Origin of the sequence: Ginsengibacter hankyongi, assembly GCF_008710285.1 — a bacterium.
GTDB classification, from domain to species: Bacteria; Bacteroidota; Bacteroidia; order Chitinophagales; family Chitinophagaceae; genus Ginsengibacter; species Ginsengibacter hankyongi.
The window spans coordinates 403,700-461,370 of record NZ_VYQF01000003.1 but is presented as its reverse complement, the minus strand read 5'-3'; the positions used below and the strand labels follow the sequence as shown (position 1 = coordinate 461,370).

Genomic DNA, 57,671 nt, shown 5'->3' with positions numbered 1-57,671 from the left:
CGGCTATATGGTATATCGCTTCACGGGTGTGGGGACATATATCAAGGGCCGAGCCTATTGATTTTTATCCCTTGTTCCGTCCTTTTGTAATTGGTTTTGCTGTGCTCGTTTTTCCTTCTGTCATTGGCATGATCAATGGCGTTATGAAACCTACGGTGACAGCGACCGGTGCTATGGTAGATAATTCCGATAAAGCCATCGAATTATTGTTGAAACAAAAAGAAGAGGCGATTAAGCAAACAGACGTATGGCAAATGTATGTAGGAGAGAGCGGGAGCGGAGATCAGGATAAATGGTATAAATATACCCATCCCGGTGAAGACCCAGCGGATGAAGGCTGGCTCGAAGGGATCGGCGATGATATTAAGTTTGCCATGGCCAAAGCCTCCTATAATTTCCACAATTCCATTAAAGAATGGATGAGTGAGGTATTACACATTCTGTACCTGGCGGCAGCGCTGTGCATCAATACCATCCGTACATTTTACATGATCGTGCTGGCAATCCTCGGGCCATTGGTATTCGGACTGGCCGTCTTTGACGGTCTCGGCCATACCCTCATGGTGTGGGTAGCCCGATATATTAATATTTTCCTCTGGCTTCCGGTAGCCAATATTTTTGGAAGCATTATAGGAAAGATCCAGGAAAAAATGATTGCACTGGATATCCAACAGATCAATTCTTCGGGCGACACCTTTTTCTCCGCGACTGATACAGCCTACCTCATTTTCATGATCATTGGGATCATTGGTTATTTCACCGTGCCTTCGGTGGCCAACTACATCGTCAATGCGGGAGGTGGCAATACACTTTTGTATAAGGTGAGCAATGTATTTTCTTCTACAGCTTCCTCAACCGTGAACACCCTTTCGTCGGGGGCCGGAATGGTCGCTGACTCCATGGGCAGTGCTGCCAATAAAATGAGCAACAGCATGAGTAATACCGGGGTGTCCGATGGATATTTTAAAGATAAATTAACTGGTAAATAAAATGAATCATGTTTAGGCAGGCCAAAAATATCGATAGCGCTTTCAGGCAGCTACGGTTGTTTTCTATCCTTGTAATAATTTCCTGCTGCCTGATTTCCTGTTATGTAATTTATAACTGCTACAAGTCCACAGTGGCCGTTCAGTCGCGGATTTACATCCTGGCAAATGGGAAGGCATTGGAAGCGTTTGCGGGTGACCGTAAGGAAAATATCCCGGTTGAAGCAAGAGATCATGTGAAGATGTTTCATACTTATTTTTTTTCCCTTGATCCGGACGATAAGGTAATTCAGTCTAACATCAATAAAGCCCTTTACCTCGCAGACGGATCCGCAAAGAGGGTATATGAAAGCTTAAAAGAAAATAATTATTACACCGGTATTATATCCGGAAATGTGAGCCAGGAAATTACGGTTGACAGTGTCCGGGTAAATACGAAGGTCTATCCCTATTACTTCAGGTGCTTTGCTACTGAAAAGATCACCCGTATAACGACCATCACTACCCGGAGTTTAATCACGGAAGGTTACCTGCGTAATGTATCCCGGTCGGATAATAATCCGCATGGTTTTTTAATTGAAAAATGGAATACGATTCAAAATAAAGATTTAAAAACAGAGAACCGGTGAAACTATTTAAAAGAAAAAAAGATAAAGAGCTGTATCCCTTTATAAGCAGGTTTTTAATACGCCTTAATCAAAAGTTATTGACATGTGCAAACTATCTCCAACAAAGGACTAATAATTTTTCGAGGCGTAAACGGATCCTGCTTCTATTCGTAATTTGCCTTGTCTTCGTTACAGAAAGCGCCGTAGTAGTTGTTAAGAGCCTGCAAAGAGATGATAGCGTTCTTATAACGGTCGCGCCTATACGGTTAATTGCGCCGACTCCCCGTAGTCATACTTTTTTTCCAGGAAATGAATATAAAAGAATTGAACAGTTTAAGCAATTGCTTAATAGTAATAAAAACTTCCGGGACAGCATTCTCGCAGCCCGGCCTTACCTGATGGATACCCTTAATTATTTACAAAAAATCTATAAACAACATGAAAAATAATAATGCACGAAAGCAAAAAGCATTGTTGATTTTACCCTTAGTGGTGATTCCTTTTGTAACACTGGCGTTCTGGGTTATGGGCGGCGGAAAGGACCAGGCAAAGGAGCAAATTGATCCGTCGGGATTGAATATGCAGCTTCCCGGTGCCCATCTTAAAGACGATAAGGGTGAAAATAAGCTGGGCTTTTATGATGAAGCAGAAAAAGACTCCGAAAGGATCAGGCAAGAAATCAAAAGTGATCCGCTATTTCAAACCGCCGTCCCGAAAGACACCGGCTATTCATTTTATGGTCACAAAACATTCGATTTAAAGCCGGGAGATTATAAAGACTCCAATGAAGAAAAAGTGTACGCAAGGCTTGCTGAACTTAATCAACAATTAAATAATAATGCAAATACAACAACCGTGAGTCCGGAGCAACCGAAAGTTATTTCGGTAAAGAAAGAAGATGTTGACCGGCTGGAAGGTTTGATGCAACATGTGAATGATGACTCTGGGAGGGATCCTGAAATCGAACAATTAAACGGGATGATGGATAAGATTTTGGATATACAGCATCCGGAAAGGGTTAAGCCCTTCCCTTCGGCAAGCGCAGGGCAGGCTGAGCTCAAGGTGACAACACAGCTGTTGTCTGTAAGCCGGCAATCCGCACAGGCTTCAATAGGCTTAATTGATACTATAGTAAAAAAAGATACTTCTGCCGGTTTTTATGGATTAGAACCTGAAATCGTTTCAGAAAAGCAAAATGCAATTGAAGCGGTTGTGCATGAAAACCAGGTGCTGGTTTCCGGTTCGGTAATCAAGCTAAGATTGCTGAATGATATAACTATCGATGGTACAACTATTCCTAAAGATAATTTTGTTTTTGGCACTTCCTCTCTAAATGGAGAAAGACTCAAAATTGAAATTCATTCCATCCGGTATGGCCATTCATTATTCCCGGTAAACATGGAAGTCTTTGATATGGACGGGTTGCCTGGTATTTATATTCCTGGCGCTATCACAAGAGACGTAATCAAGCAATCATCTGATAATGGTTTGCAGGCAATGGATATGACTTCCATAGACCCTACGCTGAAAGCACAGGCAGCAGCAGCGGGTATCAATGCGGCTAAGACTTTGCTAAGTAAAAAGGCAAAACTAGTCCGGGTATATGTAAAGGCTGGTTATAAAATTCTTTTAAAAAACAAAAATATTCAACAACAATAATAATATAATCATGAAACAATTTGTGAGCCTTTTATGTGGTCTTGGATTGTTAATTACTTCTTTTGCACAAAGCCCAGCTCTTTCCATTACCACCGACAAAACAATTTCTTTAATTTTTCCCTTCCCAATTATACATGTAGACAGGGGAACAAAGGACGTGCTGGTGGAACAGGTAAAAGAAGCGGGGAATATCTTACTGGTAAAGGCGGCCTCTGCAAATTTTTCTGCAACCAATTTAAGCGTGATAACCAATGACGGAAGCGTCTACTCCTTCCCGGTAAGCTATGAAAAAACCCCGTCGACATGGATATATTCTCTGCCTTCACAAAATTCGGCTACGCCAGAACGTTATGCCGATGGGATATTGGGTAATCCGCCAACGATGCATGGCATTCGTTATAGTAAATGGGATATGCTGGCAAAAGTCATCGGTATATATATTCATGAAAATACCATCTATTTCCAGTTGCAACTCGTTAACCAAAGTTCCATTGATTATGATATTGATTTATTGAGATTTTATATCCGCGATAAAAAGAAAGCCAAACGAGCAGCGATGCAGGAAAACGAAATCAAGCCTTTGTATATCGCGGGGAACACGAAGCTGGTAAAAGCAAATTCCACCTCAACATTAGTTGTGGCGCTTGAAAAATTTACGATACCGGACGCAAAGTTCCTTTCTATTGAAGTCATGGAGAAGAATGGCGGCAGGCATCTGCTGCTGAAGATTCACAACAATAAAATTATCCGGGCTGTTTCGCTCCCGGACCTTAAATGAACGAAGAGCATATCATATCGGATGATGTATTGGATAAAATAGCAGTCGCTATCGGTAGAGGCAATAACCGGATGGCTTACAATAACTCTCTTTATTTTATAGATGCAAGCGACGTGTATCTTTTTGAGAACAAAGATTCAGCTTATGAATTTGCTGATAACAATGTCAGCGATTCTGACAGGTATGTAGTGATGTATGCATCATCTATTGCAGATGTTTTGAGGAAGATACCTTATGGACAATCATTAAATAAGGAAATTTCCAACTCGGATGCAAATGGTTTATATAACCGTGATGGTAATGCATTCACTGATGCCCTTATAGATCATATTGAACAACTACAATTATCAAACAATAAAAACACAAATGTTATGAACGAACAAAATTTCGAGTATTTGAAAGACAATATCAAATACATGGGCTTCGGCGAAGGCCTTACAGACGAGCTTGAAAATAATGTAAAGCAGGGAAAGGCTGAATTCAGTCTAAATTTCAAAACCGAAGTTAATAAAAAACCTTTTGAGGCGGAGCTTCATTTCAGGAAACCGGATAATTCCGAAATGTATTTCTTTAACAGCTACAGGGCTTCTCTTCAAAAAAGCAACGGCGAAAATGTGGACCAGACTTTTTACCTGAATAAAGGAAAAGGGGTTACTGCGAAGGAAGCCTACAATATGCTGGAAGGAAGATCCGTATTAAAAGAACTTTCCAATAAGGATAATGTGCCTTATAAAGCCTGGGTGCAGCTTGATTTTGACAACAAGGATAAGCATAATAACCATGAGGTAAAACAATTTCATGAAAATTATGGCTATGATGTAAAAGCAGCTGTTTCCAAATATGCGGTGGCCGACTTGAACGATCCCGAAAAAGAAAAGGCTTTGATACAATCCCTGCAAAAAGGAAATATTCAATCGGTAAGCATCGAAAAAGAAGGAGTTGTTCAGAAGATGTTTATCGAAGCTAATCCACAGTTTAAATCTGTCAATCTATATGATGGGCAAATGAGACGGGTAATGAAAGAGGGGTTGGATCAGTATAAGGCAGTAGGGCAGGAACAGGGGAAAGAAGCAAAACAAGATCAAAAGAAAGACGTGAAGGAAGAGATTAAAAAGGCGCCTTCACAGAAAGCTCAGGAATTAAACAATTCAAAAAAAAAGACAACCAGGAAGGGGATGTCGGTTTGAAATAAAAAGCCCGAATTAAATTAGGTGCGCCAGGGCAAGCAGGATGCAACGAATAAGTATACCAATAAAACAAAGTGAAATGACTATCGAGGTAGTTACGAAAGAGGACCTGCAGCAATTCAAGGTTCAGTTGTTAGACGACATAAAGCAATTGCTGAAATCACCGGTGGCACAACCGGTTAAGCCCTGGCTTAAAAATTCAGAGGTAAGAAAAATGCTGGGTATTTCATCCAACACGATCCGGAGGCTTAGGTTGTCCCGTGAACTCCGCCACAGCAGGATCGGCGGAATTTATTATTACCGTTACGAGGATATAGAAAAGTTGTTGAAGAGCAATAGCGCGGGATTCGTGTGGTGTGTGAGATTTCTGTTTTAAAAGGGGGGGAATGGAACAAGTGAGAGCGTTAACCGGGTTTTACGAGGCGATCAAAGATGACAACAGGATTGGCCCTACTCATATCAGTTTGTATATGGCGCTTTTCCAGTTGTATAACTTAAACCGGTGTTGTAATCCCATAAACATTACGAGGGCTGTCGTGATGGAAACGGCCAAAATAAGCGGGCTGGCTACCTACCATAAGTGTATTAAAGACCTGCATGAGTTTGGATACATTCAGTATATGCCATCTTTTAACCCGGCTATTTGCAGCCGGGTTTTTTTGCTGAAGGCTTTTGCATGAAGGGGGAGTATCAACTCCTCTTGTTATAAGATTGCCTGCTGTAATTGTAAAGTGAAAGGGAAATAGAATAATCGACAGGACATGTTATTGATATTATCCTACGGTTTGCGAACTAACGGAAGTAGGATACCCGAAAATGTTTAAAGGAAAAGCCATTCTTCCTTTTGAAGGTCAAAGCCTGATGCCTGAAATTGAAAAAGGAAAAGTAACCGCTCATAAACCACTGTAATGGACGGTTAATGGGGATGAGGCAATTTTATTGGGCAATTACTGTAAGCAATACTTACTTCAATGAATGAAACCTTTGTCTGAAGAATTGAACTTTATTTTCAGGATAGGTATACCGTTACATTAATTCGTTTAATGAAAAGCAGGAACCTGAAAAGGTAGTGCTTGGTTCACCTGGAAAAGGTGGAACAGGATCTATACTTCCTAATATTTTGCTGAAGGATGTAAAGACCTATAAAATTGATAATAAAGCGATTAATTTATAAATATTGTGAAATTGATTGTATAAAGGCAAACCGCAATTGTAACAAGGCGTGAATACGAAATCGACAAGCAATTATAAAAGGTACATTAGCAAAACAGGGTAGGAAGAATGACTTGCTTTTGAGCCAGGCCTCAGCTGTACCTCATTATTCCTTAAAATGAGCAACCTGGTGATAAGTGCCAAAGGTGTTATAAGAGATAATACTTCTCTCATAACGAAATACTTGTTTAGGATAAAAACGAGGTTTAAAAATGATTCATAATACTGATAGCCCATATGTTATAAACCGGAATTGTTGGTAAATGGCATCTGGTAGATAAAGATGGAAAGCGGCCAATCTAGGATTAACGGGTTTCGACTATTTTATTTTCAAAAATGGTGCTCGGGGTCCCTATTATAATGAGAAAGGGTATTTGAGAATCCTATCCTGGGAAGTAAAACAAGACTTACTACGCTTGTCCAGAGAGTATACGAATAGCAAAGATTTATACTCCTGTCTCAATGAAATTTAGCATGTGGGCACTTGCTTTTATAGTAATGTTTTTTTAGATTTTTGATGCGATTGTTTGGATGGTAAACTATTCAAAAGCAAAGCCATTGATACTATCGAAATCAAAAAAATCAAATTCATAAAGATTAATCAGCTGTAATCTGTTGCAATACTCCTTTTCGAAAAGAATAAAAATAATTTGCTCAGAATAAATTTCTTTATACATTTGGATACTATTGTAAAATTATATTTTATAATATAAAATTACCAAAAAAATGCTTTTTTCATTTTTCCCGATCATTTCTTACCAAATATAACGACATGAAATCAAAACAATTCATCGTAATGTGCATTTTTCTTTGCAGGTTCTCTGTTCAGGGATTTGCCCAAAATCCAACTAACATTACCGGACACATTATTTCTAAAGGCACCAGGGAAGGTTTGTCGGGAGTAAGCGTAAAATTAAAAGGAACTTCAACAGGTGCTATCTCCGATGCAAAAGGAAATTATAATCTCACGGTACCTGCCGGTAGTTCTGTTTTGGTTTTTACACATATCGGCTTTGAACAACAGGAGGTTCGAATTAATGCGAAGCACATTATAAATGTAGAGCTGACTCCAAACAATACAAAACTAGATGAGGTAGTATTAATAGGTTATGGCTCCGTTAAGAAAAAAGATCTTACAGGGGCAGTAGGATCAGTAAAAATGGCCGATCTGGAAAAAGCGCCTGTAAGATCTTTCGAAGATGCCCTGGCTGGAAGGCTCGCCGGAGTTACTGCCGCTGCTGATGATGGACAGCCTGGTGCTTCCGTTAATATTACCATCCGTGGAAGCAATTCTCTTACTCAGGATAATTCCCCATTATATGTTATAGATGGGTTTCCAATGGAAAATCCTGATAATAACGCCATTAATCCGGCTGAAATAGAATCTATCGAAGTATTGAAAGACGCTTCCTCGACTGCAATATACGGTGCAAGAGGTGCAAACGGCGTCATACTCATTACAACCAAAAAAGGCAAGATTGGTAAGCCTGTTATTAATTTCAATTCTTATTATGGCTTTCAGCAGAATAATAAAACAATAGACCTGATGAGCCCTTATGAATACGTGAAATACGCAGAAGAAAGGAATCCCACTTATGCTGATTCGACCTATCTTATCGATGGAAGAACTTTAGATTATTATCGTGATTTTAAGGGAGTTGACTTACAGGACACCCTCTTAGGCACTCACCCTTTCCAAAACTATTTTCTTTCGTTAAGTGGAGGGTCAAATGGCACTCGGTACAGTATCTCCGGCTCGGTTTCAAACCAGGCTGGTATTATTGTTAATTCCGGTTATGACAGATACCAGGGCAGGATCAGATTGGATCAGAAGGTTAATAAAAATCTGAATGTTGGAATTAATACTAATTATAGTTATTTGAATCAGTATGGGACAAGCCCTGCTTTAGGTGGCAACGGCTTTTATCAAGGAAATTTATTGGTTAGTGTTTGGGCCTTTCGGCCAGTACCTGGAAAAATAAATGAAGCCGAAGATGGAATAGAGAATGATGATGCTGAATTTGTTGGCGCTTTGCAAGGCTTCAATCCAATAAAAACAGCAAAAAATGAATTGCGAAAAAAAGTATCTGAAATTCTAACTACTGACGCTTATGCAGAATACGCATTTGCTAAGTATTTTAAGCTAAGAGTAACAGGGGGATTAACTAAAACAAAAACCAGGAATGATGTTTTTGATAATACTCAGACTCCTAAAGGAAGCCCTTTAACTAACACTGGAAAGGACAATGGAGTTAGCGGATCTGTTACTTATAATGAATTAACAAGCTGGCTGAATGAAAACACACTTACTTATGATAAGGAGCTGAATGCAGACAACCAACTGAATGTGTTAGCTGGATTTACTATGCAAGGTACAAACGTATCAAGCTATGGCGCTTCTGCGAATCATATTCCTAATGAAGAACTTGGAACATCAGGCATTGATGAAGGAACTCCAATTTCTATTAGTTCGACTTCATCAAATTTTACACTCGCTTCATTTTTGGGAAGAGTTAATTATTCTTACCGCTCAAAATATTTATTAACAGGATCAATAAGAGCAGATGGTTCTTCAAAGTTTGCTTCTCAAAACAGATGGAGTTATTTTCCTTCGGGTGCCATCGCCTGGCGTTTGAGCCAGGAAAATTTCATGAAACCAGTACATTTTATTTCAAATGCGAAAGTCAGGGTAAGTTATGGTTCCACCGGTAACAATCGTGTTTCAGATTTTGCCTATCTATCAAGAATCAGTATTCCTGCAAGTGGAGGTTATAGTTATGATAATGTACCTGTTAATGCTTCAACTTTCACAACATTAGGAAATGTAAACCTGAAATGGGAAACCACAACACAAAGCGATATCGGTTTAGATTTTGGTTTATTCAACGAACGGATATCCGTTAATGCTGATGTATATAAGAAAGTGACTTCAAACCTTCTCTTAAATGCAGCAGTACCAGGATCAATTGGTTTTACTACCGCATTAAAGAACATTGGAAAAGTACAGAATCAAGGGCTTGAAATTACTTTAAACAGCATAAATATTAACCGTAAAAACTTTAATTGGAATACAAACTTCAATATTTCTTTCAACAGAAATGAGGTGCTTGCTCTTTCCGATGGTGAAACGCAACGATTAACAACTGCTGCGTGGAGTACTTTAACTTCAAGTGTGCCCTTATATATCGCCCAGGTTGGTAAGCCGCTTGCTTTGTTTTATGGATATAACTGGGAAGGCAATTATCAACTTGAGGATTTTGATAAAAGTTCAACCGGTGTTTATACCTTAAAGCATGGGGTTCCAGCTTATGCTGGTACGATAAATCCAGGTTATATAAAATATAAGGATATGAATGGAGATAGTATAATAAATACTGACGATCAAACAATCATTGGAAATCCTAATCCCAAATTTACCGGCGGATTTTCAAACAATTTTACCTACAAAAATTTTGATTTGAACGTATTCTTCAACTTCTCCGTCGGCGGCGATGTCATGAATGCCAACCGGCTCATTTTTGAAGGTGGAGGTTATAATAATGGGCAGAATATGTATGCTTCTTATGCCAACAGATGGACGCCTGATAACCCGAGCAATAAATACTATGCCAGCGGAGGTGCAGGGCCTGATAATTTGAGTTATTCCACGCGTGTCATAGAAGACGGATCATACTTAAAACTCAAAACAGTTCAGATAGGCTATAATTTTTCTCTTGCTATGCTCAAGAGGATTAAAATAAGTAATCTGCGTATTTATACCGCTGCTCAAAATCTATATACCTGGACAAAATACACAGGTTTTGATCCTGAAGTTTCAAAATTTGGGAGTTCTGCATTGCAGCCTGCTTTTGATTACTCAGTTTACCCTTATGCGAAAACGGTAACTTTTGGCCTAAACGTTTCATTTTAAAAAAAAAGCATGAAAAGAATAATAATTTTAATAATAGTCTTAAGTTCTATTTGCGTCACATCATGCAAAAAGTTTTTAGATACAAAGCCAACTGACTTTGTTGTGCCGGAACAATATTACAATAATGAGCAGCAATTGAATGAAGCACTTGCCGGTGTTTACAGTTCTCTTGCTGAAACCGGCACATATGGCTTGTCCCTGTCCTTTAATGATGTAATCGGCAATGATGAGGGTTTTTATAAAAATACCAGTTCAGCTCCATTTGCAGGTATTTATAACATTGTCGTATCAGATGCAGGAATTAATAACACCTGGAATGCCTTATACGAAGGTATTAATTTGGCTAATAACCTGCTTGCTAACATCAATAAACCGGTAATGGATGGAAATAAAAGAAATGTAATTAAAGGCGAGACTTTGTTTTTAAGAGCCTTTATGTATTTTCAACTGGTGACTATGTGGGGCGATGTTCCCATGTTATTAGAACCAACTGTTGATAGCAGAAAAGTTAACAATCCGGCTACTCCTTCAAAAGATATTTACGATCAAATTCTAAAAGATATGAAGGAAGCTAAAGATATTGTAAACGATTACAATACAAATGGAACTCCTATACATGTTTCAAAAACAGCAATTGAAGGAATACTGGCTAGGGTTTGTCTTAAAATGGCAGGCGAACCATTGAAAGATGTTACTAAATATATAGAAGCAAGAGCATGGGCAGATAGTGTAATTCAATCTCATGTACATTCTTTAAATCCTGATTATAAACAAATTTTTATTAATGAATGTGCGGACTTATTTGATGCTAATAAAGAAGTATTATGGGAAATCGATTTCTATGGAAATAATATGGGGGGAAAGGCAATAGGAGGAAGATGGGCAAAGGTAATGGCGGTTAGAAATGTAAATAAGGATATGTATGCCGAAGGATTTTTGGGCGCAACTCCTTTTTTATATAAGTTATATGGTGCAGGTGATTTAAGGCGTGATTGGGTAATTGCACCTTACAGCATATATAAAAGTAACGGGACTATTAAAGTTATTATCCCGCCGACTGACATTTATTCAAGGGTTTGTGGTAAATGGCCCAGGGAATACGAATCTGTTCGACCATTAAGTACTGTGTATAGTCCCACAAATTATCCAATTATAAGGTACTCGGATGTACTGCTAATGTATGCAGAAGCTGATAACGAAATTAACGGTCCGACACCGCAAGCTTATGAGGCAATCAATTCAATAAGAAGGCGCGCCTATGGTTTGCCTACTACTACACCTGTTGATTCTGTTACCGTAGTAAGTCAAATAGTACTTTCTGCCACCGGTAATACAGGATATCTCAAAACTGTTAATACTATACCGGTTACTATCTCAGGCGGCGGTGGAACCGGCGCTACAGCGGAAGCTTCCGTGTCTCCAGCTACAGGTAAGGTAACCGCGGTTGGCGTAGTGGATCCTGGCTATGGCTATACGAGTGTTCCTACTATTATAATAGGCAATGCTTGGCAAACCCACACGTCGTATCTGGCAGGTACGCAAGTGTTTTATGGTAGTAAACTTTATACTGTTACAACATCAGGAACCTCTACAGATATACCACCTACACAAAATAGTGGCGCATCTGATGCTAATATAACGGGTGCTGCTTTTACTTATGTAGGTTTAGCTGCCACAGCTATGGCAAGCATTGCAACATCCAATGTTGATATTTCAAACCTTTCTCCTTCTGCCTTCAGGGATACTATAAAGAGCGAACGAGCAAGGGAGCTTTGCTTTGAAGGACTCAGAAAATTTGACCTGATACGTTGGGGTATTTTCATTCCAAGAATGAAAGAGATGGAAACAGATTTGAATGCTACTATGCCAGCTTCTCTTAAATATGTAACAAAGGGTTATACAAGTGTATCCGAAAAATATAATTTATTTCCAATACCACTTAAAGAATTATCATTAAACAGCGCTTTGCAGCAAAACCGTTTATGGCAATAAGAAATTAAAGTTTAAGACAATAGAAACAAGTCGACTCGCTGGAAAAAGCGACCATTACATGAATAAACTATGGGTAGTACAAAAATAAAATTCATTATCATTTTATCGGGAATCCTTTTTTCGTTGCTAAAGTACAGTGAAGGGAATGCGCAGTCAAGGATAAAGCCGGAAATATGGGTAAATGATATTGGGGCAAATGGTACCGATACCCTTAATGATACCTGGGCATTTCAAAAAGCAATTGATTCCATGGCGGGTTTAGGGGGGGGTATCGTTAAAGTACGATCGGGTAATTATTATATTGATGTGGACAGTTCAATAAAAATGAAAAGCAATGTGGAGCTGAATATGTTTGATACCAGCCGAAAACTTATAGCTATCCCGACCTATTCAGGTAAGTATAGGGTAATATTAATTCAAAAAGCAGATGATGTAACTATTATAGGAGGTAAAATCATAGGAGAACGTGAAAAACATTCTGGCCCGGAATGCGCACATAAGTGTGAACAAGGGTATGGTATTACTATTGCTGGAAGCAGAAATGTGAAAGTAACAGATTCTTTCATTACAGAATGTTGGGGTGACGGGATAGTGCTTTATGGCGCTTCCGGAGTTGATTGTAAAAATATCACCCTTTTAAGAGTTACGTGCAGTAATAACCGCCGACAAGGTTTAAGTATACTTAATGGAGATGGCATAATCGTCGACTCATGTGCATTTTTAAATACCCATGGTACGGCGCCACAGGATGGAATAGATATTGAACCTGATGCTGGTACAACTCAAAACGTTATAATAAAAAATTGCCTCATCTCGAATAATGCAGGTAATGGGGTAGAGATGAATGCAAAGCCAACTACATCTGCAATAATAAAAAATATCACCGTTCAGAATAATATTATCCAATACTCTAAGTATGCAGGTTACATCCAACATTCATCTAATATAAAGTTTAATTTAAATACATTTCAAAATATTAAATATGCATCGGATCTGCACGCCAGTGATTGTGGCAGTTGCACATTAGCACCTAACACTGAAAAATGAAGAATATAAAAATGCATGGGTAGATATTTCAAGAGGCGAAATGGTTATGTAAAAAATAACTTCCAACATAATTAAAATATAATTTTTTAAAAGATAGAACATCCTGTTAAACCAATTTAGACAATAATAAAAATGAAACAATTTTTAAAAACTAGTATTCTTTCTCTCCTTATATTATTATTATTCAACAAGTTTATTTATGCCCAAAAGGAGTTCGACGATATTCGTGGAACCCAACATTGGATGAGGTTTACCGATGCGCCAAATTCATTATATCATTACTTGGCTAATCAGGCATATTTTTATCTCAATAAACGTTCAGATGAAATTTCCCGAATAAATTCTTTATCTGAGTGGAAGCAAAGACAGCAATGGATAAAAAATACCCTTAAAGAAACAGTTGGTCCTTTTCCCCAAAAAACACCATTAAATGCCAGGATTACTAATACTTTTAGTGAAGATGGCTATCACTTAGAGGATATTGTGTATGAATCGCAACCAAATTACTATGTGACGTCAACATTATTTATTCCAGATAATTTAAAGAACGGCAAGGCTCCTGCAATAGTTTACTGTAGTGGGCATTCTAATAATGGATATCGTGCGGATATCTATCAGCATGAAATTTTAAATTTAGTTAAAAAAGGATTTGTGGTGTTTGCCTTTGATCCTATGGGGCAGGGAGAAAGACTCCAGTATTTTAATCCTGAAACAAATAAATCAATATTTAAATATCCATCCTACGAACACTCGTATCCAGGTGCTCAACTTTTTATAACCGGTAATACCCTGGCTGGCGACTTTATTTGGGATGGGATTCGGGCAGTTGACTATTTGCTTACAAGAAAAGAAGTAGATCCTGCTAGAATAGGAATAACGGGTGGTTCCGGTGGTGGAACACAAAGCGCTTATATTGCTGCTTTTGATAACAGGATAATGGCAGCGGCTCCACGTAATTATTTTACAAATTTTACCAGATTGTATGAGTCTATGGGTCCACAGGATGCTGAGCAGAACTTTTTTTATGGGATTAAACGGGGAATTGATATGGCTGATTTATTATTGGCACGTGCCCCTAAACCTGTGCTTATGGTCACTACCAGTCGCGATATGTTCCCCATTCAGGGCGCAATTGAAACAGCAAAAGAGGTAGCGAGGCTTTATCAGGCTTACGGCAAACAGCAAAATTTCGGAATAGTAACTGATGATGCACCACATGCCTCTACAAAAAGCAACAGGGAAGCGTTTTATGCTTTTTTCCAGAAGTTTTTGGATAATCCCGGAGATTCAACTGATCAGGAAACGAAATCTTTACCAGAAAACGAATTGAAGGTAACCGCAACAGGGCAGTTAGCTACATCCCTCAAAGGTGAAACTGCATTTAGTTTAAATCGAAAGGATGCAGAAAAAAGAATGGAAAAGTTAGAATCCGAACGTAAAGATTTTCCTGCTTATTTAACTAAAATGTTGGCTTCAGCTAAAAAACTTTCGGGATATGAAGAACCAAAGTCAAATGGAAAGTCAATGTTTGCAGGCAGGATTCAGCGGGACGGTTATGTTATTGAAAAATATCTTATCAAAGGTGAGGGCAATTATATGATTCCTTATCTTTTACTCAAGCCTGAAACTCCCAATGGGAAAGCACTTATCTATTTAAATCCAATGGGAAAGACAGCAGATGCAGGTGCCGGTGAACAAATGGAGTGGTTTGTAAAAAATAATATTACTGTTTTAGCTCCTGATATTGTCGGCACCGGTGAACTTGGGCCTGGAATATTTCATGGGGATTCCTATATTGATAGTGTTTCTTACAATTTATGGTTCGCTTCAATGCTTATTGGCAGGAGCATAGTTGGAATACAGGCGGGTGATGTCGTAAGATTGTCCCACCTGCTTGAAAATCAACTTCACTTTAAAGAAATTTACGGTTTGGCAATAAAACAAATGGCTCCCGTATTATTACATGCCGCTGCCTTTCATAAAAATATTAAAAAACTGGCGCTCATCAGCCCCTATTCTTCATACAGATCAATCGTCATGAATCACCATTATGATCCTCACTTTATTCAAAGTACTGTTGCAGGGTCTATTGGAATATATGACCTTCCTGACTTGGCAGCGAGTATTTCGCCCAACAAAATTTTAATAACGGGTGTAAGTGATGGGACTGGAAATACTGAAAACGTGACGGATATAGATAAAGATATGTCGGTAATAAGGGCAGCCTGCAAACATAAAAATGCAAGTAAACAATTACAAATTTTACCTACCCCGGGAGTGGAAAAATTAACCGATATTTTAAAAAGCTGGCTAGCAGACTAAAGAACTTGAAAGTTGAACTCAAAATCACTTATTTTGAACAATTCATCATACTAAAAATCAAAAAGCATGATTAAAGCTCTTATGCAAAAGTTTGTTTGGTGCCTATTGATATGCATCACCACAAAAGAAGGTCTTGCAAAAGATTTTTTGATTACAGATTTTGGAGCGAAAGCCGGCGTTACGGAATTAAACACCATCCCTATAAATAATGCGATAGGTGCGTGTTATAGAAATGGTGGTGGAAAGGTCATTATCCCTGCGGGTGTTTTCAGAACGGGCACTCTTGTATTGAAAGATAATGTAGAAATTCATTTAGAAATCGGAGCTGTTATATACGCTAGTACTGACAGAAAGGACTTTCCCCTGCAACCCCAACCATCCTATCGCTCCCTTAAAGATACCGGCGGCTGGCGTTCTCTTATTTATGCACTCGATGCCATTAATATTGCCGTAACGGGTTTCGGAACTATTGATGGAAATGGAGCCGACCAATTGCCCGGTCCTAAGGCACGTACGGGTGACATGGATGGGAGGCCACGTAATATTCTTTTCATTTCCTGTAAGAATATACGGGTGGAAGGTGTTCATATGCGTAATTCAGGCTTATGGAATCAACATTATCTCCATTGTGAAGATGTGGTGGTTGATAAAATAAATGTATATAATCATGCCAATAGGAATAATGATGGGATTGATATTGACGGATGCAGAAGATTTTTACTTTCTAATTCAGTATTTGATACTGATGATGATGCTGTGTGTTTAAAAAGTACCGGAGAATCAGCTTCTGAAGATATTGTTATTACTAATTGTGTGATCTCAAGTTTTTGTAATGCAATCAAAACCGGTACGGAATCAACCGGAGGTTTTAAAAATATTGCTATTTCAAATTGTGTTATCATGCCCAGCAAGGGGTCCGATCGCCTATATGGAGATTCGATCGGCATTGCAGGGCTTTCACTAGAGATAGTGGACGGAGGGATAATGGATGGTGTGAGTATCAATAATATTACTATGTATGGAACCGAATGCCCGTTGTTCGTGAGATTGGGGAACCGGGGAAGAAAACATTTCAAAGATGCTCCGGAGCCACCGGTCGGGAAAATGCGGAATATTGTTATAAGTAATGTGGTGGCTTATAATACGGGCAACTATTGTTCATCCATAACCGGAATTCCGGGTCATTATGTTGAAAATTTATCTCTTTCCAACGTGCAGTTTTTTAATAAAGGTGGAATAAATAAAGGTGATTATATTGAAAGTGCCGAAAAAGTTAAAGAAGATATTAAAGGGTATCCGCAACCCACTGCATGGAAAGAACTTCCTTCCTCAGGTTTATTTGTGAGGCATGCCAAAAATATACAAATTAATGGGTTCATGTTAAATTCAGAGGAACTGGATCCACGCATTCCAGTCATAGCAGTTGATGTAGATGGTTTGCAAGTCCGAACTATTTCTAAAATAGATCATTCAGGAGCGAATGTTTTTCTTCAAGGAATTAATGTAATAAATGTAGATGTGGAAAAACCTTTGTCATGGGAAAAAGAAGTTTTAAAGTTGGGGGAAATTAATTCAAAAGATTTATAAAATATAACGGTGAGAAAAATACTTTCTGTACTCTTGTTGTTGCTTTCATTAAAATCCATTGCCGGGACATTTGACCAGATTCAGCAACTGGCGGTACGCAGAGTACCGTGGTTGGCAAATCATCTGCTCTTCAAAAAAATATCCTTTTCTGCTGGCATGCAAGCGTTTGAACTGTCTTCAAAAGGAGATCAAATTGTGATTGGAGCGTCGGATGCGAATGCTGCCTCTATGGGATTGAACTGGTATTTACAGTATTATTGCCATCGCTCCATATCTCACATGGGTGATAACCTGTCGCCCGTATATCCTTTACCGGTTCTGAAAAAGAAAATACATATTACTTCCGCTTTCAAATATCACTATGCGCTTAATTATTGCACGCTGAATTATACCATGAGTTTTTATTCCTGGAAAGACTGGGAGCACGAACTTGACTGGATGGCATTACATGGTGTGAATTTAATGCTGGCTACTATAGGGACGGAAGCGGTTTGGCAACAAACACTTGAGAAATTTGGGTTCTCTGATAAAGAGATCAAAGCGTTTATCCCCGGACCCGCTTTTAATGCCTGGTGGTTAATGGGGAATCTGGAAGGGTGGGGCGGCTCTGTAACTCAACGAATGATTGATCGGCGCAGGCACCTAGAACAAAAAATACTCGCCAGGATGAAGGAGCTTGGCATAGAACCGGTATTTCAGGGGTTTTATGGAATGGTACCGCGTGCTTTAAAAAAACATTTTCCAGAGGCAGCAATTCGAACACAAGGTGAGTGGACCGGAGGTTTTGAGCGTCCGGATTTCCTGCTTCCGGGTGATACTTTATTTCATAGAATGGCTAATGTTTATTATGAAAAAGTTGAGAAATTATATGGGAAAAGTATTCATTTCTTTGGCGGCGATCCCTTTCATGAAGGTGGCAGTACAAAAGGTGTTGATTTAACACAGGCAGGAAACCTTATTCAAACGGAAATGCAACGGGTATTCCCAAACAGCACCTGGGTTTTGCAAGGGTGGGAGGAAAATCCGAGGAAAGAATTATTGGCTGGTCTGGATAGATCGAAGGTATTGGTACTGGAGCTGGCCGGAGAAAAATCAAATGATTGGGAAAGAAGAAAGGGATTCGATGGCACACCTTTTATTTGGTGTACCGTAAATAATTATGGAGAAAAATCTGGTCTATATGGTAAACTACAGTTGTTTGCAGATGAAGTAAATCGAATTAATACCGGACAATATAAAAATCTTTGTAAAGGAATAGGTGTAATGCCTGAAGGCATTCATAATAATCCCGTAGTGTATGACCTGATGTTGGATCTGGGATGGCGGGAACAAAAGGTTGCCGTAAAGGATTGGATAAAAGAATATGTCCAATACCGTTATGGTAGTAATAATGATACCCTGCAACAAGCATGGAAAATATTTTTCCAAACAGTTTACTGCAGTTTTTCAGAAATGGATGGCTTGCCCGAAAACATTTTATGTGCAAGGCCTGCATGGAATATCCAACACGTCTCTGCTTTTGGTAAACGTAAGCGAAACTATGATACAGCCTGGTTTGCAACTGGTGTGAGGTTGTTTCTTTCGACCTATGCTTCTATGTCGGAGACTGAAACGTGGCTTATTGACGCGATAGATTTTTCAAGACAAGTGCTGGCAAATAAAGGAGATGTGATATACAATCAAATGGAATCGGCTTATGCACAAAAGGATTCGGTATTATTTAAAGAAAAGGCTAACCGTTTTTTGAAGTTGATTTTGGTGGATGATTCACTTTTAAGCCTTGATAAGAATTTTAGACTTGATAGCTGGATCGATGCGGCTCGCGCCCTTGGAAAAACACCTTATGAAAAAGACTTATTCGAAAAAAATGCCCGTGACCAAGTTTCTTTCTGGGGATCTGATAATCCCGCAACAACCCTGCATGAATATGCTAATAAGGATTGGAGCGGAGTATTAAAAACATTATACTTTCCAAGATGGAAGATGTTTATGGAACAGGTTTATCAGCAGTTGTGCGGGCAACCCAACGAACTGATAGATTATTTTTCATTTGAGAAAGACTGGGCATTAAAGAATAATATTTCTTCTGCAACAATACACATTGGTTCAAAAAAAGCTTTTCTTAAAAGGGCAATAAATAATTATTAAGAATTCAACTCACGCAAGCCCTGAGGAAACAAGGAGCACAAAGAATTGCAATCCGGGAAAGTACCAAATGGTGAAGAGACCGAAATAAATTTGAAAGATATCCTTTTGGAGCTTGGTTTGTTTGGAAAAAAGGAGTGACTGGCAGGGAAAGATAATAAGAAGAGAATCTAAAAATTTCTGTTTTGAGATTCAATTTGTTTGTTATTAGTATGAGCACTTTATTTAATTTTATAAACTTGTCTTTAATAATATGCGCATCTGTTTTATTTTAATTTTATTTTTTGAATTTGCCTTTCAGGACACAAAGGCCCAGGCCGTAAGAAAGGTAGATGTATGTATATATGGTGGAACTTCGGCCGGTGTTATTGCTGCTTACAGCGCTAAAAAGATGGGTAAGAGCGTCTTGTTAATTGAACCGGGCAGCCATTTGGGCGGACTTACATCCGGAGGACTTGGTTACACCGATATTGGAAACAAATATGTAATAAGTGGCCTGGCATTGGATTTCTATCGCCGCCTGGGAAGACATTACGGAAATTTTGAACAATGGATTTTTGAGCCTTCAGTTGCAGAAAAGACTTTTCAATCTTATATCCAATCAGCTAAAGTATCAGTCCTTTATCAACACCAGTTAAAAGATGTCAAAAAGGAAAAAAATTACATTCGGGAAATTACAGTTGAATCATCTGTAAATCCGGGTAACTCAAGTGATTGGGTAATTCGGGCAAAGATGTTTATTGATTGCTCTTATGAAGGCGATCTTATGGCAAGGTCAGGAATATCTTATACTGTAGGAAGAGAGGAAAATGCATTGTATGGAGAAACGAATAATGGAGTGCAGTTAAGAGAACGGCACCAGTTTCCAGATGGAATTGATCCTTATAAAATCACAGGTGATTCTTTAAGCGGATTATTATGGGGCATTACTAATGCAAGATTAGCTAGGCCAGGGTCCGGCGATGAAAAAGTGCAGGCTTATAATTTTCGTATCTGTTTAACCAATAATCCTTCTAACCGCATTGCCATCAGCCGTCCGATTGACTATGATTCATCCAGATATGAACTGCTTTTAAGGTATATCAATAAAGTCCAGGCAAAAGACCTCAGACCTTTTTTAAAGTTTGATTTGATGCCTAATGCAAAAACTGACATTAATAATAATGGCCCTTTTTCAACGGACATGATCGGTATGAATTACGATTACCCTGAGGCAAGTTATGCGGCGAGGAAAAAAATCACGGCTGCACATGAAAATTATTCAAAAGGACTTTTGTATTTCATCGGTCATGATAACAGGATGCCACAACAGTTGCGGGAACTAATGTTGCAATGGGGATACCCTAAAGATGAATATAGTGACAATGGACATTGGTCTCCTCAGATGTATGTCAGGGAATCAAGGCGAATAGTGGGAGATTATGTAATGACGCAGGCTAATTGTGAAAGCAAAACTGTAGTTGAAGACGGTATAGGATTGGCCGCTTACACAATGGATTCCCATAATTGTGAACGAATTGTAATTGTAAAGAACGGGACAACTATGGTAAAGAACGAAGGAAATGTGGAAATTGGAGGTTTCAGTCCTTTTCCTATTTCCTATAGAGCGATTATTCCTAAAGAAGCTGAATGCAGGAATTTGTTAGTCCCTGTTTGTTTATCCGCCAGTCATATAGCTTACGGATCCATCAGAATGGAACCGGTGTTTATGGTATTAGCCCAATCTGCGGCGGTGGCAGCCTCAATAGCAATAGACAAAAAACTGGCTTTGCAAGAAGTGTCCGCGATAGATATTCAAAAGATTTTAAAAGAAAATCCTTTATTGGATGGAAGCAAGCCAGACATTTTGGTAGATGATGCAGATAAAGACCGCGTAAAAACGACAGGAACATGGAAAAAAATGAAAAAAGGAAGTTATGGCCCATCCATGTTAGTAAGTGATTCCAAAACAAATGAATTTGCATCAGCGCGGTTTATGCCGGCGATTAAAAAGGCGGGTAGCTATCATGTCTATACTTATGTTCCAAAAATGCAGAAAATGGCTGATAACATCACGGTAATTATTTATGATGGTGAAAAAAAACGTTTTAAAAAAATACGGCCAAGTGAAATCAAAGTTAAAGGGCAAACCTCCGGTGAATGGGTTTATTTAGGTGATTTTAATTTAAATCCCAGTGGTAAACCCTATGTAGAAATTTCAAATAAAGAAAGTAAAGGAGTAGTTGTCGCAGATGCTGTGTTACTAAAGAAAAAAAATTGACTTTTTAAATCAGAGAATTGGTAGGATTTGCAGATATATAGTATTGGCAACAAATAATTTGAAAAAAGAATCATGAAATTATCACTTTGTAGTTTAAGCATATTTGCCTCGAAAATGTGATTGTTCTGGATAATAAATTTTAATTATAACGGAAAAAGTTTTGCAAGCCGGCACCGCACTGCTGCTTTGCTAATTGCCCGATTATTTATCGATAAGCACGTTAGACAGGCTTCTTTAATGTGTGGATTGTTATGATAAGAGCACGTCAAGAGTGATGCACCCGGAATTAACGAGTAAGATGTATTATATACTTTGTGCGAACCTGGAATAATTGATGGACAAAAGATTGAAGAAATTACTATTAGTCTTCGATAAGCGTATAATGTCACTATCTAGTTTGTAATTAGTATTCTTTATTTTTCCAACTTCTTGTTAACGTACTTTGCTGTATTTTTCAGTTCGCTGAAAATTAGTTCCTGCTTCTTATAGTTAAATCTGGTTTCCGGTAGATAAACTCCCAGGCTTGCAATTAGTTTATCTATTTTAAAAATAGGTACTGCCAGGCCAATAATATCTGAATCCGCATGATGGATGGCTATTTGCTTTTCTTTGATTTTATTGAGCTCTATCATTAAATCATGCTTACTTTTTACTTCTGGCCACATTTCTCCTGGGAGCCCATATTCCTGAATAAATTTCTCTTGCTCTTTTTGATTTTTAAAAGCTAATAAAACACGTCCCGTAGCGGTTAAGTAGGCATTTTTTTCCTGGCGTGGATTTGCCTGTAATTCATGGGTATTTGTAACCTGATATAAGGTAATTCTATTATTGTCCTTTAAAGAAGCTAAAATGCAACTCTCATTTATCTTGACTACCAGTTCTTTCATCGGAGCTGAAGCTATATCTATCAACAGAACTGGAACTAAGTGAAGTTCTTTTGAATGATGCTTTTAAAAAAATGGCAGATTCAGGAATGAATATGATCCTGATAAATGTGGAAGATTCTTTAAAATGGGACAGCCATCCTGAAATTGCTGTTAGAAATGCGTGGTCAGTAAACAAGCTGCGCAGTGAGTTAGATAAAATGAGAAAGATGGGACTTGAACCCATTCCCATGTTGAATTTTTCAACAACTCATGATGCATGGCTTGGAAAATATTCGAAAATGGTTTCTACGGAAAAATATTACATAGTATGCCGTGATATGATTGCTGAATCCATAGATATTTTTGATAAGCCACGTTTCCTGCATCTTGGAATGGATGAGGAGACTGCTGCAAATCAGAGGCGGGCGGACTTTGTTGTTGTGCGTCAAAATGATCTTTGGTGGGCTGATTTCTATTTCCTTATAGGTGAGGTCGAAAAAGGCGGAACGCAACCGTGGACCTGGTCTGATTATGTATGGCATTATCCCGACCAATATTACAAAAAAATGCCTAAGTCCGTCATTCAAAGTAATTGGTATTATGGGCAAGATTTCAGTTCTGACCGTATGTCTGAGGTAGCAAGGACTGCCGTAAAAGCTTATGCTGAACTAGATCAGCATGGATATGATCAAATCCCAGCAGGCAGTAATCATTTTCATAATCCAAAAAGCATTGGAAACACGGTAAAATATTGTAAAGAACACATTGACGACTCAAAACTCCTTGGCTTTTTGCAAACTTTCTGGAAGCCAACCATAGAAACTTACAGAACGTTGATTTTAGAAGGAATTGAACTGACAGGAGAGGCGAAAAAATGGTTTGAAGAAAATCAGTAGAGCGATGTGATTAAAATCCATCGTAAAAAAAGGAAATAAAAAAATAAAACCAAATAAGTTAATAATCATTAAACCATTCATAAATGGCTGTAAAAGAAACAGGAGTAAGTTATTACGGGATCAGTTATCCGGAACATGCTGAACAGGATTTTAAAGAAATGATCGAACACAATTGCAATGCGGTAATATTAGCACTTTCAGAGTTTGATATTGATTTTTGGTTTCCAAATATTGTAAAAGTTGCCAAAGTTGCCAAACATCTCGGATTAAAGGTCTACCTCGATACATGGGGCATTGGTAAATGGTTTGGAGGAGAACCTCCAAGCATTTTTCTTACTAATAATGCAGGCAACAGACAGGTTTCTGCTTTCACAAACACACCGTTATCTGCAGCATGTTTTAATACAAGAGCTTTTCGCGATTATTTTTACGATATCTGTGAGAAACTAGCTTTGGAAGTAGATGCTGATGGATTCTTTTGGGATGAACCTCATTATGCGTTACCGAAAAGTTATGCCTCTATCACGGGCGGTCCCGGAGACGACTGGTCTTGCCGTTGCCCGGTGTGTCAGAAAAAATTTGAACAATTATACGGATATGTAATGCCTAGTATGCTTACAAAGGAGGTGATTGCGTTCAGGGAAAACTCCGCTTTGGAAATTCTTGAAACAGCCTCACGCAGAATTAAGCAAATTCGTCCCGATAGTAAGATCGTATGCTGTGTACATGCTACTATTAATAATTATTACGTAAAAGAGAACCGTGGATATGATAATTGGGATAAAGTAGGTAAGGTGGATGTTTTTGATGTATTTAGTACCACGATTATCAGTTATAAACTTCCACGCAGTTATTTTAAATCTATAACACAACAAACGCTCGATATAGCCAAAAAATATGGCCGCGGATCTCAACGCTGGCTGATGAACTATTTCCAGGAACCCGACAACATAGAAGAAATAAAAGAAATTGTTCACTTGTATGCTGATATGGGTGTCGAAAGTCTCTTTGCCTGGACATACCGGGGGGGACATGGAACCGTACTTGGTCCTCCTCATGCCTTACAAATGTGGGATATGCTTGGAGAGGCATATGGCGAAGTGTTGGAAAAGGATTATGCAATTAATGATAAAAAAAAGAAAAGAAAATGAATAACCATGATTTAGGTTACCTGGATGAGGTAATTAAATTGCTTAAAAGGATTGAATCGGAACAATCCGGAAATATTGAAAAAGCTGCTGAACTGATGGCAGAAGCTATCACCAAGGATGAATTGATTCATGTTTATGGTGGTGGTGGCCATACTACCCTCGTTATGGGTGAATTATTTTTTAGAGCCGGAGGGCTTGCAAATATTAATCCAATCATGGAAACAGGGCTTTCTGTATTCAACCAGGCGTTGAAATATCTGGAGTTAGAACGAACTGTAAATTATGGAAGAAGCATTGTAAAGTACTACCGGGTACAGAAGGATGAGGTATTTATTATTTTTCACAATATTGGTATAAATGCGGCCACAATAGATGCGGCCCTGGAAGCAAAAGAACGAGGTGCTAAGATCATTGCAATCAGTTCCTCTTATTGGCAAAATGAAATGCCTAAAGACCATTTTATCAGGCATCCAGATAAACAAAATCTTTTCGATCTGGCTGATGTTTGTATTGATGATTACAATCCTGTTGGAGATGCTGTGGTAAAGGTGGAAGGTTTTGAAACGCCGATTGCCCCCATTTCAAATATCGCTGATTTTTATATCGCCCATCGGCTTGAAATAGCAACCGTAAAAAAATGTATTGAAAAGGGAATTAAACCACCTGTGTGGTCGAGCGCTAATGCTCCGGGTGGCGATGAGAGGAACAGTAAGTATATCGACAAATATTTATCAAGGGTGAAATCGCTGTAACAACATTTGAATAAATTAAAAGAAACGTAAAGAAGATTATGGAACTAATAAAAACTGAAAGAGATGTTGAACACTCTTTAATGAATTTGCTGGAAAAATATAGTATTCCGGCGACGGGCCCTTTTCAATTGTTCGGATCATTTAAACCTGACGTCCTTGATTTACAACCCGGATGCCATTTCCTAAATGCGAATAAGGAGAAAACTCAGATTCCTTTACTACCATGGCGGATGAAGCGCAAATTCACTGAATTGAAAAAAATAGTGACAGATGCCGTAATAGAAGAGCCATGTTTGTTTCGCATTTCCTCCAGGGGTAGCCGGGACAATTGGACTTTGTCATCACTTCTATACCGTGAAATGGATCTTTGTGAGTTTATTGGAAATGGAAAAATTGTTTCCATTCAGGCAAATATAAATGATACTGAAATCGCAAATCTCATTGTAAAATTGGATAATGAAATTTTATGCAGTATTGAAGTAAGTACCCAGCTTCCGGGTAATGCCATTTTGCAGGACAGGCATGAGGTAATTGGCCGCAGAGGCGTTGCCAGCGACATGGTCGTTGATACACAAATTGTGCAAAATTCAGTTTACACTTTTACTGAAAAAGGGGAATTATCCTATACAGATACAGATATGGAACTCTTCGGTTTCAATGACAGGCAGATTGATCATGTAAGAGCTGCATTCAGTGTATTAAAAGATTCAGCTTTAATTACAGAATGGCAGCAACAGCATAAACACCTGGCTAAGTTGCTTAAAATAGTATTTGAATCTGATAAAAACCGTGAAAAAATAAATTTAAAAAACGTATCAATCTATACCCATGAAACCAATTAAAATAGCGATACTTTCATTAACTCATGGTCATTCAAGAAAGTATTTTCAAACTTTAAAAGAAAATCCCAATTTCGAATGGGTAGCCGTTTCTGCAGAAACAGAAAAAATTAAAAATGTTTTTCTCAAAGGAAATTATGGGATTCCCTGTTATACGAATGAACAGGAAATGTTCGATAAGCATCCGGAAATAGAAGCAGTTGTTATGGCTTCAGCCAATAATAAGCATCTTGATCAATTTAAGACTTGTACGCAACGGCATATAAATATTCTTTGTATGAAGGTTCCCACTTTTGATATGGATGAATATGCTCAAATGATCGAAATGGTAGAAGAAAGTGGTATTGTTTGCCAGATCGAACTCGAACTACATTATAATCCTGTAATGGCGCGTATAAAGCAATTGGTATCATCTAATGAATTGGGAAAAATCAGTAGCATAAACGCTACTAATATTACACTTTCTCCGGTCTGGGCATTCCCGTGGCAAAATGATGCGGAAGCTAGTTATGGTAAGCAGGTTCAACTTCGTCCGGGAGACAATCGTTTTCGCGGTGGCGCCCTTGCTGATCATCCCCATGTATTTGATATGATCCGATGCCTTACCAATAGTGAGTTTGAGTATCTCTACGCTGAAGCCGGGCAAAATATCAGAAAAGATATCCAGGTTGAAGATAATTTATTGGTAAGCGGCAAAATGAAGAATGGAATCAGATTTTTATTTGATCCTTCCTGGTCGCGCTTGGAAGAACGATTGGAAATTCCAGGACCGGGATGGGAAATCTATCCTAAACGTATGGAGGTAAATGTAAGTATTAGTGGCGAAAAGGGAGTTTTACTTGCCGATTGTTTTGGGCCAAATGTGTATCATAACGGCGCTCCTAATGATAGATACACTGTTCAATATACTTATTTCGATGAATGGATTGGAATGATGGATGAATTTGTTGATTGCATTCGGAATAGAAAAATACCTAAGATCAACTTGAAGTGGCATAGGGAAACTGTTGAGGCTATGAATGCTTGTTATGAAAGTATCGCTTCAGAAAGCGTTGTTTACCTCTGACAGGCACCAGTAAGGACAAACAGGTGAGGTTTTGATTTCAAAGAAATAGAATGAATTGCCCTTTTAACTTCAATTTGAAAGAGAAATTAAAAGCTTTGAAGAGTGGGCTGTTGGCACTTTTTATTCGGATAATAAAAATAATGGTAAATGATGCTAAGAAGAAGTTTTATTAAACAGTTATCGGTAGCAGGCTTATTAACTACGATACCTGAAATCTTATTATCAATGGCTACGCCGGCTGATAAAAAAATATGGGCATGCCTGCTTCACCTGAGTTTTAATATGTGGGAAGAGTATAGTTCACCTAAGAATACTGAGAGAGGATTCCACCCGGATTTGAGGCTGAGCGAATCTTTATGGAATGATGCCCTGAAAAAAATGGTCAGTGAAGGAATGAACATGGTTGTCATTGATCTGGGAGATTCAATTAGGTATGAAAGCCATCCAGAAATAGCGGTACGTAATGCGTGGTCGGTAACAAAACTGCGTAATGAATTGAATAAGATCAGGAAAATGGGTTTGGAGCCAATTCCGAAATTAAATTTTTCTGCAGCTCACGATACATGGCTAAAGGACTATTCACGTATGCTAACCACTGAAGAATATTATACGGTTTGCAGCGACCTGATTAATGAAGTGTCAGCCCTTTTTGATAAGCCACGTTTTTTTCATCTTGGCATGAATGACGAAAATGCTGAGAGCCAGGCAGATTATAATTATGTGGTTGTTCGTAAGAACGATGTGTGGTGGGGCGATCTGTACTTTATGATAGCCCAAGTTGAAAAGGCTGGGGCACGCCCCTGGGTGTGGTCTGATTATGCCTGGCAATATCCGGATTTATTCTATAATAGCATGCCAAATCGGTAATTCAAAGTAATTGGTTTTATGGAGAAAATTTTGATGCCAATTCAAAACGGGTAAAAACATTCATTGATCTGGAAACTGCTGGTTATGATCAAATTCCCAGTGGTAACTACAACGGGGAAAACGCCCAAAATTTTTCATCTATTGTTCAGTTTTGCAATTCCCACTTAGCAAACTCCAGATTAGATGGCTTTTTACAAACATTTTGGAAGCCCACGATTGAACTTTATCGAGAGGATATTTTAAAAGGAATTCAGTTGGCAGGTGCGGCAAAAAGATATGAATCAAATAGTAAACAGAAATTAAAATAAAATATCAGATAGAAAAAGTTCTTTATATATGATTCTTATCGATTGCTTTTAATAAAGAACAATAGCAAAGCCTGTGGGATTTGCAGATCGATAAGAACCATAGGCACGTTAAAGAATAAATAATAACGATTTTGACTTTAGGAATTACTTCATACTGCAAAAGCAATCCTATTGATTTTCACTTCTACAAAAAAATAGTCTGAATAAATTATTTGGAAATAATAAATTAAGTTTTACATTTACGTCACTATATTGAATGCAACTTTATAATATAAAATTAGAAATATTTTTTACACTCAATTTTTATAAATTATGAAAGGAAAATCACTGTACGCGGCCTGTCTTTTTGTTGGGTTGCTTTTTATGCAAAATTTATTTGCCCAAAACATTACTACAATTACAGGGAAGGTTATTTCAGCAAAAGATCAAAGTGATTTAGTTGGTGTAAGCGTGCGATTGAAAGGGACTACGAAAGGAGTTAATACAGATAAAAACGGAAACTTTGAAATGAAGGTTTCGCGACAAAATGGCACTTTGGTATTTACTCATATTGGTTTTAATGCTAAAGAGGTAAGTATTAATCGTCAGTCAATGATTAATGTAAGTCTTACTCCAGCTGAAACCAAATTACAGGATGTAGTCGTTATTGGTTATGGTACAGTGAAAAAGAGTGATTTGACGGGATCCGTTTCACAAGTTAAATCTGAACAGATCAATGCATTTCCAACAACCAGCGTGATGCAAAGCTTATCAGGCAGAGCTGCCGGTGTACAGGTATTACAAAATACGGGAGCTCCGGGAGACGGAATCAGCATCCGCATAAGAGGTACTAATTCTCTCCAGGGGAATAATGAGCCTCTTTATGTAATAGATGGATTTCCAACTGACGACCCATCGCTCGTTAACAATGCAGATATTGCAAGTATTGAAATTTTGAAAGATGCTTCTGCCACGGCTATTTATGGTTCGCGTGGTGCGAATGGAGTTGTTTTGATAACAACGAAAAAAGGTAAGGCAGGGAGAACACAGGTTAATGTAGAATCAAGCTATAGTTCCCAAACTTTAAGAAAGAAACTTAAGTTGATGAATGCGAAACAATATGCGAGCTTATATAATGAGCAGCAAGTTAATGACAATGGAACGTCATTCTTTAGCCAGTCCTATATTGATAGCCTTGGAACCGGATTTGATTGGCAGGATCTTGTTTTTCAAACAGCGCCAATGAAAACATTATCGGTAAATATAAATGGAGGAACAGATAAAACGCAGTTCTCTATTACCGGAAGTACTGTAGACCAGAAAGGAATTATAAAAGGAAGTGAGTATAGCCGCTATTCTTTGGATTTAAATCTTAATCATGCAATAAGTAAAAAAATAAATGTAAGCCTTGCAAGTATCATGACTAGGACAATGAATGACCAGTTGAATGATGGTGCGGGGAGCAACCGTGGACAATCAATGATTTCCGGCGCTATTTCAGCACCACCCACATTAACGCCTTATAATAGAGATGGTTCCTACCGGGTATTGTCCACTTCTTATCCTTTTATTTCCAGTGGAATTGTAAATCCGCTGAATTATATTAATGAACAAACCGACCAGGTAAGACAAAATAAAATATTAACAAATGCTTCTGTGATTTATAATCCAATTCCTGAATTAGCAATAAAAGTTTCAGGTGGTATTGTTTATTCTGTCGGCCGCAATGATGAATACACATCTACAAAATTTGTAAATTCCACTGGTAATGCAAGTGTTAGTACAAGCGAGTCAACAAGTTTGTTAAGCGAGAATACGATCAGTTATAACAAAACATTTAACAAAAAGCATACTGTTTCCGCAGTTGCCGGCTTTACTTATCAGGACTTCAATAATACTTCGCTAAGTGGAAGTGGTGTTGGATTCTTTAGTGATATTACCCAAACTTATTCTCTTGGCTCTTCAGCTACTCCAGGTATTCCGGGTTCCGGATATTCAGCCTCTGCAATAATTTCATATTTAGGCAGGGTAAATTATACTTATGACAATAAATATCTTGCCACTGTAAGTTATCGCGCTGATGGCGCTTCCGTATATAGCAACGGTAACAAATGGGGGTATTTCCCTTCTGCTGCGCTTGCATGGAGAGTTTCAAATGAAAATTTTTTCCGGAACATCAATTTTATTTCTGATTTAAAATTGCGGGCAGGTTGGGGCAATACCGGAAGCCAGGCAATCGGAGCTTATACAACACTCAACCAGCTTTCCTCTGGCCATACTGTTTTTAATAATGGACTTTATGTTTCTTATGCGCCTGGAACACGTTTACCCGGTGATTTAAAATGGGAAACCACAGAGCAAAAAGACCTCGGCCTTGATCTGGGGTTCCTAAACAACAGGATTCTTATTACAGCAGACTACTACATTAAAAATACCAGGGATTTGCTTAATAATGTGCAGTTGCCACCTTCCTTTGGATGGACAAGTACGATACAAAATATTGGAGAAGTACAAAACAAAGGTTTTGAATTTGCGGTGGATGCAAGAGCTTTTACCGGAAAATTTAAATGGGATATAAATGGAAATATTTCTTTTAACAAGAATAAAGTAGTAAAACTTGCCGGCGATGAGGATATTCTTGGTGGCATACTTAGCCAGGCAATAATAGTTGATAATTCAAATATTCTTCGTGAAGGGCAACCAATTGGGCGCTTCTGGGGATATCTGGAAGATGGATATGATGAAAAGGGCCATATTAAATTCAAAGATTTAGATGGCGACGGGCAAATTACTCCTGCAGATGAAACCTATATCGGAGACCCCAATCCTGATTTTACTTATGGATTTAATTCCGTGATGAATTATAAGAATTTCGAACTTAGCTTTTTTATTCAGGGGACTTATGGAAATGACATTTTTAATGTAAATACGATTAATAACACAATAGATTACGGTTATGGTTTGAATATGCCCGAACAAGTTTTTACAAACCACTGGACTCCTGCAAATACCAATGCAAAATATCCGGTTATCAGCCGTTCTGTAACTGCTAAAGTATCCAACAGGTATATTGAGGATGGTTCTTATATGCGTTTAAAAAACATTCAATTAGCATATAATTTATCTGGCGAAGTTTTAAAAGTAAATTGGATTAGGAATCTTCAATTATACGTCAGCGGCCAAAATTTATTAACCCTCACAAAATACTCATGGTATGACCCTGAAGTAAATGCAAGAGGTAGCGGCAATTCTACTTCGATAGGATACGACTGGTATAGTTATCCAACTTCAAAGTCAGTTACATTCGGTATCCGCGCAGGATTTTAAAATAATCAGCTTTTAACAGGAAAATTTCCTTTTTAAAATTAAAATCATGAAAAATTTAATCAAACCTTCTTCTCCTAAAAGGCTTCAAAAGATTTTTGAAGTTGGATTTATGGGAATATTATCCCTAACATTCTTTTCTTCCTGTCAAAAAAGTTTAGAAGAACATCCGAAATCACTGGCAGTAGAAACATTTTATAATACTGCCGCTGACGTAGAGGCTGGTGTAAATGCAATTTATCCGCCTTTGCGTAGTACAGATATAATGGGATCTTATATTCCTGAACTGGAGCCTTATGTAGATTATGGTTATGGGCGTGGCAGCCTGGCTGTATTAAATGATTTTGCGGGCCTGGATGCTACACATACGAGTAAAGTTGCACTCGCCTGGCGCGCCTTTTATTTAAGCATTCGTAATGCAAATCTGGTTATAAAAAATGCTCCAAATGGTAATGCGATATCACAGGCTGATATTGTCCGTTATGTGGCAGAGGCAAAATTTTTACGTGCTTTTGATTACTTTCATTTAGTGAGAAGCTGGGGGGGAGTGCCGATAAGGACCGAGGCGAATCTGACTGAAATCAATGTGAAAAAAAGCCCTGTTGATTCAGTATATGCTCTAATTATATCAGATTTGAAATATGCAGAAACGAATTTGCCCGATAAGCAAAGCCTTGCCGGAAGGCCTTCCAAATGGGCTGCTAAAACTGTTTTGGCCGATGTGTATTTACAATTAGAACAGTATGCGGATGCGGCAAATGAAGCAAAACAGGTAATACAATCAAATAAATATGCCTTAGTTCCTATATCATCCACTAATGATTTACAAAAGATTTTCGGCTCAAATGCGGGAATTACCAAAGAAGAAATTTTCTATATTGAATTTAGTAATCAAACTGGTTTTAGTAACATCTGGCCCATGTATATCAATCATCCTGCGACTAGATTATTAGGACAGGGAGGTTACTTTGGTTTTTATACCGATTCTAGTAATGCGGTTTTTTCGAGCTGGGATAATAATGACCTTCGCAAAGGTTTATGGTATCCGTGGAATTTTGGACTTGGTAATACTACATTGCTTAACAAAAAATTTATTGACCCCGGACCGAAAGCAGGAAATCCTGCGACCTGGTATCGTTATGCAGATTTGTTGCTGATTTATGCAGAAGCTGCCTGCAAAACCAACAATGGCCCGACTCCTGAAGCGATGGAAGCGCTTAATGAGGTTCATCGGCGGGCTTATGGCAAAAACCCTACAACTCCTTCAAATGTTGATTTTAAATTAGCAGATTACGATGACTCCACTTTTATAGATTTGGTAATAAAAGAATATGGTTATGAGTTTCAGTATGAAGGAAAGAGGTGGCTTGAATTGAAAAGAGCCGGAAAAGCTCAGGAAATAATTATGGCTACGAAAGGGAAAGCGATTGCGCAAAAAAATTACCTGTTTCCCATTCCTGCTGCAGAATTTAATTTTAATAAAGCATTAGACCCAACGAAAGACCAGAATCCCGGGTATTGAGTCCATCACCAATAAAAGCGGAAATTCAATGGTGGCAAAAAATAAAATTTAAAAAATAATGAAACAATTATTAATTATTTCTCAAATTATGTTTCTACTTGTGGCCACTAGTTTTAACCGGGTGAAAAGCCAAAAGAAGCAGATAAAAAATCAAAAACCCAACATCCTTTTTATTTTGGTGGATGACATGAGTTATAATGGGATCAGTTGTTATGGTCAAAAGCCATGGAAAACACCCCATATTGATAAAATAGCCGAGAAGGGAATGAAATTTTCAACTGCTTATGTATCATGTGTTTGTTCACCTACAAGAGCTGGTATCATGACAGGAAAGTATCCGGAAAGACTAGGCATAACGAATTGGATTCCCGGCGGTGCGGAGCGATACAAAAATCCAAAACTGATTGAAAAGCCATTTCAGCAATTTCTTCCGGATTCCGAGATTACCATTGCTGAAGTTTTAAAGAAAGGCGGATATCAAACTGCAATGGTAGGTAAATGGCATTTGGGGACGAGCCTAGTTTATTTGCCCAATAAGCAGGGGTTTGACTATCAGTATATGATAAGCCCTGCTAATCCTACCACATATTTCGTAGAGAAAGATTCTCTTCAGACAAAAGGCTTTTATAATGTGGATGCACGAGGAAGAGAATTTCTTACTGACCATTTGGCCGATAAAGCTATTGAATGGCTAAAACAACCAAAGACCAAACCATGGTTCTTGTATTTTGCAACTTATGCAGTTCACATGCCAATAGAGGCGAAAGATAGTCTAATCCAAAAATATCTGAAAATGGATTTACCAAAAGAGGGTGTGGATGCAGCCAAATATGCTGCTATGCATGAACATATGGATGAAGCTGTTGGCAGATTGTTGAATTATCTGGATGTAAACGGATTAAGAAAGAATACGCTGATTGTATTTTTATCTGATAACGGAGGCCGCGAACCTGAAACGATCAATATACCGTTTAGGGGTGGAAAAGGAGGATTGCTCGAAGGTGGATTAAGAGTTCCATTGATAATTGAATGGGATGGGAAAATCTCCGCCGGAACGTTAAATAAAACGCCCGTCGCAGAATACGATTTATTTCCAACCCTGTTGGATATGGTGGGTGTCGCCAAACCTGCGCATCTTAAATTTGATGGAATCAGTATCAAAAATATACTTCTTAATAAAAACCAGGAAAATGAACTTGCGAACCGGACTTTCTATTGGAATTATCCTCATTATACCGGCAAGCCTTATGGTAAACCAAGTAGCGCGATAGTAAAAGGAAACTGGAAGTTAATTCAATTTTATGAGGACAGTTCAAAGCAATTGTATGATCTCAAAACAGATATTGGAGAGAAAAATAATTTAATTGAAAAATATCCCAAAAAGGCAGAAGAGTTACACCATGACTTGGATGATTGGCTAAAAGAAGTAAATGCTAAAATTCCAGACAAAAACCCTAATTACAATCCATCGTTACCTTCTGGCTGGCCTCAATCTTTAATTGATTAAAATATGGATTTACAGATTTTAAAAGCCTTTGATAATTCTATGGGTTACGATATGAAATAGAATTAGATAAAATAAATTTTAAATTATTATGATGACTAAAAAGACTTTATTGTTATTATTTTCCTTCATATTTTGTTTGCAGGGATTTGCCCAAACATCGTCCTGGAGTAATCCTGGTGAAGTAAAACGAGTACAATGTAATATTGAGAAATACCGTAAAGGCGATGCTACTATCACTATTGTAGATAAAAACGGAAAACCTTTGCGAAATGCAACGGTTATCATTCAACAGCAAACACACGAATTTTTATTTGGCAGCAATCTGTTTGTTTTACATCAGTTAGCTACACCGGAATTGAATCAGAAATATGAATCCGCATTTACACATCTTTTCAATTTTGCTACCATACCATTTTATTGGCGTGAACTTGAACCACAGCAGAACCATCTTCGTTTTAAGGAAGGATCAGATAGTATCTGGAGACGACCTCCACCAGACGAATTAGTGAAATGGTGTAAAGCACATGGAATTGTAATTAAAGGCCATCAATTATTATATGTCAAGCGGAAATTTATGCCGGATTGGATAAGTGCCAATGATTCAAATAAACTCAAAGCGCTTGCTGGTAAACGTATGACCCAGCTTGCAGAGCGATACGGTTATGATGTTTCCATCTGGGATGCCGTTAATGAGGAAATGGCCAGAATTGCAAAACCTTCTCAATGGGATGCGGTGCCTCATGATTTTCTTAGCTGGGCTTTTAAAAAAGCAGATAGTTTGTTCCCCAAAAGAAGCCAGTTAATAATTAATGACGAAACGAAAACTTCCCACTATAGTACACAGGATTATGTTGATATGGTCAACGGCCTTTTGAAACAGAACATTCGTCTAGATGGGATTGGAATCCAATTCCACATGTTGCAACCAGACAAATTTTTGAAAGGGGAAGTTTATACTCCTCAAATTATGCATGATGCTTATAAGAAATTAGGAAATTTCGGCAAACCTCTTTGGATCACTGAAATAACTATTCCTACACATGGTGAAACCGGATTACAAGATCAGGCAACAATTGTTTCAGACATCTATAAATTATGGTTTAGTGAGCCACAAATGAAGGGCATTACGTGGTGGAATTTGGGAGATGGAACCGCCTTCGGTGCTGAAAATAATTTCCATGGTGGTCTTTTGGATAGCGCTATGAATCCGAAACCTTCTTATAAAGTATTGGATCAGCTTATAAATCACGACTGGAAAACGAATATTACCCTTAAAACCGACGCTGATGGTATAGTGAATTTCAGAGGGTTTCATGGAAAATATTCCATCCAGGTTAAAAAAGGAAATAAATCGCAGAAGTATAACTTTCAACTTCCAAGTAACGTGAAGGTCAGTAAAGCAACTTTTAAGCTATAATTCTATTTTCCGGCAGTAATTATATAAAACCGGATGGACTCCGCAAAAGGAAAGTTAACAAAGAGGCATTATTGACAAGGAGCGTCTCTTAATAACAAATAATCAATTTTAAAACCATATAGAAAACATGAGTATTAAGCAGTATAAAAAAGAGATTGGAATGATGAATCTCGAAAAGCTTATCGAATCCCGGGAAGGTGTATCAAAAGCAGATTTTCCTATTCCGGAAAAGGAACTTTTAAAGCGTTTTGAAAATTTGTACACAGGGGCTGTAAATGATGTGCTGCGGGAGTTTTGCTTGCTGAACCAGGCACTTCCCAATCGTATAAAATCACTCAGGGAATATCGTACTATTGCCGGAATAGCTTTCACAGTAAAAAGCGCTCCAAATGCGATGATAAGCGGAGAAATGGAATTTCGTACAAAAATGCTGGACGAAATGCATGAGGATGCTTTTGTAATATGGGATACCTCACAGGATGAAAATGCAACATTATGGGGTGGTGTTATGACCGCAACAGCAAAAAGCAAAAAGGTAAAAGCAGCATGTATTGATGGAGGTATCCGGGATACACACCAAATATTGGAAGCAGAATTCCCCATTTTTTATAAATATAGAATTTCAAATGGAAGCCTGGGAAGATGCCTTATTACCCACTACCAAACCACGCTGGCAATAGGAGGAATTACTATTAAACCAGGAGATGTCATTGTCGGGGATATAGATGGTGTAGTAGTTGTTCCAAGAGAAATTGCAATGGACGTGTTATTAAGAGGTGAAGAGATCATACGGAATGAAACTGTAATTTTCAGATGGGTTAAAGAAGGCCAATCCATCCAGGATATCGCTGAAAAGGGAGGATACTTTTAGCTTTCACAAGACTGCTTATTCCTTTATAAATTCTTTAGGATAAAGGACATGCACATGGAATGAATTTCAAAATGTTATATAAATCTTCTTCTTTAAAAAAGCCAATCATGAAATATTATAACAGAAAGATCGGACTGTTTGTTCTTCCATTTACTATTATCTCCCTTATTTCTTTGAACTGTTCTGCCCAGATTTCAGCAATACCGCTTAATACTGAGCCAAAGGCTTTTGCAATTAGCTATGTAAAGCCAACAGAATTTGATAATCCTCAATTAATTAAGGGCCTTGAAATCATTGATTCTGATAATAGAAGATTTATTCAACTGAAGGGAGGGTCAAATTACGGGCTTGCTGAAGATTATTTTGTTCAACCGACGGGAAAGTATAATGTTTCTGTTTATTATATGGCGGATTCGCTTGAGAAATCAGAAGTGAAAGTAATGATTAACCGGAGACTTGCGGGGAGTGTTGTCTTTGGTTCCAACAAATTTGCCGGCTCGTCAAGCCACAAGACTTTTGCGCGGATCAATATAGAAAAATGGAGCAGGATTGATCTGGAATTTAATAAAAAAGGTAGCGGGAAATGCAGGATTGAAAAAGTTATTTTTACCCCCACCGGCGCTTTTGATGGGAAATTGAAGAGTTTATCGGAACCAAAATCACTAAAATTATATCAGACCTCAGATGAAAGGCTTTTCGGAAGGGCAATGCTTTCAGATTTCGTAAATAGCCGAATAGACAGCTTAATGGCAAAACGGGTGAATCTATTAAGTACTTTAAAAACTCCAACTGAATGGCAAGAAAATCAAAACAAAACGCGGTCACAATTAGAAAAGTTTTTTGGTAAATTTCCGGAAAGAACACCGTTGCATCCGCACATAACCGGAAAGATAATACACGATAAATACACTGTTGAAAGACTTTACTTTCAAAGCCAGCCAGGATATTATGTAACAGCAAATCTCTATATTCCCACCAATCGAAAGGGGCCATTACCGGCTGTCCTTTTAACAAGCGGGCACAGCAGCCCGGGGAAGGCATACTCCCGATATCAGACTGCCAGCATCGGTTTGGCGCTAAAGGGATATATAGTTCTCGCCATTGATCCAATGGGACAGGGAGAGCGTTTTGAATATCTTGACCCGAAATCCAAGGAAATAACTATACAAGGACCAGTTGATGAGCATTATTATCTAGGACGGCCATCTTTTTTAGTGAACTGGACACTTTCGGGTTTACGGGTATGGGATTGTATCAGAGCAGTAGATTATCTGGTCTCCCGGCGGGAAGTGGACACTTCAAAAATTGCTGCGGTAGGAAATTCCGGTGGTGGACAAATGGCTTTATTAATTACGGCAGTAGATACACGTATTAAAGTGTGTGCAGCGGGGCATCCCGGTGGGCAAATGGAAAAAAACTACCTGCCCGGACAGAATTTGATAGACCGGCAAATTTTCAGCCTGATTGCACCGCGACCTGTACGGGTAATCGTGGGTGAGAAATCCGGCGAAGCAGCCTTTCATCGTAAAAAGATTGAAGATATTCAGTTATTCAATGAAGGTTTGGGTTTTGACAAAAACCGTGCGCAAATAGTGATTGTGGATGGGGTACATGATCTGAAATATCCAAAGCGTGAAAAAGTCTACGAATGGCTGAATCACTGGTTCGATAAAGAAGTGGAAGGAGCTACGGAGCCTGCTATACAAACCGAAGAACCCGAAGCATTATGGGCAACAAAAAGCGGTCTTACATTAACATCGCTGGGGGGCGAAACAGGTCAGACACTTAACGCGAAACGGCTTAAGGAAATATATAAGCCAGCCAGTAATATAATTGAATTAAAAGAAAGAATTGCCAAAAGAATCGGCTTGAGCTTGAATGAAAAGAAAGCACAGTTAAAGACTCATTCCTCTGGAACATATTATTACGGTGATCTTTCTGTTGAAAAACTTACCTATCATAGCGAAGAAGGCGTTGAAATTCCATCGCTTCTTATAACTCCCAAAAATGTAAAAGCGGAAAGCCCGGTTTATATTTATGCATCAGACCGTGGAAAACCTACTCAATTTGAAGACATGGATGTCCCTTTTCAACTGGCAAAAAGAGGATACATTGTTTTAGCGATTGATGTCCGCGGAATTGGGGAAACAAGTCCTACACCTTCTCTACCTTTGACCGTCAAATATTCAGATTGTACTCCCTTTCAATGGTTTCATGACCGTCTCGCGATTGAAAGTCCTGGTTTTGGACGCACTATGCTGGCTATGAGAACTTATGATGTGATGAGGGGAATTGATTTTGTAAAATCCCAAAAAGAGTTTGAGGGAAAAAGAGTGGTAGTTTATGGGAAAGGATTGGGTGGCTTGTGGGCTTTGCTCGCTTCCATTTACGATTCTCGTGTCAATGGAGTAGTTACAGATGGAACACTTGCGTCTTACAAATTACTGATTACAAACAAATATTACAAAGTTCCTTCAGCTTATTTCTGGGTTCCGGGTGCTGTATGCGATTTTGATATACCTGATCTTGCCCGTCTGACATTAAAGCAACAAATATGGATAAATCCTATTTCCGGATTAGGAGAGAATTTGAGTTCTTTCAATGCAGTTTCCATTATTGGTTCAAATAAAAATATTCATATAGTAACATCTGGAAAAACTTCAGATGCCCTTAATGATTTGAAACTTTTCAACTAAATGAAAAAAAATAAGATAATCTCTTTTCTGATCTTTTTTTTGGTTGCCTTGCCTGCTCTCACTAATGCTACAATAAAACTTTCGGCATTATTTGCAGACCACATGGTTTTGCAACAAAAAACCACAGTGCCCGTTTGGGGCTGGGCTTCTCCAGGTAAAGAAATCGTTATTGAAGCTTCCTGGCAGAAAAATAAAATTCATACAAAGGCTGACCAAACAGGAAACTGGAAAATTGAATTGCAAACTCCGAAAGCGGGAGGACCGTATAAAATTAAGATCACCGGTGAAAATTCTATTGAAATTGATGATGTGTTAATTGGTGAAGTATGGCTGTGCTCCGGGCAATCGAACATGACCTTTCCTTTAAAATATAACGATAGTGCAAAGCAGGAAATTGCAAAAGCCGATTATCCTTCCATCCGTTATTTTGCTGTTCAGCACCAATATGGAACAAAACCATTTAAGGATTGCCAAGGAGAATGGCAAATTACTTCACCTGAAACAGCCGCTTCATTTTCTGCCGTAGCTTATTTTTTTGCAAAAGAAATTCAGGCGAAATTAAAAGTTCCGATAGGGATTGTTTGTTCGGGTTGGGGCGGTACTCCGGCAGAAGCATGGACTTCAAAAAACGTTTTACAGAATGATGAATCATTACAGTACTTTTTACAACGCTGGAAAGAAATTCCTCAAAAAGTAGGAGCCGATTCCATAAAATATCATCTTGAACTACAAAAATGGAAAGCGCAAAAAACACCAGGCAAGCAATTGCATAAGCCAGACGAACCGAGAACTTATTATTACTACTCAAAACCATGGTGTGAGCCCGCAGCATTGTTTAATGGGATGATCCATCCTTTAGTCCCATTTTGTTTCAAAGGTATTTTGTGGTACCAGGGAGAATCCAATGTTTCAGAAGCAAATAAATATCAAGATCTTTTTACTGCATTAATAAAAAGCTGGCGGGGACATTGGGATAAGGAAGGAAAGCAAAATGTCTTTCCGTTCTATTTTGTTCAGATAGCCCCTTTTGGTTATGGTGATTTGAATGATGCAGCAAAGCTTCGGCAGGCGCAGTATGATGTAATGAAAACCGTCGACCATACTTCAATGGCGGTTACTATTGATTTGGGTAATATGAATAACATTCATTTTAAACATAAAAGAGAGGTGGGAGAGAGATTGGCTTTAATTGCATTTGCAAAAAGTTATGGCTATAAAAACATCATTTACAAAGGGCCTGTCTGCATTAAAGTTTCAAAAGCAAATAATAAAATTAAATTAGATTTCGGCCAATCATTATTTACGATTGACAAAGAAAAGCCTCGTGGTTTTGAAATAGGATTCAAAAATCCAGGCAGCGATTCTATGGAATTTGTAAAAGCACAATCAGCAGTAATAAATGGAACCCAGGCAATTGTTTGGAGTGAGGAAGTGAAAGATCCTTTGGCAGTGAGATATGCATGGGTGGATGCCGGCGGGGCAAATCTCATTAATAAAACAGGCCTTCCTGCTTTTCCTTTTGAAAAGAAAATTGATTCGGGCACAAAATAAATACAAATAAAAGCAACTTGTAATCCTGGACAGTAAAGGAACAAATATTTGAAAATGTTCTTTCTGAAATCCAATTTGAAAAAATGAAGTATTTATATCCGGGAACATAGATTCATCATTGATCTTTTAAAAGTTATCAACGTTTGAGAAAAAAACTGATACCATACAAATGGGAACTGATCATCATCCTTTGGTTTTCCTATTTTTTTAACCAGGGTGACCGGCAGGTATTTAATGTCGTAATTCCATTGCTTAAAAAGGATTTGCATCTGAGTGATGTTGAACTGGGCATGATTGCAACAATTTTTACTATCGTGTATGGCTGTATCGTTCCATTCGCGGGTTATGCAAGTGATTTTATTAAACGTAAATGGATCATTTTCACCAGTCTTTTAATCTTTAGCCTGGGCACTTTACTTACAGGTTTTAGTGTTGGATTATTTTCGTTGGTCTTGATCCGGGGTATTGTAACCGGAGGAGGAGAGGCGTTTTATTATCCTGCAGCCACTTCAATGATCGGAGATTATCATCATAAAACAAGGGCAATGGCGCTCTCCATTCATCAGACCTCCCTGTATATTGGAGTAGTAGCCAGTGGGTTTATTGCTGCCTATATCGGGGAACATTTCGGATGGCGGTTTTCGTTTTTTTCCTTTGGAATTGGCGGCCTTATTTTGGTTATTTATATTTTCTTCAGAATAAAAGATGTTCCGCTAAAACAGGTTATAGAAAGGCAGCCTATTTTGTTTGTTGCAAAGAAAATTTTTGTGAAGAAGACTGTCTGGATGCTTTGTATCGCTTTCGGAGGAATGGTTTTCGTCAATATTGGCTATGTAACCTGGATGCCAACTTTTTATTACGAGAAGTTTCACCTGTCACTATCCGAAGCAGGATTTACATCTATGTTCTTTCATTTTTCATTGGCATTTATAGGAGTACTTATTGGTGGAAAATTGTCAGATAAGTTTGCTTTTAAAAGAAAAAAGGCCAGATTGGAAACAGAATTTATTGGATTATTGGGTGGTGTTCCTTTTATCTTTATTATGGCGTATACAACTAATTTATACATCAGTTATGCCGCTTTAGCTGCTTTTGGTTTTTTCAGGGGCGTTTACGATTCCAATTTATTTGCGGCAGTGTTTGATGTGGTAGAGCCGGAATACAGGGCTACTTCCGTCGGTGTTATGACCTCTTTTGCATTTATTACGGGTGCTTTTTCGCCATTGATACTTGGAATCATTAAGACTAACTACGGCCTGTCCATCGGGATAGAATCATTAAGCATTTGTTATCTTTTATCGGCATTGATGCTTTTTTTCGCTTTAAGATATTTTTTTAAAAATGATTATTATAACGAATCTAATCTCGAAGTTCTTTAAATAAAAAAACTATGAATAGAAAAGTGAGATTATATGTTTTGGTAATGATGTTTCCTTTTTGCACTTTCGCCCAAAAGAATGCGGATTCCATAATATCTTCTTACAATATTATTCCCAAACCGGTATCAGTAAGTGTACTGACTGGTAAAAATATTTTAGTAAATAAATCAACAATTATTTATTCTGGCGAACATTTTGCAGACCAGGCCGCCTATCTTAAAAAACAAATACAGGATCAATGTGGATTGGAATTACCTGTACAATTATCACCCACAGCAAAGGGAAAATCATCTTCAATTGTTTTAAAATATGACACTATCAGCATTAACAAACCAGAAATGTATTTGTTATCGATCAGAAATAACCGCCTTGTTATTAAAGCAAAAGATGTTCCCGGAGTAGTGCATGGAATTGAAACACTTTTACAATTGCTTCCGTTGCATGTAATAAAAAATGTTTCCATTTCTCCTCTTGCAATTGTGGATTATCCTCGATTTGTTTACCGAGGGATGCATTTAGATGTAAGCCGGCATTTCTTTCCAGTTGATTACATCAAGAGGTATATTGACTATCTTACTTTTTATAAATTTAATACCTTTCATTGGCATCTCACCGATGACCAGGGTTGGAGGATTCAAATTAACAGCTATCCGAAATTAACTCAGGTTGGTGCATGGAGAGATTCAACCCTGGTTGGACATTTTAGGGATAAGCCTACACGTTTTGATGGAATTCGATATGGAGGATTCTATACACACGAAGACATAAGGAAAGTTATTAAATACGCAGCCATTAGAGGAATAACAGTCATTCCGGAAATTGATATTCCGGGGCATAGCCGTGCTATTATTGCATCCTATCCTGAATTTAGTACCAATCCTGATACTACTTTTGACGTGGCCACCAGCCCTGGAATGTATAATTGGAAAAATAATGTTTTAGCACCTAATGAAAAAACTTTTGCCTTTTTAAAAGCGGTTTTTAATGAGATTACGGACCTTTTCCCATCACCTTATATTCATATTGGTGGAGATGAGTGCAGCCACAAGTGGTGGAAGGCGGATCCTAAAACCCAGGATTTTATGAAAGAACACGGGATTGGAAATGAAACAGCCCTTCAAACATATTTTATGCAACAGGTGATCGAGGACTTGAAGTTAAAAGGGAAAAAAGTGATTGGCTGGGATGAAATATTGGAAGGTGGTCTGGATACTTCCGCAATAATCATGAACTGGCGCGGCGTAAAAGCTGCTATCCAGGCGGCAAAAGAAAAGCACCATGTAATCATGTCACCGAGCGGTTATACTTATTTTAATTTTTCCCAAACCAAAAATGAAGACAGTCTTACTCAAGGGGGCTATTTACCTTTGAACAAGGTTTATGATTTTGATCCTATTCCAGAAGTGTTAGATTCACTGGAAGAAAAATATATATTAGGAGCCCAAGGCAATGTCTGGACAGAATATATTGCCAATAAAGCCAAGTTAGAGTATATGATCTTTCCAAGAATGACAGCGTTTAGTGAAGCCTTATGGACTGCGGCAGATAAGAAAGATTTTAATGACTTTAAACGCCGGTTAAAAGACAATGCAATACCAAGATATCAATTTTGGAAAAGCAACTATTTTAAAAATTACGAATCTCCTGAATCAGGTAAAAAATAGTTCCGGCACTAAAAACGTAAAGAGAATGATACCGTTTCCTGGTTTAAAAATAGAGGTTGTGGTTAATCACCAATGCTTGCTGGGTGAAGGACCTGTGTGGGATGCGAAACGGAAATTGATTTATTGGATTGATATTTTAAGGGGCGAGATTCATGAATATTCTCCGGAAAGTGAAAACCACAGAACGATCAAAACGAATGAAATAATTGGTTCCATAGGACTTTGTATCGACGGAAATTTTATAACCGCGACGAACAACGGTTTTGCTTTTATTGACAGAATAAGCGGAGAAAAAAAAACAATTATTAGCCCCGAATCCTGTTTGCCTGGTAATCGTTTTAACGACGGCAAATGCGATCCTGCAGGAAGATTTTTAGCAGGAACCATGTCCACTTCGGGCAAGCTAAAATCGGGTAGCCTGTATGCGCTCGAAACTGATTTGTCAGTAACCAAAAAACTGGAACAAATTTCTATTTCGAATGGAATGGCGTGGAGTCCCACTAATGAGGTTTTCTATTACATTGATACACCCACCTATGAAGTCACTTCATATGATTATGATAAAACTTCCGGAAAAATCAGTAATAAAAAGATTGTAATAAAAATCCCGAAGAACGCTGGACTTCCCGACGGAATGACTATAGACAATGAAGGAATGCTTTGGGTAGCCCATTGGGATGGCTGGCAGGTAAGTCGCTGGAACCCGCAAACCGGAAGAGAATTATTTGTAATAACGCTGCCCGTGAAAAAAGTCACCTCCTGCGCGTTCGCAGGTGAGAATTTGCAGGACTTATATATTACCACCGCAAGCGTGGGACTCACCCATGATGAAAAAAAAGCACAGCCACTTGCAGGGTCTCTTTTTGCAATTAAAAATATCGGATTTTCAGGAATGGAGGGATTTGAGTTTGCGGGATAAAACATGAAAATAGCTCAAGAACCTAGTTGGTTTCTAAATTATTTTGAGACCCGGTTCTTAACAGCCAACCGCCGTCAATTTTTATCATGCTTCCCGTCATATACGAATCGGATGCTAATAAATTACAGATGATAGAGGCAACTTCGCCAGGTTTTCCCAATCTTCCCATTGGAATATAATCAGTTACCGTTTTTAATCTATCTTCATTTTGCCAGACGGCTACATTTATATTAGTTTCAATGGCGCCTAAAACGAATGTATTTACTTTAATATTATGTGGCGCCAATTCCAAAGCAACTCCTTTCATTAAAGTTTCTAGGGCTCCTTTTGTAGCGCCATAAACACTAAACCCAGGCCCGGGCTGAATTCCATTAACAGAAGTAATGGTATAGATAGAGCCTTCAGTATTTGCCGATACCATTTTCTTTGCAATTGTTTTAGTGATCAGCAGCGTGCTCTTGAAATTTATGTTAGTAAAATAATCAACATCTTCTATCGTAGTTTCTAGAAATCGCTTTTTATAAGACACACCAGCATTATTAATTAAGATATCAATGCTGCCCATGAGATTCCATGCCTCCTCACCTAATTTTATTGCCTGGGTGATATCGAATAAATCAGCTTGCAATAAATGCGCTTTTCCTCCAACATTTTTTATTTGCCTGGCAACTGCTTCAGCGTCCTCTTTATTCTGATTAAAATGGATTACTACTTCGGCACCTTCCGTGGCCAATTCCAAAGCAATTGCTTTTCCAATGCCTCTGGATGCTCCGGTGATCAGAGCTTTCTTATTTATTAACCTCATTGTTTAAACTTGATAAAAGAAATAAAAATTCATGCTTTGGAATGTAAATATTTTTCGCTTCGGCATACTTCTTAATTTTTAAATGCTATAAACCTCCAACAGTTGGATACCAATCGGGACGATAAGGATCCTGGTGAAACCTTGCATAATAATCACCTTTCTCCTCATAATATTTTTCATAAAACTTCATTTTACTTTCGTCGAGGTTTACCCCTAATCCCGGACCGGCTGGAACTTTAATGCAGCCATTTTCGTATTTCATTAATCCTCCTTCGATGATGTCGTCTAATAGGTAGTGATAATGAGCATCACCGGCGAAGGTCATACCGGGAATTGTTGAAGCCGTATGCAACATAGCTGCCAGTTCAATTCCAAATTCAGATCCGCTATGCATAGCTACACCTAAATTGAAAGTATTACACACCGCACATAGATCTTTCACGCCACGTGGCCCTTCCCAATAATGTAAATCGGTAAGTACAATGTCAACCGCACCCAGCCTGATCGCGGGGCCAAGATCATCAAATTTATTAGGATACATATTGGTAGCCACTGGAATCCGCACCTGTTTTCTGACAGCAGCATTTCCTTCTATTCCCCAGGCAGGATCTTCAAAATATTCGATATTCAAGTCTTCAAGGGACCGCCCTATTCTTACTGCGGTGGCTACTGACCATAGCCCGTTGGGATCAATTCTCAAGCCAAAATCATCTCCTAATTTTGCCCTGCAAAGCCGCAATACCTTTGCTTCCTCTTCAGGCTTCTGGACACCCGCCTTTAACTTCATACAGTTGATGCCTAAAGTTTCATGTAGTTCAACGCAATAATCGGCAAGGTCTTCGGCACAAGTATCATTACCGCCTCCAGGCCTGTCGTATCGCCAGAATAAATAGCCTATCATTGGAATTGCCGACCTTACACTGCCTCCAATAAGATCACTGAGCGGGCGCATGGTTGTTTTCCCCTGTATATCTAAACAGGCCATTTCTATGGCAGCATACAAGCGTGAATTGGAAATATAATAAATACTACGAAGTACTTTAAGTTTTATCAATTCAAGTGAAAACGGATCCATGCCAATTATTCGGGGTTTCAGTTTTTGAAGCGCTCCGCGCTGGTCTCCACCACCAACTTCTCCAAGCCCAATAATTCCTTCATCCGTGACTAATTCTAAAATAGTTCTTAAAAAATATCCGGGGTGCACACCGGTGTTATGCCTTAGTTGTGCGTTGAGTGGGATCGCTACACAACGTGTTTTCATATCAATTATCTTCATTGTCTTTATTAATAATTATAATTTTTTGAAATAGAGACGGCAAAACTTCCAATCTTTTTGGTAAAAAATCTATATCTCTTTCATGTTCATTTTTATAATATAAAATTAAACTTTATAATGAAGTGTAAAGTTATTTCAATTATTGTTGTCACACAACTTTTTAGATGACAAAAAAGGAAGTCATAAAAAGAGCTATTAGCATTCGTCTAATAGCTCTTGGAATATGTTGGAAGACTTTATACCAACTTCTTGCTTATTTGTTTGCTGGATTGTCTGAGCAGGGAGATCGTTTCCATTTTGTTAGATTTATCATACCGGAATTGAGGCATGTAAATACTTAAGCTCGCGATCACTTTTTCACCTTTATAAACAGGAACTGCTAACCCTACTATCTTTTCCTTTGTTAATTGTGTCGCATAGCCCTCTGCCCTGATTAATTCTATTTGTTTTATCAGACCTCTTTCGTCGTTCACACCTTCCCATTCACCTTTCTTGGGCAAGCCAAATTTTTTTATATACTTTTCCAATTCAGCATCTTCAAGCATGGCTATAAGGGCCCTTCCGGACGAGGAATCGTACGCTCGCTTTTCGGATGCAGTGCTCGCTTGAATCGGATGACTACTCATAACTCTGATAATAACTCGTCGAAGTTCATTGTCGAGTACCGCAAGCAAAGAATTTTCGTTTAATTTTTTAGTTAAATGTTCTAATATTTCTTTTGCCGCCTTAGTCAGGTCCTTCTTGTATCCTTCGTTTTTTGTCAATCCGTAAGATTTGGAACCCAAACAATATCCCTTTTTCTTGTCTAGTTTCTCAATGTAATTCCTCGTGACTAATGTTTTAATAATGTTTGCGCATGTTCCGGAATTTAATGATAATTTTTCTGCTATTTCGCTCAAGGACCTTGGTCTTTCAGGTTCTTCTGCTATAAATTCCAAAATATCCAATGCCCGGTTTATTACTTGTATCATCTGTTTAAAAAACGTTTAAATTTTCACCTCTACGGATTGTCCAAATTAATATTAAAATTTTTTATTGTAAAATAAAGTTTTACATAAGGAATGATCTGTGCAGAAATTGGCTAATGCTTCCGCTATGATATAGGTTGATCCAATTGCCGGATTGTATTTTATTCAATAGAGATTGCAGATTTAATTTTTTAGCGTGAAACCACTTGCATTTGACCCTGATTTTCTTAGCTGCTTTCTTGCATTAGCTATTGTGCAGTTATATCTTTAATATAAAAAATTCCTGATTGATTAATGAATAGTTTTATCTATGAATCTAATTCGAAATACCAAATAATATAATTAAATCACGATGTTCACAAAAGCAGTAGCAGTCTTGTATCGCAGGACGAAGACCGCCATTTATTACAAAGATGAATTAGAGAAAAATCATTTTGTGTCAACTGACTTTGACCCACCTCGATGCGCAAACGTTCAAGCCAACCAAGATGGCTGCGCCACAGCCGGCTACAATCATCGTAAGGTCAAATTCTGCTCAATAAATCTTTAACCAGCCTCAAGCCTGAGGTGTGAAAACTCAAAAATTTATTAAAATAAATTTGATTCGTCATTTCAATTTACCTATTTTCGATTATGCTTTAAACCTTTTAATCCTTCAATGCTGGAACCCGGTTTACACAACGAGAGAGAATTGTTATTGCTTATAAGTCAGGCCGACGAAAACGCTTTCGCTAAATTGTTTGATTATTATCGAAACAGAATTTATGGCATTGCATTAAAGCTTACTCATTCAACTACTATTGCAGAAGAAATTGTGCAGGATGTATTTTTAAAAATATGGTTAAGAAGGGATACGCTAAACGAAATAGACAATTTTAGTGCTTACCTATTTACTATTGCCCGAAACGAAACTTATAAAATCCTAAAGCAAATTGCAAAGAGTTTCAAAATAGTTGCTCTGGATGAAAATAACCGATACCTGGCCCACGATAATGCTCAGAATTATATAACAGACAAAGAATACGGCAACCTGTTGCAAAAAGCAATTGACCGTCTGCCAGGCCAGCAAAAACAGGTGTATTACCTAATGAAAGAAGGCGATTTAAAGCGGGATGAAGTTGCTCATCATCTAAATATTCAACCGGAAACTGTCAAGTATCATCTCGCACAAGCTATGAAAAATATCCGCGCCTTTTGTATGCTTCACTTCGGCATTCTTAGCGGATTCGTCATCGTTCTTTTTCGTTTCATCAGAAATAATTAAAAATAATTTCTGATGAAACCCACCCATCGCCCTTTTAAAAGCGCTCTTAGGTAAGTTGGACGATTAAGAAGCCCTTGATTAGTTAATTCAATTTATGCCTGAATCCCGTTTAGAATATTTATTTAATTGTTATGTTGAAAATAATTACAATCAACAGGAGGAGATCGAATTCATGGAATTACTGGCGCAACCTGAAAACCAGGAGCCTGTAAAAAAATTAATTGATAAATTAATAAGAAAAACGGGATCGGAAATACAAATGCCGGGCATGAATGCCGCTTCCATTTTGCAAAATATTTTACATAAGGATAAAGCAGTTGTTGTTTCCCTTAAAAGCAGGAAGTCCGCTTCCTCTTTCTGGATGCGTGTGGCCGCCGCAGCAGTTATTCTGTTTCTGGCGGGAGCTTCTGTTTACCAGTTGTTAAATAAGAAAAATGAAGTCGGCACGAAGCCGGTATCCATAAATGAAAAGCATGCAATTGTGCCCGGAGGTAACAAAGCGGTGCTTATAAGATCTGATGGCAGTAAAATTGTATTGGATAGTATACAAAATGGAACAGTGCTGCAAAAAGGGCCAACGAAGATCAGCAAGCAAGGCGGCCTGTTAATTTATAATGTTTCAGCTCCATCAAACCCGGAAGAAGCTGTTGTTTACAATACTTTATCAACTCCCCGTGGAGGCCAGTACCAGGTTGTATTATCTGACGGAACCAGGGTTTGGTTGAATGCAACGTCATCTCTTCACTTTCCCTCTGCATTTATAGGAAACCAACGCGTAGTTGAACTAACGGGTGAAGCCTATTTTGAAGTAGCGAAAAATAAGAAAAAGCCTTTCCTGGTAAACGTTGGTGACATGCAAGTCAAAGTATTAGGGACACATTTCAACATCAATGCTTATCCAGATGAAGACGCGATAAAAACAAGTTTATTGGAGGGCAGCGTAAAGGTGACCAGAGCCGCTGCTTCCGGCATCCTGAAACCGGGCGAGCAGGCAATACTCAAAAATGGGGACGGCCAGGTGGAGATCAGGGAGGCCAATATGGATGAAGTAATTGCCTGGAAAAATGGTTTGTTCCAATTTGATGGTGCTGATATCCGGACCATCATGAGAGAAATTGGCCGCTGGTATAATGTGGAAATTATATACTCCGGGACGGTGCCGCAACGGCAATTTGAAGGAAAAATAAGCAGGGATGCCCAATTAACAGATGTGCTTCAAATATTGGAATTAAATAACGTGAAGTTTTCAATTGTGGGAAACAAGATCATTGTGCAATAATTAAGATGGTTTTTCCAATAAGATCATCCTTTTCCGGTAATTAAAGGGTGAATAAGGAAATAAGGTATTGGCGGGGTTATACTTTTAAAAAGACAAAAAAAGCCAGCAATGTTCGTAGCATCGCTGGCGGAAGGCAAAAAAATGTCGGTGAAACAAATTTTTTAACCAAAATCAAATCAAATCTATGACTTTAATTGTGGGCTGCCAAAACGAAAATGGCACCAGGTTATTAAGAACGAAAACATGGATAATCATGAAATTAACGATTCTATTACTGTTATTTTTCACTTTCCATGCCAGCGCAAAAAGCTATGCCCAAAGAGTAACTATTTTCAAAAAACATGCTTCTTTACCTGATATCTTTAACGCTATTGAGCATCAAACAGACTTCCTCTTTTTTTATGATAAAACATTAATAGAGAAAAAGAGCCCAATTGATATTACAATTGAAAATGGAACAATTGATGAAGCATTGTCTGCGTGCTTAAAAGATCAGCAACTTACTTATAAGATTGTAAAAAATACGATCGTTATTTTGCCACAAAAAAAGCTTACACTTTTTGCGGGGGTTCTACGAAATACTGATGCCATCCCTCCACCAGTTGAAATTCATGGGAGAGTTTTGAATGAAAGGGGAGAGCCCTTACAAAATGTATCAGTCATGATAGCTGGAACTAAAACTGGAACTTCAACTGACAGCGATGGCCGCTTTACGCTAACTGCTCCTGATAATAATAAAAACCTGGTACTTGATATTACCAGTGTTGGATATCAAACCAAAAGACTGAAGGTTGGCAAGGAAACCGAAATAACAATTAACCTGAAGGAGGAACTGGCGGGATTAAATGAAGTAGTAGTTGTGGGTTATGGAAAAGTGAATAGACAAAATTTAACCGGGGCGGTAGTAAGCGTAAGCGGTAAAGAGTTGACAAGAACTCCTACGGTGAGCCTTACCAATTCCATTACGGGAATGCTTCCGGGCGTTGTTACAAAAAATGTAACAGGAGAACCCGGAAAAGATGCTGCTGTAATTTTTATCAGGGGCAGAAATACTACCGGTAACAATAATCCTTTGGTGGTAGTGGATGGTATCCAAAATGCATCGGGTTGGGAACATATAAATCCCAATGATGTTGAATCTATTTCTGTTTTAAAAGATGCTTCTGCGGCTATTTATGGTTCGGAGGCAGCAAATGGGGTTATACTAATCACCACTAAAAGGGGAAGGTTAGGAAAGCCAACGATAAGTTACACCTTTAATCAGGGTGTTAATGAGCCAACCCAGGTACCTAAAATGGCCAATTCTGCAAGCCTCGCAAGGTACTTCAATGAGATATTAATCAAACAAGGGCAAACACCGAAGTATACTGAGGATGAGATAAAAAAATTTGAAGATGGCAATGATCCGCTCAATTATCCTAATGTAAACTGGTTTGATGAAGTATTAAAGAAAAGCAGTTCACAAAGTCAGCACAACCTTAGCATGAGGGGAGGAAGTAAAGATATAAAGTATATGGTTTCCGGCTCTTATTCCAATCAAAATAGTATTTTCAAAAACGGCAGCACTAATTTCAAAACTTCCTCCCTTCGCTCAAATCTAGATGCCCAGGTAAACAAATATATAAAGGTTGCCCTGGATGTAAATGGTGGAATCGACGAGGGCAATTATCCTGCATTTAGTACCAAAGAAACTTTCCAGGCGTTGAATAATAACCTCCCTTTTATGCCTGTCTTCTATTCTAACGGACTGCCTTCTTCAGGGGTAGAAAGGGCTGAGAATCCGATTTTAATGGTTTCTGATGCTACGGGAAATAATAATCATATGATCCAGCGTTTTTCAGCAAAAGTAAGTTTTGATATAGAGATACCCTGGGTGGATGGCTTAGGTGTTGATGGGTATTTTAATTATCGCAACGTAAATGTCTTAGATAAAAATTGGCAGAAGCCATGGACTGATTATAGTTATGATAAATCCACTAATACGTATAATGCTCTAACCGGCGGGGGAATCGTAAATCCTCAATTGGAACAAGGATTTGAAAATGACAAGAATGGCTTAATAAACCTGCGCTTAAGATATGATAAGAGATTTAATAATCATTATTTAAATACTTTTATTGCTGTTGAACAATCTCAGGGTACATCGCTTAACTTTTCTGCCTTTAGAAGAAATTTTATTTCAGATCAGCTGGATCAACTGTTTGCGGGAAGTTTAATAAATCAACAAACCGATGGAAGTGCTTCGGAAGAAGGCAGAAAGAACCTGTTCGGCCGCATTCATTATGATTTTAAAGGGAAGTACCTGCTCGATTTTAATTACAGATATGATGGCTCTTCCAATTTTCGTAAAGGAAGCAGGTATGGCTTTTTTCCGGGCCTCTCTGTTGCCTGGAAATTATCAGATGAGAGCTTTATAAAAAATAGATTAAGTTTTATTGATAATTTGAAATTAAGGGCATCTATTGGCCAGATAGGGAATGACCGTATTGCAGCTTTCCAGTTTCTCCAATTATATAATCTTACAAGCAGAGGTTATAATTTTGGCAACCCTACCGCACAATCGCTCGGTTTAACGGCTGGTGTAACTCCCAATCCAAACGTTACCTGGGAAGTTGCTACAATTAGCAATGTTGGTTTGGACGGTACTTTATGGCATGGTTTATTTGGTTTTTCCGCTGATTTGTTCAGACAGAGAAGATCAAACATATTAGCCACCAGGAGTCTTGCGATACCTAATTTTACTGGCCTTTCATTGCCAAACGAAAATATTGGCATAGTAGAAAATAAGGGCTTTGAAATTGAATTATCCCATTCAAAAAGTATCAGAAGTTTTTCGTACAGGATTGCCGGAAACTTTGCCTATGCAAGTAACAAAGTTATTGACATCAGTGAAGCTTCTAATGTTCCGCAATGGCAAAAAGCAGAAGGCCATGCAATTGGAGCCAACCAATATTATATAAGCACGGGTATCATCAGAACCCAGGCAGAACTGGATAAGATACCTGTTTACCCTGGTACGAAGGTGGGAGACCTGAAATACAAAGACGTAAATGGCGATGGCGTTATTAGCTCTGCTGATATGGTAAGATTAGATCAAACGAATACGCCACAAATCACTTATGGCTTTAATGTATCAATAGATTATCATGCCTTTTCCCTCTTCGCAAATTTTGCAGGAGCGTCTAAAGTATGGCAACCATTCCGTTTCCAGGCGTTATTAGGGTATAACGCATTACAAGATCTATTGGATAACCGTTATACAGAAGGAAGCATGAACTCTAAATATCCCACCTTACCCCAACAATCAGGGGTAAATTCTCTTGCTTCGACTTTTTGGTTGTATAACACCTCTTTTATGCGGTTAAAAACGTTAGAATTAGGTTACGATTTACCTCATGCTCTATTGTCCAAAGTAAGACTTGAAGGAGCCAGGATATATATTAACGGAAGTAATCTTCTAACCTTTTCTAAAATGAAATTATTCGATCCTGAAACAAATGATCCTGACGGATTTTTTTACCCGCAAAGCAGGATATATAATTTAGGAATTAACATCACTTTTTAAACATAACATTGTAATGAAGAACAAATCCAGCTTTCTATACAAAGCAATTAAAATAGACTTTAAAAACGTTCTTTTACTGATACTAAGCGTGCAACTTTTTTCCTGCAAAAAGAATGTTTTGGAAACAAAACCATTAAATGCATTATCAGCTGATGTAGTATGGACTGATGCATCTTTAATGGATGCGTATATAAGCAATACTTATAGGATATTGCCCCATGGATTTCAGTTTAACAGCAGGCGGTTGTTTTGCATTTCTGATGAAAGCAAGGCCAGGGGTGCTACCGCTTATAGTGTAATAAACAGTGGAAACATTACACCATCAGGTTTAGGTCCCCTTGATTATTGGATAGGAACTTCTGCAGACCCCGGGTATTATAAATGTATTACTCAATGCAATATTTTCCTGTCTAACGCAAAGGATGCACAAATTGATACTGCCACAAAGAACAGGATGATTGGCGAGGTTAAAACCCTGAGAGCCTTTTCATATTTCAGGCTAACCAGTTTTTTTGGAGGAGTACCCCTGATTACCCAACCATTTACCTTAAACGACAGTTTTGATTTGCCAAGAAACACCTATGAGGAATGTATGGATTTTGTTACTAAAGAACTGGACGAAGCCATCAATCTATTACCCTTGGCTTATACCGCCAAGGATCAAGGCAGAATCACAAAAGGAGCTGCAATGGCTATCAAGTCAAGAGTATTACTATACGCTGCCAGCCCTTTAAATAATCCTCAAAATGATCTTTCAAAATGGCAAAAGGCTGCAGACGCTGCAAAGGCGGTTATTGATTTGAATAAATACCAGCTCTATCCTGATTATAAAAAAATGTTTCTGTCTTCCAATGCTTTTAATTCTGAGATGATTTGGGCGAGGCCATTTAATCATATCGCGGACCCGGAGGGAGTTGGTATTGAATTACGTTTTTACTCAAACGGATTTAATGGATACGGACAGATTGAACCTTTACAAAATTTGGTAGATCAGTACGAAACAGTCAACGGAAAACTTCCTGCAGATGATCCGGCATATAATCCGCAGGATCCATATGTGAACCGCGATCCACGTTTTTATGCCACGATTTTATACGATGGGGCCCCTTTTAAAGGCAGGCAAATTGAAACATTTCTGCCCGGCGGGAAGGATTCTAAAGACGGGGCTCTTTCTCCGTGGAATACCAGTGAAACCGGGTATTACGCAAGAAAGTATATAGATGAGTCCATCACTAATCCAAGTTATACGAATGCGAGTGATCCTCAATGGCCTTTTGTTCGCTATGCAGAAATGTTGCTTAATTACGCTGAAGCAGAATTTCACCTGGGCAACGAAGATATATGCAGAGAATACATTAATCTGGTAAGAAACAGGCCAGGTGTAAATATGCCTCCCGTTACTGAAAGCGGGGATGCTCTTTTAAAACGGTTAGAGAATGAAGATTTTATAGAGTTTGCTTTTGAAGGGCATCGCTATTTTGATGTTCGGCGTTGGGAAATTGCGCCGATTGTATTAAATGTGCCCGCTAAAGGAATGTTGATAACAAAAGATGCAAATGGAAACAAAAACTATAAAATATTTACAGTTGAACAAAGACATTTTAATAGTAAGAATTATTTAGTCCCGATACCGCAATCAGAGATAGATAAGGATACTAAACTAATACAAAACCCGGGATATTAAATCTGTTCAGCAATTAGTGTATGCCTGATTTTGGCTGGAGTCAGAAGGACCCGTTTAGGAGAAATATGTAAGATTTTTTTAGGAAGAAAATTCCTATTATTAAATGGCCTCCCGGGATCATTTGCCAGTCAACATTGCCTAACAAGATAACACGCTATAGCAGCGGTCTTGCCTTGGGTTGTGCTAGCGTTTCATTATTTGCACCAAGGAAGAGTTGAATTAAAAGATGGCTCCGCGAAACCAGCATCCTTTTCAAAATCTTCATAAGATATTAAAAAACTGAGATAGGCGTTCAACACCCCAAAACACTGCCGGTTGCCGATGCCTTTTCTGCAAGTAAAATTGATTAACAAAAGTCTAAACAATGAAAAAGATTTTAAAAATTTGTGTGCTTTCATTTGCAGTCTTGTTATTATTAAACAATGACATCGATGCGCAAAAGGACTTTGACGGAATAAGAGGAACCCAACATTGGATGATGTATAGTGATGCGCCTAATTCTCTGTATCGATATATTGCAGGGCAGGCATATCAAGACATTGATCGTCGCAATGAAACAGTTTCAAAAATCAGTTCTTTAAGTGGATGGCAACAAAGACAGAAATGGATACAAAAAACACTCCAGGAATCGGTTGGCAATTTCCCTCCGAAGACACCTTTGAACGCAAAGATTACCAAATCGTTTGATGAAGGGGATTATCGCCTGGAGAATATTGTGTATGAATCCCAGCCGGGATATTATGTCACAGCCGGATTATTCATTCCTATGGGAGTAAAAGAGGAAGCGAAAATTCCCGCAATCATTTATTGCAGCGGACATACGGATAAAGGGTACCGTGGTTATCAAAATATTATTATTAACCTGGTAAAAAAAGGATTCATCGTCTTTGCTTTTGACCCAATTGGACAGGGAGAACGGCTTCAATATTACAATGCTGAAACTAACAAATCCAAATTTCCATGGCCATCATATGAACACTCATATGCAGGCGCCCAACTTTTTGTAACCGGCAATAACCTTGCCCGAAACTTTATATGGGATGGCATAAGGGCGGTAGATTATTTACTGACGAGAAAGGAAGTCGATCCAAAGCGGATCGGAATTACCGGACGATCGGGTGGTGGTACTCAAAGTGCCTACATTGCTGCATTTGATGAAAGAATAAAGGCAGCTGCTCCGGAAAATTATATTACCAATTTTACCAGGCTGTTTGAATCAATGGGACCGCAGGACGCGGAACAAAACTTCCTGTATCAGATTAAGCGTGGTCTTGATATGGCAGACTTATTAGAAGTTCGTGCTCCAAAACCACTTCTAATGCTTACAACCTCAAGGGATATGTTTCCCATTCAAGGAGCGTTAGAGACAAAAAAAGAAGTGGACAGGATATATAATGCTTATGGCAAACCTGAAAATTTTCAAATGGTAATGGACGATGCGCCACATGCTTCCACAAAGAAAAACAGAGAATCAATGTATGCGTTTTTTGAAAGAGTATTTAACCATCCCGGGGATTCAGCCGATTTGAATGTAAAACCCCAAAGCAGTGAAGAATTGCAGGT

At 38.3% G+C, this 57,671-nt stretch carries 40 protein-coding genes (2 of these 40 running past the window's edge); 36 read left to right on the top strand and 4 right to left on the bottom strand.

The window, feature by feature from the left end:
* The 15 genes from traJ to FW778_RS14145 all read left to right on the top strand — a co-directional run.
* Nucleotides 1–989, top strand: the 3' portion of a protein-coding gene (traJ, locus tag FW778_RS14215) for a conjugative transposon protein TraJ (protein WP_150415416.1). Its footprint begins 181 nt before the window's first position; only the last 989 of its 1,170 coding nucleotides appear in the window; its start codon lies beyond the left edge, outside the window; the stop codon is at nt 987–989.
* 8 nt (nt 990–997) lie between these two features.
* A complete protein-coding gene (traK, locus tag FW778_RS14210) occupies nt 998–1,615 on the top strand; it encodes a conjugative transposon protein TraK (RefSeq protein WP_150415415.1) in 618 nt (205 codons plus the stop codon).
* Entirely contained in the window at nt 1,612–2,043 is a 432-nt protein-coding gene (locus FW778_RS14205; RefSeq protein ID WP_150415414.1) for a hypothetical protein, read from the top strand. Before traK ends, FW778_RS14205 begins: the two co-directional genes overlap by 4 nt.
* Nucleotides 2,033–3,253: a conjugative transposon protein TraM gene (traM, locus tag FW778_RS14200; RefSeq protein ID WP_150415413.1), complete on the top strand. Its 1,221-nt coding sequence runs from the start codon at nt 2,033–2,035 to the stop codon at nt 3,251–3,253. Before FW778_RS14205 ends, traM begins: the two co-directional genes overlap by 11 nt.
* Nucleotides 3,254–3,263: 10 nt before the next feature.
* Nucleotides 3,264–4,031 carry a conjugative transposon protein TraN gene (gene traN / locus FW778_RS14195; RefSeq protein WP_150415412.1) on the top strand — a complete coding sequence of 256 codons (768 nt, stop codon included), beginning with the start codon at nt 3,264–3,266 and terminating at the stop codon, nt 4,029–4,031.
* Nucleotides 4,028–5,218 (top strand): hypothetical protein, encoded by a 1,191-nt coding sequence (locus FW778_RS14190; RefSeq protein ID WP_150415411.1) that lies wholly within the window; start codon nt 4,028–4,030, stop codon nt 5,216–5,218. Before traN ends, FW778_RS14190 begins: the two co-directional genes overlap by 4 nt.
* 79 nt (nt 5,219–5,297) lie before the next feature.
* Nucleotides 5,298–5,594, top strand: coding sequence for a helix-turn-helix domain-containing protein (locus tag FW778_RS14185; RefSeq protein ID WP_150415410.1), 297 nt, complete (start codon nt 5,298–5,300; stop codon nt 5,592–5,594).
* A 10-nt stretch (nt 5,595–5,604) separates the two neighbouring features.
* The gene (locus FW778_RS14180; protein WP_150415409.1) at nt 5,605–5,898 is read left to right on the top strand and encodes a hypothetical protein; all 294 of its coding nucleotides are present in this window, start codon (nt 5,605–5,607) and stop codon (nt 5,896–5,898) included.
* 1,304 nt (nt 5,899–7,202) lie between these two features.
* Entirely contained in the window at nt 7,203–10,340 is a 3,138-nt protein-coding gene (locus FW778_RS14175) for a SusC/RagA family TonB-linked outer membrane protein (protein WP_150415408.1), read from the top strand.
* 9 nt (nt 10,341–10,349) lie between these two features.
* A complete protein-coding gene (locus tag FW778_RS14170; protein WP_150415407.1) occupies nt 10,350–12,332 on the top strand; it encodes a RagB/SusD family nutrient uptake outer membrane protein in 1,983 nt (660 codons plus the stop codon).
* Between the two features lie 69 nt (nt 12,333–12,401).
* The gene (locus tag FW778_RS14165) at nt 12,402–13,379 is read left to right on the top strand and encodes a right-handed parallel beta-helix repeat-containing protein (protein WP_150415406.1); all 978 of its coding nucleotides are present in this window, start codon (nt 12,402–12,404) and stop codon (nt 13,377–13,379) included.
* Between the two features lie 132 nt (nt 13,380–13,511).
* Nucleotides 13,512–15,701, top strand: coding sequence for an alpha/beta hydrolase family protein (locus FW778_RS14160; RefSeq protein ID WP_150415405.1), 2,190 nt, complete (start codon nt 13,512–13,514; stop codon nt 15,699–15,701).
* Nucleotides 15,702–15,767: 66 nt separating this feature from the next.
* On the top strand, nt 15,768–17,288 hold the full coding sequence (locus FW778_RS14155; RefSeq protein ID WP_150415404.1) for a glycoside hydrolase family 28 protein: 1,521 nt from the start codon (nt 15,768–15,770) through the stop codon (nt 17,286–17,288).
* A gap of 9 nt (nt 17,289–17,297) precedes the next feature.
* Nucleotides 17,298–19,436, top strand: a complete 2,139-nt coding sequence (locus FW778_RS14150) for an alpha-N-acetylglucosaminidase (protein ID WP_150415403.1) — start codon at nt 17,298–17,300, stop codon at nt 19,434–19,436.
* A gap of 250 nt (nt 19,437–19,686) precedes the next feature.
* On the top strand, nt 19,687–21,693 hold the full coding sequence (locus FW778_RS14145) for an FAD-dependent oxidoreductase (protein ID WP_150415402.1): 2,007 nt from the start codon (nt 19,687–19,689) through the stop codon (nt 21,691–21,693).
* 413 nt (nt 21,694–22,106) lie between these two features.
* Here FW778_RS14145 and FW778_RS14140 read toward each other — a convergent pair whose 3' ends face one another.
* On the bottom strand, nt 22,107–22,604 hold the full coding sequence (locus tag FW778_RS14140) for an IclR family transcriptional regulator domain-containing protein (RefSeq protein ID WP_449404190.1): 498 nt from the start codon (nt 22,602–22,604) through the stop codon (nt 22,107–22,109).
* 47 nt (nt 22,605–22,651) lie between these two features.
* On the opposite strand from FW778_RS14140, the gene FW778_RS14135 reads away from it, so the two are divergent.
* The 16 genes from FW778_RS14135 (at nt 22,652) to FW778_RS14060 (ending at nt 45,267) form a co-directional block, all read left to right on the top strand.
* Nucleotides 22,652–23,455: a hypothetical protein gene (locus FW778_RS14135; protein WP_150415400.1), complete on the top strand. Its 804-nt coding sequence runs from the start codon at nt 22,652–22,654 to the stop codon at nt 23,453–23,455.
* A gap of 83 nt (nt 23,456–23,538) precedes the next feature.
* Nucleotides 23,539–24,606, top strand: coding sequence for an alpha-amylase family protein (locus tag FW778_RS14130; protein WP_150415399.1), 1,068 nt, complete (start codon nt 23,539–23,541; stop codon nt 24,604–24,606).
* Complete coding sequence (locus tag FW778_RS14125; protein WP_150415398.1) at nt 24,603–25,358, top strand: sugar isomerase domain-containing protein; 756 nt, start codon at nt 24,603–24,605, stop codon at nt 25,356–25,358. Before FW778_RS14130 ends, FW778_RS14125 begins: the two co-directional genes overlap by 4 nt.
* A 38-nt stretch (nt 25,359–25,396) precedes the next feature.
* Entirely contained in the window at nt 25,397–26,200 is an 804-nt protein-coding gene (locus FW778_RS14120; RefSeq protein ID WP_150415397.1) for a hypothetical protein, read from the top strand.
* Nucleotides 26,187–27,263 (top strand): Gfo/Idh/MocA family protein, encoded by a 1,077-nt coding sequence (locus FW778_RS14115; protein WP_150415396.1) that lies wholly within the window; start codon nt 26,187–26,189, stop codon nt 27,261–27,263. The genes FW778_RS14120 and FW778_RS14115 overlap by 14 nt, the downstream gene beginning before the upstream one ends.
* Before the next feature lie 147 nt (nt 27,264–27,410).
* On the top strand, nt 27,411–28,130 hold the full coding sequence (locus FW778_RS14110; protein ID WP_202552250.1) for a hypothetical protein: 720 nt from the start codon (nt 27,411–27,413) through the stop codon (nt 28,128–28,130).
* Between the two features lie 620 nt (nt 28,131–28,750).
* Nucleotides 28,751–31,744, top strand: a complete 2,994-nt coding sequence (locus FW778_RS14105) for a SusC/RagA family TonB-linked outer membrane protein (protein ID WP_150415395.1) — start codon at nt 28,751–28,753, stop codon at nt 31,742–31,744.
* Between the two features lie 46 nt (nt 31,745–31,790).
* On the top strand, nt 31,791–33,263 hold the full coding sequence (locus tag FW778_RS14100) for a RagB/SusD family nutrient uptake outer membrane protein (RefSeq protein ID WP_150415394.1): 1,473 nt from the start codon (nt 31,791–31,793) through the stop codon (nt 33,261–33,263).
* Between the two features lie 58 nt (nt 33,264–33,321).
* Nucleotides 33,322–34,770, top strand: coding sequence for a sulfatase (locus FW778_RS14095; protein ID WP_150415393.1), 1,449 nt, complete (start codon nt 33,322–33,324; stop codon nt 34,768–34,770).
* 88 nt (nt 34,771–34,858) lie between these two features.
* On the top strand, nt 34,859–36,187 hold the full coding sequence (locus FW778_RS14090; protein WP_150415392.1) for an endo-1,4-beta-xylanase: 1,329 nt from the start codon (nt 34,859–34,861) through the stop codon (nt 36,185–36,187).
* 127 nt (nt 36,188–36,314) lie between these two features.
* Complete coding sequence (locus tag FW778_RS14085; protein WP_150415391.1) at nt 36,315–37,058, top strand: RraA family protein; 744 nt, start codon at nt 36,315–36,317, stop codon at nt 37,056–37,058.
* A gap of 107 nt (nt 37,059–37,165) precedes the next feature.
* Nucleotides 37,166–39,754, top strand: a complete 2,589-nt coding sequence (locus FW778_RS14080) for an acetylxylan esterase (RefSeq protein WP_202552248.1) — start codon at nt 37,166–37,168, stop codon at nt 39,752–39,754.
* Nucleotides 39,755–41,305 (top strand): sialate O-acetylesterase, encoded by a 1,551-nt coding sequence (locus FW778_RS14075; protein ID WP_150415389.1) that lies wholly within the window; start codon nt 39,755–39,757, stop codon nt 41,303–41,305.
* A 143-nt stretch (nt 41,306–41,448) separates the two neighbouring features.
* The gene (locus FW778_RS14070) at nt 41,449–42,684 is read left to right on the top strand and encodes an MFS transporter (RefSeq protein ID WP_150415388.1); all 1,236 of its coding nucleotides are present in this window, start codon (nt 41,449–41,451) and stop codon (nt 42,682–42,684) included.
* Nucleotides 42,685–42,695: 11 nt separating this feature from the next.
* On the top strand, nt 42,696–44,348 hold the full coding sequence (locus FW778_RS14065) for a beta-N-acetylhexosaminidase (RefSeq protein ID WP_150415387.1): 1,653 nt from the start codon (nt 42,696–42,698) through the stop codon (nt 44,346–44,348).
* A 25-nt stretch (nt 44,349–44,373) separates the two neighbouring features.
* The gene (locus FW778_RS14060) at nt 44,374–45,267 is read left to right on the top strand and encodes an SMP-30/gluconolactonase/LRE family protein (protein WP_150415498.1); all 894 of its coding nucleotides are present in this window, start codon (nt 44,374–44,376) and stop codon (nt 45,265–45,267) included.
* 22 nt (nt 45,268–45,289) lie between these two features.
* Here FW778_RS14060 and FW778_RS14055 read toward each other — a convergent pair whose 3' ends face one another.
* The 3 genes from FW778_RS14055 to FW778_RS14045 form a co-directional block, all read right to left on the bottom strand.
* Nucleotides 45,290–46,072 carry an SDR family NAD(P)-dependent oxidoreductase gene (locus tag FW778_RS14055; protein ID WP_150415386.1) on the bottom strand — a complete coding sequence of 261 codons (783 nt, stop codon included), beginning with the start codon at nt 46,070–46,072 and terminating at the stop codon, nt 45,290–45,292.
* Nucleotides 46,073–46,157: 85 nt separating this feature from the next.
* Nucleotides 46,158–47,333, bottom strand: a complete 1,176-nt coding sequence (locus FW778_RS14050) for an enolase C-terminal domain-like protein (RefSeq protein WP_235906260.1) — start codon at nt 47,331–47,333, stop codon at nt 46,158–46,160.
* A 251-nt stretch (nt 47,334–47,584) separates the two neighbouring features.
* A complete protein-coding gene (locus FW778_RS14045; protein ID WP_150415384.1) occupies nt 47,585–48,319 on the bottom strand; it encodes an IclR family transcriptional regulator in 735 nt (244 codons plus the stop codon).
* Between the two features lie 655 nt (nt 48,320–48,974).
* Between FW778_RS14045 and FW778_RS14040 the strand changes: the two genes are divergently transcribed.
* From FW778_RS14040 to FW778_RS14020, 5 genes are all read left to right on the top strand, one after another.
* A complete protein-coding gene (locus FW778_RS14040) occupies nt 48,975–49,580 on the top strand; it encodes an RNA polymerase sigma factor (protein WP_150415383.1) in 606 nt (201 codons plus the stop codon).
* A gap of 94 nt (nt 49,581–49,674) precedes the next feature.
* Entirely contained in the window at nt 49,675–50,859 is a 1,185-nt protein-coding gene (locus tag FW778_RS14035) for a FecR family protein (RefSeq protein WP_150415382.1), read from the top strand.
* A gap of 184 nt (nt 50,860–51,043) precedes the next feature.
* A complete protein-coding gene (locus FW778_RS14030; RefSeq protein ID WP_150415381.1) occupies nt 51,044–54,424 on the top strand; it encodes a TonB-dependent receptor in 3,381 nt (1,126 codons plus the stop codon).
* A gap of 13 nt (nt 54,425–54,437) precedes the next feature.
* Nucleotides 54,438–56,108 carry a RagB/SusD family nutrient uptake outer membrane protein gene (locus tag FW778_RS14025; RefSeq protein ID WP_150415380.1) on the top strand — a complete coding sequence of 557 codons (1,671 nt, stop codon included), beginning with the start codon at nt 54,438–54,440 and terminating at the stop codon, nt 56,106–56,108.
* A gap of 364 nt (nt 56,109–56,472) precedes the next feature.
* Nucleotides 56,473–57,671 carry the 5' portion of an alpha/beta hydrolase family protein gene (locus tag FW778_RS14020; protein ID WP_150415379.1) on the top strand. The gene runs 991 nt beyond the window's last position, so the window shows 1,199 of its 2,190 coding nt (coding positions 1–1,199); the start codon lies at nt 56,473–56,475; its stop codon lies beyond the right edge, outside the window.

Bases quoted from the DNA above. Each gene is read 5' to 3' on its own strand.
- traK (WP_150415415.1), top strand. From the start codon at position 998: ATGTTTAGGCAGGCCAAAAATATCGATAGCGCTTTCAGGCAGCTACGG.
- traM (WP_150415413.1), top strand. From the start codon at position 2,033: ATGAAAAATAATAATGCACGAAAGCAAAAAGCATTGTTGATTTTACCC.
- traN (WP_150415412.1), top strand. From the start codon at position 3,264: ATGAAACAATTTGTGAGCCTTTTATGTGGTCTTGGATTGTTAATTACT.
- FW778_RS14190 (WP_150415411.1), top strand. From the start codon at position 4,028: ATGAACGAAGAGCATATCATATCGGATGATGTATTGGATAAAATAGCA.
- FW778_RS14185 (WP_150415410.1), top strand. From the start codon at position 5,298: ATGACTATCGAGGTAGTTACGAAAGAGGACCTGCAGCAATTCAAGGTT.
- FW778_RS14180 (WP_150415409.1), top strand. From the start codon at position 5,605: ATGGAACAAGTGAGAGCGTTAACCGGGTTTTACGAGGCGATCAAAGAT.
- FW778_RS14175 (WP_150415408.1), top strand. From the start codon at position 7,203: ATGAAATCAAAACAATTCATCGTAATGTGCATTTTTCTTTGCAGGTTC.
- FW778_RS14170 (WP_150415407.1), top strand. From the start codon at position 10,350: ATGAAAAGAATAATAATTTTAATAATAGTCTTAAGTTCTATTTGCGTC.
- FW778_RS14165 (WP_150415406.1), top strand. From the start codon at position 12,402: ATGGGTAGTACAAAAATAAAATTCATTATCATTTTATCGGGAATCCTT.
- FW778_RS14160 (WP_150415405.1), top strand. From the start codon at position 13,512: ATGAAACAATTTTTAAAAACTAGTATTCTTTCTCTCCTTATATTATTA.
- FW778_RS14155 (WP_150415404.1), top strand. From the start codon at position 15,768: ATGATTAAAGCTCTTATGCAAAAGTTTGTTTGGTGCCTATTGATATGC.
- FW778_RS14145 (WP_150415402.1), top strand. From the start codon at position 19,687: ATGCGCATCTGTTTTATTTTAATTTTATTTTTTGAATTTGCCTTTCAG.
- FW778_RS14135 (WP_150415400.1), top strand. From the start codon at position 22,652: ATGGCAGATTCAGGAATGAATATGATCCTGATAAATGTGGAAGATTCT.
- FW778_RS14130 (WP_150415399.1), top strand. From the start codon at position 23,539: ATGGCTGTAAAAGAAACAGGAGTAAGTTATTACGGGATCAGTTATCCG.
- FW778_RS14125 (WP_150415398.1), top strand. From the start codon at position 24,603: ATGAATAACCATGATTTAGGTTACCTGGATGAGGTAATTAAATTGCTT.
- FW778_RS14120 (WP_150415397.1), top strand. From the start codon at position 25,397: ATGGAACTAATAAAAACTGAAAGAGATGTTGAACACTCTTTAATGAAT.
- FW778_RS14115 (WP_150415396.1), top strand. From the start codon at position 26,187: ATGAAACCAATTAAAATAGCGATACTTTCATTAACTCATGGTCATTCA.
- FW778_RS14110 (WP_202552250.1), top strand. From the start codon at position 27,411: ATGATGCTAAGAAGAAGTTTTATTAAACAGTTATCGGTAGCAGGCTTA.
- FW778_RS14105 (WP_150415395.1), top strand. From the start codon at position 28,751: ATGAAAGGAAAATCACTGTACGCGGCCTGTCTTTTTGTTGGGTTGCTT.
- FW778_RS14100 (WP_150415394.1), top strand. From the start codon at position 31,791: ATGAAAAATTTAATCAAACCTTCTTCTCCTAAAAGGCTTCAAAAGATT.
- FW778_RS14095 (WP_150415393.1), top strand. From the start codon at position 33,322: ATGAAACAATTATTAATTATTTCTCAAATTATGTTTCTACTTGTGGCC.
- FW778_RS14090 (WP_150415392.1), top strand. From the start codon at position 34,859: ATGATGACTAAAAAGACTTTATTGTTATTATTTTCCTTCATATTTTGT.
- FW778_RS14085 (WP_150415391.1), top strand. From the start codon at position 36,315: ATGAGTATTAAGCAGTATAAAAAAGAGATTGGAATGATGAATCTCGAA.
- FW778_RS14080 (WP_202552248.1), top strand. From the start codon at position 37,166: ATGAAATATTATAACAGAAAGATCGGACTGTTTGTTCTTCCATTTACT.
- FW778_RS14075 (WP_150415389.1), top strand. From the start codon at position 39,755: ATGAAAAAAAATAAGATAATCTCTTTTCTGATCTTTTTTTTGGTTGCC.
- FW778_RS14065 (WP_150415387.1), top strand. From the start codon at position 42,696: ATGAATAGAAAAGTGAGATTATATGTTTTGGTAATGATGTTTCCTTTT.
- FW778_RS14060 (WP_150415498.1), top strand. From the start codon at position 44,374: ATGATACCGTTTCCTGGTTTAAAAATAGAGGTTGTGGTTAATCACCAA.
- FW778_RS14055 (WP_150415386.1), bottom strand. From the start codon at position 46,072: ATGAGGTTAATAAATAAGAAAGCTCTGATCACCGGAGCATCCAGAGGC.
- FW778_RS14050 (WP_235906260.1), bottom strand. From the start codon at position 47,333: ATGAAAACACGTTGTGTAGCGATCCCACTCAACGCACAACTAAGGCAT.
- FW778_RS14045 (WP_150415384.1), bottom strand. From the start codon at position 48,319: ATGATACAAGTAATAAACCGGGCATTGGATATTTTGGAATTTATAGCA.
- FW778_RS14040 (WP_150415383.1), top strand. From the start codon at position 48,975: ATGCTGGAACCCGGTTTACACAACGAGAGAGAATTGTTATTGCTTATA.
- FW778_RS14035 (WP_150415382.1), top strand. From the start codon at position 49,675: ATGCCTGAATCCCGTTTAGAATATTTATTTAATTGTTATGTTGAAAAT.
- FW778_RS14030 (WP_150415381.1), top strand. From the start codon at position 51,044: ATGACTTTAATTGTGGGCTGCCAAAACGAAAATGGCACCAGGTTATTA.
- FW778_RS14025 (WP_150415380.1), top strand. From the start codon at position 54,438: ATGAAGAACAAATCCAGCTTTCTATACAAAGCAATTAAAATAGACTTT.